General features: G+C 49.7%; 45 protein-coding genes. 36 read left to right on the top strand and 9 right to left on the bottom strand.

All coding sequences use genetic code 11. From position 1 onward, the window contains the following. Positions 1-182, top strand: a 182-nt coding sequence (locus tag AN477_RS25295) for a hypothetical protein (protein WP_211266029.1), incomplete at its 5' end; no start/stop codon positions are given. Between the two features lie 582 nt (positions 183-764). Here the strand turns inward: AN477_RS25295 and gyrA are convergent. From gyrA to dnaA, 7 genes are all read right to left on the bottom strand, one after another. Next, positions 765-3215, bottom strand: a complete 2451-nt coding sequence (gene gyrA / locus AN477_RS17355; RefSeq protein ID WP_054970437.1) for a DNA gyrase subunit A — start codon at positions 3213-3215, stop codon at positions 765-767. Between the two features lie 111 nt (positions 3216-3326). Next, positions 3327-5231: a DNA topoisomerase (ATP-hydrolyzing) subunit B gene (gyrB, locus tag AN477_RS17350; protein WP_054970442.1), complete on the bottom strand. Its 1905-nt coding sequence runs from the start codon at positions 5229-5231 to the stop codon at positions 3327-3329. Positions 5232-5291: 60 nt separating this feature from the next. Beyond that, a complete protein-coding gene (remB, locus tag AN477_RS17345) occupies positions 5292-5585 on the bottom strand; it encodes an extracellular matrix regulator RemB (protein WP_157062033.1) in 294 nt (97 codons plus the stop codon). Between the two features lie 7 nt (positions 5586-5592). Beyond that, the gene (gene recF / locus AN477_RS17340) at positions 5593-6702 is read right to left on the bottom strand and encodes a DNA replication/repair protein RecF (RefSeq protein WP_054970435.1); all 1110 of its coding nucleotides are present in this window, start codon (positions 6700-6702) and stop codon (positions 5593-5595) included. Positions 6703-6706: 4 nt separating this feature from the next. Next, the gene (gene yaaA / locus AN477_RS17335) at positions 6707-6919 is read right to left on the bottom strand and encodes a S4 domain-containing protein YaaA (protein ID WP_054970434.1); all 213 of its coding nucleotides are present in this window, start codon (positions 6917-6919) and stop codon (positions 6707-6709) included. A gap of 5 nt (positions 6920-6924) precedes the next feature. Next, positions 6925-8052: a DNA polymerase III subunit beta gene (gene dnaN, locus AN477_RS17330; protein WP_054970433.1), complete on the bottom strand. Its 1128-nt coding sequence runs from the start codon at positions 8050-8052 to the stop codon at positions 6925-6927. 340 nt (positions 8053-8392) lie between these two features. Beyond that, entirely contained in the window at positions 8393-9769 is a 1377-nt protein-coding gene (gene dnaA / locus AN477_RS17325) for a chromosomal replication initiator protein DnaA (protein WP_054970432.1), read from the bottom strand. Positions 9770-10344: 575 nt separating this feature from the next. Here dnaA and rpmH point away from each other — a divergent pair. The 14 genes from rpmH (at position 10345) to AN477_RS17260 (ending at position 22298) form a co-directional block, all read left to right on the top strand. Then, positions 10345-10479: a 50S ribosomal protein L34 gene (gene rpmH / locus AN477_RS23895; RefSeq protein WP_083486397.1), complete on the top strand. Its 135-nt coding sequence runs from the start codon at positions 10345-10347 to the stop codon at positions 10477-10479. 112 nt (positions 10480-10591) lie between these two features. Continuing rightward, a complete protein-coding gene (gene rnpA / locus AN477_RS17320) occupies positions 10592-10930 on the top strand; it encodes a ribonuclease P protein component (RefSeq protein ID WP_054970431.1) in 339 nt (112 codons plus the stop codon). A 21-nt stretch (positions 10931-10951) separates the two neighbouring features. Further along, positions 10952-11173, top strand: a complete 222-nt coding sequence (yidD, locus tag AN477_RS17315) for a membrane protein insertion efficiency factor YidD (protein ID WP_054970430.1) — start codon at positions 10952-10954, stop codon at positions 11171-11173. Positions 11174-11195: 22 nt separating this feature from the next. Next, positions 11196-12068: a YidC/Oxa1 family membrane protein insertase gene (locus AN477_RS17310; RefSeq protein WP_245631876.1), complete on the top strand. Its 873-nt coding sequence runs from the start codon at positions 11196-11198 to the stop codon at positions 12066-12068. Between the two features lie 40 nt (positions 12069-12108). Beyond that, positions 12109-12768 (top strand): RNA-binding cell elongation regulator Jag/EloR, encoded by a 660-nt coding sequence (gene jag / locus AN477_RS17305; protein WP_054970428.1) that lies wholly within the window; start codon positions 12109-12111, stop codon positions 12766-12768. Between the two features lie 100 nt (positions 12769-12868). After that, entirely contained in the window at positions 12869-14263 is a 1395-nt protein-coding gene (mnmE, locus tag AN477_RS17300) for a tRNA uridine-5-carboxymethylaminomethyl(34) synthesis GTPase MnmE (RefSeq protein WP_054970427.1), read from the top strand. Positions 14264-14341: 78 nt separating this feature from the next. Then, a complete protein-coding gene (gene mnmG, locus AN477_RS17295) occupies positions 14342-16276 on the top strand; it encodes a tRNA uridine-5-carboxymethylaminomethyl(34) synthesis enzyme MnmG (RefSeq protein ID WP_054970426.1) in 1935 nt (644 codons plus the stop codon). Then, positions 16269-16985, top strand: coding sequence for a 16S rRNA (guanine(527)-N(7))-methyltransferase RsmG (gene rsmG / locus AN477_RS17290; RefSeq protein ID WP_054970425.1), 717 nt, complete (start codon positions 16269-16271; stop codon positions 16983-16985). Before mnmG ends, rsmG begins: the two co-directional genes overlap by 8 nt. A 199-nt stretch (positions 16986-17184) precedes the next feature. Continuing rightward, entirely contained in the window at positions 17185-18012 is an 828-nt protein-coding gene (gene noc, locus AN477_RS17285) for a nucleoid occlusion protein (RefSeq protein WP_054970424.1), read from the top strand. Positions 18013-18244: 232 nt separating this feature from the next. Continuing rightward, positions 18245-19012 carry a ParA family protein gene (locus AN477_RS17280; RefSeq protein WP_054970423.1) on the top strand — a complete coding sequence of 256 codons (768 nt, stop codon included), beginning with the start codon at positions 18245-18247 and terminating at the stop codon, positions 19010-19012. Next, on the top strand, positions 19005-19853 hold the full coding sequence (locus AN477_RS17275; protein ID WP_054970422.1) for a ParB/RepB/Spo0J family partition protein: 849 nt from the start codon (positions 19005-19007) through the stop codon (positions 19851-19853). The genes AN477_RS17280 and AN477_RS17275 overlap by 8 nt, the downstream gene beginning before the upstream one ends. A gap of 63 nt (positions 19854-19916) precedes the next feature. Then, on the top strand, positions 19917-20648 hold the full coding sequence (locus AN477_RS17270; protein WP_211266028.1) for a DUF554 domain-containing protein: 732 nt from the start codon (positions 19917-19919) through the stop codon (positions 20646-20648). 176 nt (positions 20649-20824) lie between these two features. Further along, positions 20825-21328 (top strand): DUF4446 family protein, encoded by a 504-nt coding sequence (locus AN477_RS17265; RefSeq protein ID WP_054970421.1) that lies wholly within the window; start codon positions 20825-20827, stop codon positions 21326-21328. 55 nt (positions 21329-21383) lie between these two features. Continuing rightward, entirely contained in the window at positions 21384-22298 is a 915-nt protein-coding gene (locus tag AN477_RS17260) for a diacylglycerol/lipid kinase family protein (RefSeq protein WP_054970420.1), read from the top strand. A 42-nt stretch (positions 22299-22340) separates the two neighbouring features. On the opposite strand, the gene yyaC is transcribed toward AN477_RS17260, so the two are convergent. Further along, the gene (yyaC, locus tag AN477_RS17255) at positions 22341-22952 is read right to left on the bottom strand and encodes a spore protease YyaC (RefSeq protein WP_245631874.1); all 612 of its coding nucleotides are present in this window, start codon (positions 22950-22952) and stop codon (positions 22341-22343) included. A 99-nt stretch (positions 22953-23051) separates the two neighbouring features. On the opposite strand from yyaC, the gene AN477_RS17250 reads away from it, so the two are divergent. The 13 genes from AN477_RS17250 (at position 23052) to AN477_RS17190 (ending at position 33534) form a co-directional block, all read left to right on the top strand. Continuing rightward, the gene (locus AN477_RS17250) at positions 23052-23636 is read left to right on the top strand and encodes a hypothetical protein (RefSeq protein WP_054970419.1); all 585 of its coding nucleotides are present in this window, start codon (positions 23052-23054) and stop codon (positions 23634-23636) included. Positions 23637-23788: 152 nt separating this feature from the next. Next, entirely contained in the window at positions 23789-24682 is an 894-nt protein-coding gene (locus AN477_RS17245) for a mechanosensitive ion channel family protein (protein WP_054970418.1), read from the top strand. Positions 24683-24688: 6 nt separating this feature from the next. After that, a complete protein-coding gene (locus tag AN477_RS17240) occupies positions 24689-24907 on the top strand; it encodes a DUF951 domain-containing protein (protein ID WP_054970417.1) in 219 nt (72 codons plus the stop codon). Next, positions 24894-26891 (top strand): molybdopterin-dependent oxidoreductase, encoded by a 1998-nt coding sequence (locus AN477_RS17235; RefSeq protein ID WP_054970416.1) that lies wholly within the window; start codon positions 24894-24896, stop codon positions 26889-26891. Before AN477_RS17240 ends, AN477_RS17235 begins: the two co-directional genes overlap by 14 nt. Before the next feature lie 540 nt (positions 26892-27431). Then, on the top strand, positions 27432-28532 hold the full coding sequence (gene ychF / locus AN477_RS17230) for a redox-regulated ATPase YchF (protein ID WP_054970415.1): 1101 nt from the start codon (positions 27432-27434) through the stop codon (positions 28530-28532). Between the two features lie 143 nt (positions 28533-28675). Further along, on the top strand, positions 28676-28963 hold the full coding sequence (gene rpsF, locus AN477_RS17225) for a 30S ribosomal protein S6 (RefSeq protein WP_054970414.1): 288 nt from the start codon (positions 28676-28678) through the stop codon (positions 28961-28963). A gap of 19 nt (positions 28964-28982) precedes the next feature. After that, entirely contained in the window at positions 28983-29468 is a 486-nt protein-coding gene (locus tag AN477_RS17220) for a single-stranded DNA-binding protein (protein ID WP_054970413.1), read from the top strand. 53 nt (positions 29469-29521) lie between these two features. Further along, on the top strand, positions 29522-29752 hold the full coding sequence (gene rpsR, locus AN477_RS17215) for a 30S ribosomal protein S18 (RefSeq protein WP_054970412.1): 231 nt from the start codon (positions 29522-29524) through the stop codon (positions 29750-29752). A 175-nt stretch (positions 29753-29927) separates the two neighbouring features. Beyond that, on the top strand, positions 29928-30224 hold the full coding sequence (locus tag AN477_RS17210; RefSeq protein WP_245631875.1) for a MazG-like family protein: 297 nt from the start codon (positions 29928-29930) through the stop codon (positions 30222-30224). A 4-nt stretch (positions 30225-30228) separates the two neighbouring features. Beyond that, a complete protein-coding gene (locus AN477_RS17205; protein WP_054970410.1) occupies positions 30229-31131 on the top strand; it encodes a DUF2232 domain-containing protein in 903 nt (300 codons plus the stop codon). 57 nt (positions 31132-31188) lie between these two features. Continuing rightward, positions 31189-31632: a 50S ribosomal protein L9 gene (rplI, locus tag AN477_RS17200; protein ID WP_054970409.1), complete on the top strand. Its 444-nt coding sequence runs from the start codon at positions 31189-31191 to the stop codon at positions 31630-31632. 90 nt (positions 31633-31722) lie between these two features. Then, a complete protein-coding gene (gene dnaB / locus AN477_RS17195; protein ID WP_054970439.1) occupies positions 31723-33060 on the top strand; it encodes a replicative DNA helicase in 1338 nt (445 codons plus the stop codon). A 6-nt stretch (positions 33061-33066) separates the two neighbouring features. Further along, a complete protein-coding gene (locus AN477_RS17190; protein ID WP_054970408.1) occupies positions 33067-33534 on the top strand; it encodes a hypothetical protein in 468 nt (155 codons plus the stop codon). Positions 33535-33563: 29 nt separating this feature from the next. Here the strand turns inward: AN477_RS17190 and AN477_RS17185 are convergent, their stop codons facing one another. Next, complete coding sequence (locus AN477_RS17185; protein ID WP_054970407.1) at positions 33564-33935, bottom strand: hypothetical protein; 372 nt, start codon at positions 33933-33935, stop codon at positions 33564-33566. Positions 33936-34021: 86 nt separating this feature from the next. Here AN477_RS17185 and AN477_RS17180 point away from each other — a divergent pair, with 86 nt between their 5' ends. From AN477_RS17180 to AN477_RS17145, 8 genes are all read left to right on the top strand, one after another. Further along, positions 34022-34717 carry a response regulator gene (locus AN477_RS17180; protein ID WP_281176381.1) on the top strand — a complete coding sequence of 232 codons (696 nt, stop codon included), beginning with the start codon at positions 34022-34024 and terminating at the stop codon, positions 34715-34717. A gap of 4 nt (positions 34718-34721) precedes the next feature. Beyond that, positions 34722-36515, top strand: coding sequence for a HAMP domain-containing sensor histidine kinase (locus AN477_RS17175; protein ID WP_054970406.1), 1794 nt, complete (start codon positions 34722-34724; stop codon positions 36513-36515). 1 nt (position 36516) lies between these two features. Further along, entirely contained in the window at positions 36517-37803 is a 1287-nt protein-coding gene (locus tag AN477_RS17170) for a hypothetical protein (protein ID WP_054970405.1), read from the top strand. Next, positions 37800-38669, top strand: coding sequence for a two-component system regulatory protein YycI (yycI, locus tag AN477_RS17165; protein ID WP_054970404.1), 870 nt, complete (start codon positions 37800-37802; stop codon positions 38667-38669). The genes AN477_RS17170 and yycI overlap by 4 nt, the downstream gene beginning before the upstream one ends. 166 nt (positions 38670-38835) lie before the next feature. Continuing rightward, a complete protein-coding gene (locus AN477_RS17160) occupies positions 38836-39627 on the top strand; it encodes an MBL fold metallo-hydrolase (protein ID WP_054970403.1) in 792 nt (263 codons plus the stop codon). Positions 39628-39806: 179 nt separating this feature from the next. Further along, a complete protein-coding gene (locus AN477_RS17155) occupies positions 39807-41126 on the top strand; it encodes a S1C family serine protease (protein ID WP_083486394.1) in 1320 nt (439 codons plus the stop codon). Positions 41127-41176: 50 nt separating this feature from the next. Then, positions 41177-41656, top strand: a complete 480-nt coding sequence (gene rlmH / locus AN477_RS17150) for a 23S rRNA (pseudouridine(1915)-N(3))-methyltransferase RlmH (RefSeq protein WP_054970402.1) — start codon at positions 41177-41179, stop codon at positions 41654-41656. Positions 41657-41718: 62 nt separating this feature from the next. Next, positions 41719-43068, top strand: a complete 1350-nt coding sequence (locus AN477_RS17145; RefSeq protein ID WP_054970401.1) for a hypothetical protein — start codon at positions 41719-41721, stop codon at positions 43066-43068. The last annotated feature ends 111 nt before the right edge of the window (positions 43069-43179 follow it).

The raw sequence follows: 43179 nt of genomic DNA, 5'->3' as shown, positions 1-43179 counted from the left end.
TCGTCCTGAGCCAGGATCAAACTCTCAAAGTTGAGAAGTTTGCTCTCTTCGTTGCCGAAGATGCTCACTTCGAATCTGTACGTTTCACTCTCTGCGTGTGTTTAGTTTTCAAGGAACCAACTTCATTCAAACACCTGATAGCTTGCCTCAATATCCGCGTTGTTATCAGGTTTTCATCGTAGCCGCCTCGCGGCGACATCGACTAATATACCACGGTCAGAGGATGAGATCAAATGGTATATAATGTAACATGTTAATACACCGAGTTGATGCTGCTTCTTAATCCTTCAGGATTGCATTGAAAAAGATAAATGCAACCACCACGAGTAACAGAAAACCAAAGAACATCCCACCCTGGCGAATCACCAACTCTTCAAAAGCAGGCACAGTTCTACACCTCCGCGAAAGTCGCAACCCTAAAAGATGAGCCACCACAGATGACACCTTGTTCAACACATGAACCTTGTTCAACACATGGCACCTTGGTTTGAGTCCGCAACGCTTATTGTAACGCACTAGGTCTATGTTTTACAAAAAGAAAACGATCAACAGTTCCATCAGAATATAACCTCAGACGAACCTTAAACTCCTCCTTAAATTCCTCCTTAAACTGACATGCAAACCAGACCAAACTGACGTGCAAACGTAGCCTCAAACAGACTCACAAGAGCAACACAGACCCATACCCGCCAAATGAAAGAGAGGCACCGCCACATTTCTCGGCAGCGCCTCTCGATACAACTTACATGTGCTTTGTTTTACTCTTAGCCTTCATCGTCCTCATCCGACGCAATGACTCGTGCAACGGTGGCCACTTCTTCACCTTCAGGAACGTTGATTAGGCGAACACCTTGCGTATTTCGACTCTGCGTTGAAATATCCGCAACGTGAATGCGAATGGCTACACCAGCATTTGTGATAATCATCAGATCGTCATCAGACTGCACCATCTTCAGTCCGACCACAATCCCATTTTTATTCGTACAGTTCAGCGTCTTGATGCCTTTTCCGCCTCGAGCCTGGACTCTGTAGTCGGATACATGGGTCTTTTTCCCGTATCCCCGACTGGTCACGACAAGGACATCATTCTCAGGCTCAACAACGTCCATCCCGATGACTACATCGTCATCAGACAACTGGATCCCCTTTACACCGGTTGAGACGCGCCCCATCTGACGAACATCAGACTCAGGGAAACGAATGGACATTCCCCGGCTTGTTGCCATAATGATGTCTTTATCCCCATCCGTGAGACGAACGGAGATCAATTGATCATCTTCACGCAGATTGATGGCAATCAGACCGTTTTTACGGATGTTTGCATACTCCTTCAGTGCTGTCTTTTTCACAATCCCCTGTCTGGTCGCGAAGAACAACTTCATATCCTCAGAGTCTTCAAGGCTGCGAACTGGAATCACCGTTGAGATTTTCTCATCCGAATCAACCTGCAACAGGTTGATGATAGGCAGTCCCTTGGCCTGACGACTGTACTCTGGAATCTCATACGCCTTTAAGCTATACATCCTGCCCTTGTTCGTAAAGACCAAGAGGTAGTGATGTGACGAAGTGATGAACATGTGTTCAACAAAGTCTTCTTCACGGGTTCCCATGGCTGTAACGCCGCGTCCCCCGCGTCGCTGACTCTGATAACTCACGAGTGGAATGCGCTTCACATACCCAGCATGCGTGATGGTCACTACGACATCCTGAACAGGAATCAAGTCCTCCTCGTTGATGTCTCCCTCATCAGCAACGATGTTTGTGCGGCGTTCGTCTGCAAACTTGTCTCTAACCTCAACGAGTTCGCTGCGAATGACTTTCATCAACTCAGATTCGTTCGACAGGATATTCTTCAACTCCGCAATCAGCTTCTGGAGTTCAGCGTATTCATTTTCAATCTTTTCGCGTTCCAGACCAGTCAAGCGTTGCAGGCGCATATCGAGAATCGCCTGTGCCTGTTCATGACTGAGGGAGAAGCGATTCATCAATCCATCACGAGCGATTTCCGTGGTCGCCGACGCCCGAATCAAACTGATGATTTCATCGATGTTGTCGAGCGCGATACGCAGGCCTTCCAAGATGTGTGCTCGAGCTTCGGCCTTGTTGAGGTCAAACTGCGTCCTGCGCGTTACAACATCTCGTTGGTGGTTGATGTAGTGATAAATCATCTCGTGCAAATTAAGAACCTTCGGTTCTCCATTCACGAGTGCCAGTGCAATAACACCAAAGGTACTTTGCAAACCAGTATGTTTAAACAGGTTATTCAACACGACCTGCGGCTTCACGTCACGTCGAAGCTCAATCGCGATCCGCATGCCGGTTCTATCCGACTCATCCCGTAAATCGGTAATCCCGTCGATCTTCTTATCGCGACTGAGTTCCGCAATTTTTTCAATCAACCGAGCTTTGTTTTGCTGATATGGAATCTCGGTCACGACAATCCGTGTCTTTCCTCCAGACATCTCTTCGAACTGCGTTTTGGCGCGAATGGTAATCGAGCCGCGTCCAGTTCGATACGCCGAGCGAATGCCATCTCGACCGAGAATAATACCGCCAGTCGGGAAGTCGGGACCTTTGACAATCTGCATGAGATCCTCTGTAGTTGCCTCAGGGTTATCAATCAAGTACACAACACCATCAATCACTTCACGAAGGTTATGCGGCGGAATATTGGTCGCCATACCTACCGCAATACCGGACGATCCGTTGACCAACAGGTTTGGATACCGTGCAGGCAGGACTAAAGGTTCTTGTTCGTTCTCATCGTAGTTTGGTCCGAAGTCGACCGTTTCTTTGTTGATGTCGCGCAGCAGTTCTAGAGCAATTTGGGACATCCTTGATTCCGTGTACCGCATCGCTGCAGCGCTGTCGCCGTCAACGGATCCAAAGTTTCCATGCCCGTCAACAAGGGGATAGCGTGTGGAAAAGTCCTGTGCCATCCGAACAAGGGCATCGTAAACAGCTGCGTCACCATGCGGGTGATACTTCGCCAATACGTCTCCGACTACACGGGCAGACTTTTTGTATGGTTTATCGGGCGTCATTCCGACTTCGTACATCGCGTACAAAATCCGTCGGTGCACAGGCTTTAACCCATCACGCACATCGGGAATTGCACGGGCAACGATGACGCTCATCGCGTAATCGATAAAGGAACTTTTTAGTTCCTGACCGAGGTCTCTCGGTAGAATCTTACTGATTGGTTCATCCGCCAAGTAATTTCACTCCTAGGAACTCAACGTTGTTTCGGGATCGATGGGCAAATGTAACAATTTGACCACTGCGGTTTGATTTCGACCACTGCGGTTGAATCATTTCCCACAGTACTAGATATCGAGATTTTTCACGTATTTCGCGTTCTCTTCAATGAACTCGCGTCGGGGTTCGACTTTTTCTCCCATGAGCATCGTAAAGATCATATCTGCTTCCATCGCATCTTCGCTGGTCACCTGAAGCAGGGTTCTGACCTCCGGGTCCATTGTCGTTTCCCACAACTGTTCAGGGTTCATTTCTCCGAGACCTTTATAGCGTTGGAGACTGATACCTTGGCGGCCAATCTCCTGCAGAATCCGATCAAGCTCATGGTCGTTATACGCATAACGAATTGATTTACCCTTTTGGATTTTGTATAAAGGCGGTTGCGCAATGTACACATAACCCGCATCAATCAGCTCTTTCATGAAGCGGTAGAACAATGTTAGGAGCAAAATCCGAATATGGCTGCCGTCTACATCAGCATCCGTCATGATGACAATCTTGTGATAACGTGCTTTGCCTAGGTCAAACTCATCACCAATGCCGGTTCCAAGCGCGGTGATGATGGCTCGAATTTCATTGTTTCCAAGAATTTTATCCAGACGAGCCTTTTCCACGTTGATAATCTTACCGCGCAGCGGCAGAATCGCTTGGAAATTGCGGTCGCGTCCTTGCTTGGCTGAACCGCCAGCCGAATCACCTTCGACCAGGTACAACTCACAAATCGATGCATCTTTAGATGAGCAATCCGCCAGTTTCCCTGGAAGAGAGCTGATTTCAAGGGCGCTTTTACGCCGTGTTAATTCACGGGCTTTTCGAGCCGCTTCCCTGGCTCTTGCGGCAGTGATGGATTTTTCGATGATCCGCTTCGCCACCGCCGGGTTTTCATCAAGAAATGTGGACAACTTCTCGGCAAACAAACTATCAACAATGCCTCTCACTTCACTATTTCCAAGCTTTGTCTTGGTCTGTCCTTCAAACTGAGGCTCTGTCACTTTTACACTGATGATTGCCGTCAGTCCTTCTCGGACGTCGTCACCCGTCAGATTGTTTTCATTTTCCTTGATGACACCGGATTTTCGTCCATAGTCGTTGATCACACGCGTCAAAGCTGTCTTGAATCCAGCCTCGTGTGTCCCGCCCTCGTGAGTATTGATGTTGTTTGCAAATGAATACAGGGTCGTAGCGTACCCATCATTGTACTGGAGCGCGATCTCGGCAGTGACGTCATCTTTCACGCCTGTGACCATGACTGGATTCGGAAAGAGGACCTCTTTCGATTTGTTGAGAAATCTCACAAATTCGGCAACTCCGCCGCTGTAGCAATAAGTGACATCTTTCTCTTCACGGATGTGCCGGTAGACGATTTCAAGTCCTGCATTCAAAAATGCAAGTTCGCGTAACCGCCCTGTGAGAATATCGGATTGAAATACGGTTGTTTCAGTAAAGATCTCCGGATCGGGCTTAAAAGTAACAATGGTACCCGTATGATCCGTTTTTCCAACCACCTTCAGGTCGTACAGTACTTGTCCACGTTCATATTCCTGAACATACACCTTGCCATCGCGATGTACCTCGACTTTAAGCCAAGAAGACAACGCATTGACAACGGAAGCACCGACACCATGCAGTCCCCCGGATACTTTATAACCGGATCCGCCAAACTTTCCTCCTGCGTGGAGAACTGTCAGTGCAGTTTCGACTGCGGGACGGCCTGTCTTGTGGTGAATACCCACCGGAAAACCTGCGCCATTGTCCTCTACAGTTACACTCTCGTCCTCATTGATCGTGACAATGATCTTTGTACAACGACCGGCCAATGCTTCATCGACTGCATTGTCCACGATCTCCCAAACAAGATGGTGTAATCCTCTTACGCTTGTCGATCCGATGTACATACCAGGCCGTTTTCGAACAGCCTGAAGGCCTTCAAGGACTTCTATCTGTGATTCATCATACACAGGTTGCTGCGGCACAAAGGTTCCCTCCAACAAATGAAGTTCATTTCGAAACACAGACTCCAAAGGACCGGTCGGCTAATCCGTTTTCTCCTCTGTCTCCATGTCTTCTAGATCCCGATAGAGATTTTCAGCACGCCGTTTTAACGTTAAAGACGATATCGGTGATAGGTACACGTGGGATGGCGTAAGAACAGCTGACTTGATCTCTCCGCCTGGGGACTGAACCATTGTCAGTGACTCTGATTTCATATGGCCGGGAAAGAGTCCTGTCAAGTCGGTGGGTTCCGAGTTATGGATGGCAAAAATGCCAATCACGTCTCGCAGGCTGACCATCTTCTCACCGCCGATGTGGATAAACACACATCTCACCTACCCTCTATCCAGTTATTATACCAGAGTGCACCTGAAACAAACGCATTTGGCCTTCCAGCATCCCATGGAAGGGCGCCAGACTCGTCGTTGTGATGATAGTTTGGACTCGCTCGTGCATAGAAATAACTAAGTTCGTTTGCCGATGATCGTCGAGTTCACTGAGAACGTCGTCGAGCAGTAAAACCGGATAGTCACCAACCTCTTGATAAATAAAATCGATCTCTGCCAAACGGATCGAGAGTGCGACGGTCCTCTGCTGCCCTTGACTGGCATACGATTGTACCGGCTTCCCGTCGATGAAAAAACTCATGTCATCACGGTGCGGTCCAACAGTTGTGTGACGAGACTGAAAATCTTGGTGACGTCTCTGCCGAAGAAGTGTCAGGTAGTGTTCGGCCAAGGCATCCACGTTCAAATGTCCCCGTTCGTCATCACTGCGGATCGACGGATTGTACTCAATACTCATTTGTTCTCGACCAGGTGCGATGTTTTGATGAATCCGCTTTGCAAATTTGGTCATTTCATCAACAAACCTGCGTCTCCGTACCGTCACCTCTGCCCCGTGAATAGCCAGTTGCTCATCAAAAACGCCGACGTAATCCCAATCAATTTCCGTTTGCTTCAAAATTGCATTTCTTTGCTGCAAGACCCTGTTGAATTGGGTGACGTGATAGAGGTACTTGGGATGTGTTTGACCCAGTTCCATGTCAATAAAACGCCTTCGGACAGCAGGACCGCCCTTTACAAGCTGTAAGTCTTCTGGCGCAAATAAGACCACTTGGAAATGGCCGATAAAATCAGTCATTTTAGCCTGACTTAAGCCATTTACTAAAGCCCGTTTACCGCTTTGTGTGATGTCGACCTGCAGCACACTGCGATGACCTTTCACTGTAATCTCGCCTTTGATGAGAGCAGATTCTTCGCCGGTTTGAATACATTCCGTGTCTTTCGAGGTACGATGTGACTTTCCCATTGCCAGCATGTGGATGGCTTCTAGAGCATTGGTCTTTCCTTGTGCGTTTTCGCCGATAAATACGTTTACGCCATCGGCAAACTGAACGTTGCCAGTCTCGTAATTCCGGAATTTGCCGAGGGTAAGTCGTTCGATTCTCATCTTTTCAACTCTTTGTCACAGTGTACTTTTCGGCACCAATAGTGACGGTGTCACCATGGTACAGCTTGCGGCCTCGTCTGGTCTCCCGGTCACCATTCACAAATACAGAATTGTTCTCAAGGAAGACCTTAGCTTCTCCACCAGATGAAATATAGTCCTTGAGTTTCAGTACCTGCCCCAATTGAATGAACTCGGTATGAATTGCAATCTGCTGCACATTTCTCACCTCATAAGCACTGGGGAGATGAGCTGCAGTCCAACATCTCCGTCAACCTGCTGAATTGTGAAGGGTTGGTTTGACCCGTTAAACCGTATCAACACGTCGGTATTATCAAATACGGCGAGCGCATCGAGTACGTACTTTGCGTTGAATGCGATTTGAAAATCGTCTCCCTCTTTTTGGCTTGCCTCCACGGACTCGGACACATTTCCAATTTCGGGTGAACTGGAGGAGAAGGTCATTTTTTGTCCTTGTACTTCGAGTCGAACCATGTGATTGTCTCGGTCTCTTGCAATCAAAGCTGCTCGGTCAATAGCAGACGCAATCGACTTCACGTTGACGCGAATCTCTGTTCTCTGAACCTTAGGGATAATTCTTGAGGTATCCGGGTATGTGCCGTCAATCAGACGAGTGTAGAAGTACGTTTCACCAATGACGAACAGACTATGGCTGTCTGTAAGTTGGACGTCGATTACAGTGTCATTATCCGGAAGAAGTCGACTGAGCTCAGACAGGGATTTGCTTGGGATGATAGCTGTCCAGTTGTGTGTATCTGCATCGTCAAAAGTCGTTGAACGCGTTGCAAGCCGAAGTCCGTCTGTAGCGGTGAAGTTCAATGTGCCATCTGTGTATTGGATGTGTGTACCGGTGAGAATTGGACGTACTTCTGAATTTGATGCTGCGAATGTTGTAGAGCGAATGAAATCGTTCAGAAGTTCACTTTGTAGTTGAATTTGTGTATCTGACTGGAATTCTGGCAGTTTTGGAAATTCTTCTGCATCGATGCCGTGCAAATGAAATTCAACTTGTCCGCACTGAATAGACGTCATGTAGTTGTTGTTGACAGAGATCGATACGTTGTCTGAAGGAAGTTTACGAATGACCTCGGAAAGGTATCGAGCTGGAAGAACGATCGATCCAGGTGTTGATACGTCTAACTGATTGGTGTCATCTGAGTGGATGGTGTCTTGTATCCCCAGCTCTAGGTCGTAGGCTGTTGTCGTCAGTGTGTTGTCATCGGCTTCAAGTAAGATGCCTGTCAGTACTTGTTTCGGTGTTCGAACAGCAACTGCTTTTGAGACAACCTGGAGCATGTGGAGCAATGCGGGTTGTTGAATAGAGAATCTCATGAATTGAAAGGCTCCCCTCTGCATAGAATGACATTGCTAGAAAACTCAATCGGAACGTGTTACAAGGCAATTGTCCATTGAAGTTCGTTAAGCTTTGTCATGAGTGCATTTCAAAGCTGTCATCACGCGAAAGATGACAGCATAGGATCTAGAATGTATACAAGAGATAAGTACTCATAGTAATAATACATGTTAACAATGTGGAAAAGTGAGAAATGAAGATGATTCGAGCTAAAAAAAGCCTGTGTATAACCTGTGCATAAACACAGGCCTTTATCCACGTGATTCACAGACTGCCGAGTTTAGCAAACTTCGCTTGGCAAACACGACATGAAAACTCTTATAGTGTACTGATTGCTTCTGCAAGTTTTTGAACCGTATGTTGCAATGCAGAATCAGTTTTCATCGAACTTGTGATTCGTTCGCACGCATGCAGTACTGTCGTGTGGTCTCTTCCTCCAAAAGCATCCCCGATTTTCGGCAAAGACATATCTGTCAGTTCACGCGCCAAATACATGGCAATTTGTCTCGGCAAGACCACTTCTTTTGTGCGGCGTTTGGCTTTTAACTCGTCGATCTTGAGGCCGTAGTGGTCGCCTACTACTTTTTGAATATGCGTCACGGTAATCTTTCTCGGTGCATCCTGATTGATGAGGTCCTTTAGAGCCTGTTCTGCAAGATCCACAGTAATGTCTGCGTTCACCAGAGAAGAATAGGCCACTACACGAATCAGTGCACCTTCGAGTTCACGAATGTTATGGCTTACTTGGGTCGCGATGAAGTAGGCTACGTGTTCATCCAGAAACATCCCGTCCGCTTTCGCTTTTCGTTGAATAATTGCGATTCGTGTTTCGAGATCTGGTGCTTGAATATCAGTAATGAGTCCCCATTCAAACCGACTCCGTAAACGATCTTCAAGGGTCGGGATCTCTCGCGGAGGACGGTCGCTTGAAATGACGATCTGTCTTCCTGCTTCGTGTAGTGCATTGAAGGTGTGGAAAAACTCTTCCTGGGTTTGCTCCTTGTTGGCCAGGAATTGTATATCGTCGATCAGCAATACGTCGATGTTACGGTATCGGTTGCGAAAGTCCCCTGTCTTATTCTCGCGTATCGCACTGATGAATTCATTGGTGAACCGTTCGGACGACAGATAAAGGACTTTCGCACCAGGGTTAAATTGAACGACGTGGTTCCCAACAGCTTGCATCAAGTGAGTCTTTCCAAGACCCACTCCCCCGTAGATAAATAAAGGGTTGTAGGAGGCAGCAGGTTTCTCCGCGACGGCCAAGCTGGCAGCATGGGCAAATCGATTACTTTGCCCGATCACAAAGTTATCGAATGTGTATTTGGGATTGAGCTGTGACGTGGACATGTCAATCGGGAGCTCATCAACACCAGGTTGTGCAACAGCAGCAGCGGATTCTTTATCTTCTTCCCCGCTCATCTTTTCACCTGTGTAAAATTCGACCCGAAACTCCTGTTCGGTGAGTGCGGTCAGGGCATTTTGGACAATGGCTGTGTAGTTTGAAACCAGCCAGTTACACGCAAACAAAGTCGGCACAAAGATTCGCAGCTGCTTTGTCGATCCGTTGTAGTCTGTTATCTGCGTGCCTTGAAACCACGTTTCAAAACTTGGTCCGCTCATGCGCTCCTTCATCATCTGAAGGACTTTACTCCATAATTGTTCAAAAAAGACGTGGTCAAACTTGTTGGTCATACAGGTTCCCAGACCCCCTTACCCCACTGCGTTCAAGCGACAGCTGACAAATGAATCTTACACAACAGCCTGTGGATAACGAAAAACAGAAAAAGTGCTGATTTCTCGCGTATAAAAACACGAGGCCTGTGCACAGTCAGCGGATTTGTGGATAATTTCTTCGGTTTTATAAACAAATCAACAGATTGGGAGGATAGTTATCCACAGGTTGTGGACAAAGCTGTGGACGAATCAGAGTTATGCACTGTCGATTTCGGTCGCTGTGTGACGGATCATATCAAATTACGCAAAGACAGGGCAATGGGTTGTTTCGAATTATCCACAGTGTGGACAAAATTAGAATTAGGTTATCCCAGTACTCTGAATTTGTGTATAAGCTTGTGGGTAAGTGGATATTCTGGGGTCGGTGTCAGGGACTGTGGATAATTCCAGCTGTGGATTACCAGTGGCGTGAAATTCCTGTGGATGTTTGCGGTTAAGCTCTCTTGTGAAGGTTGACACACCTATTCACAGGGATATATAATGTTTGGCAGTGTCTTGTGTTTGGAGTGCTTAATGGAAAAGGGGGTGGCGTTGTGAAGCCGACCTATAATCCGAATCGGAGAAAGCGGAAGAAAGTTCATGGATTCCGCAAGCGTATGAGCTCAAAGAACGGCCGGAAAGTATTAGCCGCTCGCCGTGGCAAAGGACGAAAAGTGTTAAGTGCGTAAGTACATCAACGTGAGGCCACCTCGGTGGCCTTTTTCGATCGTTTAAGGTGATTTTAAAGAGGCCTCGCTACATTTAATGGCGGCGTATCCATAGCATGAAAGGTTGGTCCTGGTGCAATCCCAATTCCGACTTCGAGAAAATCGTGAATTTCGCCGAGTCTTTCAGCGCGGACGGTCTGCTGCTACAGGCCGGTTTGTGTTGTATTGGTACAAGACTCAGATTGGACACTTTCATGTTGGCTTTTCCATCAGCAAAAAAGTCGGCAATGCGGTGCAGCGAAATCAGTTGAAACGTAGACTTAGAGCCTGTTTTCAGGAACTGTCTCCTCAATTGAGAGATCAGTCGGTAGACTTTGTGGTCATAGCCCGCAAAGGTTCGGCGGATACATCGTACTTAGAGATCTGTCGGGACGTTCAGAAGTTGCTCAAAAAGGCCCAGTTCATGGTATGATGTACGGTAGGAGATGGGAGAATGTTCAGCAGAGTGATAGTGTTCTGCATTCGATTCTACCAACGGGCGATTTCACCTTTAACCGGTCCAAGGTGCAGGTTTATACCGAGTTGTTCGAATTATGCGGTTGAAGCGGTACAAGAACATGGCGCGCTCAAAGGATCACTGCTGGCCATGATTCGAATTGTGAAGTGCGGGCCCTGGCATCCGGGTGGGTTTGATCCAGTTCCGAAAAAGAAGTAGGAGGAATCAGCTTTTGGAGGTCGTGCAGCGTAGAAATCGGAAATGGTGGTGGGTCGTCGGTCTGGCGGCCGTGATGTCTCTGTCCGGATGCAGCATGTACCCCACAAAGCCGGGACACTGGCCTGGCGGTCTATGGGGAAACATCTTGCAACACGTTTCATCCGTCATCGACTTCACCGCAAGCCACCTTGGTGGGAGCTATGGACTGGCTCTGCTTGTTGTGACGGTTGCTGTTCGTTTAATCGTCTTGCCTTTGATGATTAAACAGATTCGATATCAGAAGGTTATGCAGTCGCTTCAACCAGAGATTCAAAAAATCCGCAGCAAATATCAGGGCGATAACCAGAAGATCCAGCAAGAGACGATGAAATTGTGGCAACAGTACGGGGTCAACCCAATGTCCGGATGTTTCCCGATGTTAATACAGTTGCCGATTTTGTATGCCTTGTTCGGCGCTATCGAAGGAAATGTGAAGCTAAGTGAAAGTCACTTCCTTGGGATCTTTAACTTGGGCCATCCCGATCATTACTATATCCTTCCGTTACTCGCCGCAATCACGACGTTCTTCTCATCAAAGTTGATGATGGCTGGCACGGATGGCGGACAACAGAAGATGATGTTGTTTATCATGCCTGTGTTTATTTTCATCATTGGCTCGCGGTTCCCGTCTGGCTTAGCCCTGTACTGGGTGTACACAAACCTGTTCCAAGCGGTGCAAACGTATTTCGTGAAGGTGAAGCCGGCGGCGGCGACGGCTGCTGCAAAGGCGGACTCTGGCGGTGGTCCGAGATCCGGCCCCGACAAACCTAAGCGATTAAAGCCCGGTACAAGCGAAAAGCAGGAACAAGTAAGCAGCAAGCGGAAGGAAAGAGGAAACGAAGAGCAAAAAAACTAGCGGTTCCGTGAATTCATCCTCATCCAAAGGAGACTGCACGATGAAGAAGGTTACTGCAACCGGGCGTACGGTGGAAGATGCCGTGACCTCGGCGTTGGTTCGACTGGGTATCTCCAGGTCGCAAGCAACAGTTCGGGTAATGAGTGAACCCGTAAAAGGACTGTTCGGATTTATTGGCGGCCGGGAGGCACAGGTAGAGGTTTCAGTGATTCGGACACCAGAAGAGACAGCAAGAGATTTTCTCTCAGAGACCTTGATTCACATGGGGATTGACGCGAGGATTCGTTTGCTGCCTGCGTCTGAAGACACACCAACGACGCTTGAGATTATATGCGACGAGAATGATCTTCCGGTGGTCATCGGTAAGCACGGTTCCACCCTTGACTCGTTGCAGTACCTTGTGAACGTTGTGGCCAATCAGGGTCAGGAAAGCTATACACGGCTGTTTTTGGATGCAGGGATGTACAGGCAGCGCCGCCAGGAAGGTTTGCAGCGTCTAGCGGATAGAGCTGCCGTCCGCGCTTTACGCACAAAGCGTCCGGTGTCACTCGATCCGATGCCGGCACATGACAGGAAGTTTGTTCACACGTACCTGCAAAATCGGAGCGATGTTACCACAACGAGCGAAGGTACAGATCCGTACCGTAAGGTGGTCGTCGTGCCATTCGTACAAACCGGCCCAGCACGCAAGAACGGCTGAGAACGGAAACCTTACTCTGCATCTTGAATTGGAATCATACTCACCCCTACCCTTCTCTGAAGAGAAGGGTTTGTTGCATGGTGGCAAGGAGGCGAAAACTGTGAGGGAACGCGGCGAGGTATATGCAACAGACACCATAGCAGCGATTGGAACTGCACTCGGTGAAGCGAGTGTAGGTATGGTCCGCGTCAGTGGTCCGGAAGCAGGTCGGATTGCCGATCGAATGCTGAAGTTAAAAGGCAATGCTCACCTGTCTGAGCAGAAACGGGGAATGTGGTACGGAACACTGATTCACCCTGAGACAAAATCTGACCTTGATGAATGTGTTGCACTATGGATGCCGGGTCCGCACAGTTATACTGCCGAAGACGTCGTAGAGTTCCAGGTACACGGCGGGTTGCAATTGGTGCAGAGCGTGCTTAGTGCAGCGCTTATGGCGGGAGCTCGTTTAGCCGAACCAGGGGAATTCACAAAACGAGCGTTTCTCAACGGACGAATTGATCTATCCCAGGCAGAAGCCGTGATTGATTTAATTCGGGCCAAAACGGAACTTGCGAGTCGCTCTGCGTTACAGCTTGTAAAAGGAGACTTCAGTGAATCCATCCGTCGAATGCGCCAGACATTAATTCGATTGCAGGCACATGTGGAAGTGACCATCGATTATCCAGAACATGATGTAGAAAGTGTAGCTTGTGCGCGTGTTATTGAAACTGGACAGGAATTGCTTACCGAGATACAGGAACTGATTCGGCGTGGTAAGATGGGACGAGTCCTTCGTGAGGGCATTCGCACTGTGATTCTTGGAAGGCCGAATGTTGGCAAGTCATCACTCATGAATGCCTTGTTAAGGCAAGATCGAGCGATCGTTACAGACATCCCCGGTACCACTAGAGACGTCATTGAGGAGTATGCCAATATTGGAGGTATCCCCTTTCGTATTCTAGACACTGCTGGGATACGAGACACGGAGGATATCGTAGAAAAACTCGGTGTTGAACGATCGCGAGAGGCTCTTCGAGAGGCTGAGTTTGTGATTGTCGTGTTGAATTCCAATGAGCCGCTTTCGCTTGAGGATGAGGAACTATTGCTCCAAACGGAGGGGTTGCCTCGCGTCATCGTATTAAATAAGTCGGATCTTGAGCGGCGCATTGATGGGGTCGAACCGCTTGCTGGGGATTCGGCGGTCGTAGAACTGTCCTTAAAAGCCGGACGCGGGTTGGAAGAATTGGAACATGAGATGGTTTTACGAGCAACAGCTGGCGGCGTACAGATGGATGATGCGAGTTACATGACCAACGCACGCCAGAATACACTTCTTCAAGGCGTAGTGGACGATTTAGAGTTAGCTGTTGAAGCAGCTGCTGCTGGGGCAACACTTGATATCATCGCGGTTCAGTTGCAAAGTGCCTATGCAGGCCTTGGTCAGGTGATTGGAGAAGAAGCTGGCGAAGACTTGTTGAATGAGATATTTTCGAACTTTTGCCTAGGGAAATAGACCGGAAACAGGTTTGTTTAATAGATGATGAAGATTAGGGAATGAACTGAAAGATAAATCGGTACGAGGAGGATACAGATGGCGATTCTCAGCGGGAACTATGATGTGATTGTGGTAGGCGCTGGACACGCAGGTTGTGAAGCGGCGCTCGCGAGTGCGCGGATGGGCTGTCGTACGCTGCTGTTAACCATCAATCTCGACACCATAGCCTACATGCCGTGTAATCCTTCAGTTGGAGGACCGGCAAAAGGTATTGTCGTGCGAGAGATTGATGCACTCGGTGGTGAAATGGCGCGCAACATTGATGCAACCTATATTCAAATGAGGATGCTGAACACTGGTAAGGGGCCAGCTGTGCAGGCGTTGCGCGCGCAGGCAGATAAGGTTTTATACGGTCTGAACATGAAGAGGACTCTTGAAGACGAGCCAAACCTAACCTTGAAACAAGGTATGGTAGATGAATTGATTGCTGCAGAGGGCCAAATTCAGGGGGTCGTCACGAAGTCAGGATTGGAATATCGAGCATCATCGGTTGTCCTGACGACTGGCACATACCTGCGCGGAAGGGTTTTTATCGGAGATGTTTCATATGAGAGTGGGCCAAATGGGCAACTCCCTGCTGTAAAACTGTCAGCCAGCCTGCACCGTCTCGGTTTCGAGACGGTTCGTTTCAAAACCGGCACGCCGCCTCGGATTAATCGACACACCATTGATTTCGGTCCGATGGTGGAGCAGCCTGGAGATGAACATCCTGGACATTTTTCTTTTGATAAAGATGTTCCGGAACGCGAACAAGTCTCTTGTTGGTTAACGTCCACAACGGTGGACAGTCACGAGATCATTCGACAAAACCTGCACCGTGCCCCCATGTACTCTGGACAGATTGAAGGGACTGGTCCTCGGTACTGCCCGTCGATTGAAGATAAGGTCGTTCGATTCAGTGAGCGGGATAGCCATCAGATATTTCTAGAACCTGAAGGCAAGGACACGAGTGAGTGGTACGTTCAGGGGCTTTCGACAAGCCTTCCGGAAGACGTGCAGCTGCAGATTTTGAGGACCGTCCCCGGCTTGGAGAAAGCCGAAATGCTTCGTCCTGGATACGCAATTGAGTATGACGCGATTGTCCCGACCCAACTCTGGCCGACACTAGAGACAAAGTTCGTCGGAGGGCTGTTTACCGCTGGCCAAATCAATGGGACATCCGGATACGAGGAGGCGGCCGGGCAGGGTATTATGGCAGGTATCAACGCAGCCCGCAGGGCGCAGCAGAAAGACCTGGTTGTTCTATCGAGATCGGACGCATACATCGGTGTATTGATTGACGATTTGGTGACGAAAGGAACCAATGAACCTTATCGACTGCTCACATCACGGGCGGAATACCGACTTTTGCTTAGACACGACAATGCAGATCTTAGATTAATGGACATTGGCTGCGAGATAGGGTTATTGAAGAAGGAGAAGTATCAATCCATGGCTGCCAAACGTGAGGCTGTGGAACGCGAAAAGCAACGCTTGCAAAATATCCGGGTTAAGCCGGAAGCCGCGAATCCTGTACTTCGGACCATTCCGTCGCGCGAGATTACTGAGGTTGCTTCCCTTGAGCAGCTGTTGCGCCGTCCTGAGGTACTGTACAGTCACATTGAGCGGATGGAACGCAACTCATCAAGTTTGGCAGGAGAGGACAGCTCGGGGACTTTAACGCTCGATGACGAAGTGGTCATGCAGGTTGAAATCCAGACCAAGTATGCAGGCTACATTCAGAAGCAGGAGCAGGAAATTGTCCGTCAGAAGAAACTTGAGGAAAAGCGGATCCCCGAGTGGTTGGACTTTGACTCAATTCGAGGACTTGCCTCTGAAGCGCGGGAAAAATTGACGAAAATACGGCCGCAGACGGTCGGTCAGGCATCTCGAGTCCCTGGGGTTACTCCGGCTGATATCTCGATTCTTCTGATCGCGATAGAACAGAACTTTGGCCGAGGACAACAGGAGGAACACAGAGCGCATGGGTGATGTAAGAGAGTTGCGCAAAGCGTTCGCGAGCTTGAACGATACAGCGTGGGAGCAGTTAGGGACGTATTTTCAGATGTTGGTGGATTGGAATGAGAAGGTAAATCTGACCGCCATCACCGATGAGACTGAGGTCTATGTCAAACATTTCTTTGACAGCCTCTTAATTGCCTCATCTTCCGAAAGCGAGTCCGTCTTAGCGTCGTCACATCGCATTTGTGATATCGGGACCGGCGCTGGTTTTCCTGGGCTTGTGCTGGCCATTGCTGCCCCCGGCAAACACTTCGTGTTGGTGGATGCATTGGCAAAACGGTTGAAGTTTTTGCAATCAGTGGTTGATGCACTCGCACTTAAGAATGTGGATCTCGTGCATGCACGTGCAGAGGATTTTTCCAGGCAGAAACAATACCGGGAATCCTTTGATTTGGTCGTGTCTCGAGCGGTGGCCAAACTGAATGTGTTATGTGAGTTGACTCTGCCGCTCGTAAAAGTGGGTGGCTGGTTTGTATCCTATAAGGGTCCGTCTGTAGAAGACGAGTCGGCAGAGGCGACACACGCCATTGGGATATTAGGTGGTAGAGAAGCATTTATGCAGAGCTGCACACTGCCTCTCGACATGGGTACACGTACTTTGGTAGGAATTCGAAAAGACCGGAGTACCCCCAAGGAGTATCCCCGAAAGGCTGGAACACCGCAGAAAGCGCCTTTGTAATAACGTGTAGTCGTGAACTGGAGAAGGTGAACATTTCCAAGGGAATAATTTGGCTGTGCCCGCTGTCGAAAGGCTGTCGGCATTTGGCGAATGGAAGGAAGTTTTGTCCTGAGGAAGGAATTCGGCCAGGTTTCATGGAAACCAATTTACGTAGACAAAGGGCGGAAGATATAGAGCGATGAATCGAGGGATAGCGGTGATGCGAGAGTCATGGGGAAAACTGCTGGGTTCGCGGGAAGCAGGCCCTGAAGATACGAATGTGGTGCAAATTGGTGTGGATGAGATAGTATCGAACCCGTTTCAGCCCCGAACCGTATTTGACGAGTCGAGCATTTCCGAACTGGCTGCTACCATTCGTACGCATGGTGTGATTCAACCGATTGTCGTGCGCAGAAACAATGGCAAATATGAGTTGATTGCTGGGGAACGCCGATGGCGGGCAGTTCGAAGCTTGGGATGGAAAACAATTCCTGCCATAGTGCGTGTCATGAACGATGCGCAGACAGCGTCTGCGGCTTTAATCGAAAATCTGCAACGTGAGGGATTGACGCCAATTGAAGAGGCTGTCGCCTATCAACAGTTGCTGGAAATTCATGGATTGACACAGGAGAGTTTAGCTCAGAGACTTGGCAAAGGGCAATCAACGATTGCCAATAAGCTCAGGCTGTTACATTTGCCTGAGTCTGTTCGGGAAGCTCTATTACAACGTCAGATTACTGAGCGCCACGCAAGAGCACTGCTGGCACTGCCTTCGGAAGAGATGCAGATTAAGATCCTTGAAGAATGCATCGATAAGGGATGGAATGTTAAGCAGACGGAAGAACGCGTCAAGGCTGTGATGGCGCGGTTGCAACAACCTGAGCGTCCGAGGGCGAGGAGAAAGGGCTTGTCCAAAGATGTTCGACTGGCTGTGAACACAATTCGGCAGTCTCTATCGATGATTACAAAGTCTGGGCTCCAAGTAGACTGTCAGGAACAGGATGATGCAGACTTCTACGAGTTTGTTATTCGGGTTCCAAAGAAGTAAGATTGCATGGCTGGAAGCCACACACTGAAGGGTCGCAGGGATCTCCCACGGCGGGGGTCCTTTTTATTTCTGCTTTGGAACGGGTTACCGATTCGTGAATTGTATGGGATAATTGATAGGATACTAGTTTAAGATCCTCTTACACTTTTTGATTGAGTGACCTCCTGAGCATTGTTTTGAAGTAGAATGGATGTTAGCATATTTGGGCGAATATTGTTAGGAGGGCGCAACATTGGCCAGTGGGCGTGTTATTGCAGTGGCGAACCAAAAGGGTGGTGTGGGCAAGACCACGACCGCGGTCAATTTAGGGGCCTGTATTGCCAGTTTGGGAAAACGTGTACTGTTGGTAGATATTGATCCGCAGGGAAACACGACATCAGGCATTGGGATAAACAAGGCTGATGTTCGTTACTGCGTTTATGATGTCATTATTAACGATGTGGCAGTCCAAGACGCTATCTTACCGACAAGGTTAGATTCGCTTTCCGTTCTTCCCGCAACAATTCAGCTGGCTGGCGCCGAAATTGAACTCGTACCGACGATCTCAAGAGAAGTCCGTTTGAGACGTGCGCTACAGCCGCTTAGAAGTCAGTTTGACTACATTATTATTGATTGTCCACCATCGCTTGGTCTCTTGACGGTGAATGCGTTGACTGCATCAGATTCTGTGTTGATTCCTATTCAGTGTGAGTACTATGCGCTGGAAGGCCTCAGCCAGCTTTTGAATACCATTCGGTTGGTCCAAAAGCATCTTAACACTTCATTGGAAGTGGAAGGTGTCGTTTTGACGATGTTAGATGCCCGAACGAATCTTGGCCTGCAGGTAATCGAAGATGTTAAGAAGTATTTTCGGGACAAGGTGTACCATACTGTCATTCCGAGAAATGTACGCCTTAGTGAAGCGCCAAGTCACGGTCAACCTATCATCTTCTACGATCCGCGGTCACGTGGTGCGGAGACGTACATGGATCTCGCAAAGGAAGTGGTGAGAGGTGGTTAAGAAAGGGCTCGGCAAAGGTCTTGAGGCATTAATCCCACAATTGAATGTCACCGAAGCCGATGCAGTTCACGAGGTGGCAATTGAGGAACTTCGTCCGAATCCCTACCAGCCGAGGCGAGAGTTTAATCAGGAGAAACTAAAGGAATTGGCGGAATCCATTGAGCAACACGGGATTATACAGCCACTGATTGTTCGAAAGAGCAAAGTCAAGGGTTATGACATTGTTGCTGGTGAACGGCGGTTTCGCGCAGCGCAACTGGTGGGGTTAGAGCGAGTCCCAGTAGTGGTTAGAGAATTCTCGGAAGTCGAATTAATGGAAGTGGCTGTGATTGAGAATCTTCAGCGAGAGGACCTCAACGCCCTGGAGATTGCTGAGGCATATGCCAATCTGATGGAGAAGGCGAATATGACGCAAGAGCAACTTGCTCGTCGTGTAGGCCAAAGTCGGAGTCATGTTGCGAATATGTTGCGGTTGCTCCAATTACCCTCCTCAGTACAACAATATGTTTCACGTGGAACATTGTCGATGGGGCATGCCCGTGCGTTATTGGCCGTGGATAATGCTAAGAAACAAAGTCAGCTTGCAGATCTGGTTGTTCAACAGGAAATGAGTGTACGTAAGCTTGAGTCGCTCGTGTACAATCCAGAAAAGAATGTTTCACGTGAAACAAAGGTCAAAAAGGATCCGAACGTTCAATTGTACGAAGATGAGTTCCGTAGATATCTTGGGACATCGGTCAAAATCTTGCAAGGAAAAAAGCGAGGCAAGATTGAAATTGAATATTTCTCACGTGATGACTTGGAACGTATTCTAGGACTTATTGCAACAAAAATGCAATAGTCTCGATAAAGACTCATTTGTATATTCACTTGAAGTGTATCTTGCAGGGTGGTGCAGACATCTGTGTATTTGTTAGGCACTTTAGTCAATGGGGCGGCGATTCTCATCGGCACAGGACTCGGCCTTCTGATGCCGAAGGTTCCGCCTCGTTTTCACTCCACGGTGATGCAAGGTCTATCGTTGGCGGTGCTGTTAATCGGTCTCTCGATGGCGCTTGGCGATACTGGAGACATTCTAATCATTATTATTAGTTTGGTCATTGGGGCTCTGCTCGGTGAATGGATTAATATTGATGGTTTGCTGAACCGTATGGGGGATTGGGTGCAACGCAAGTTCGTTCGTTCGGATACGAGTCGTACAGCAGAAGCTTTTGTGACCGCTAGTTTGGTGTTCTGTGTGGGCTCAATGGCTATTGTGGGGGCTATTCAAAGTGGTCTGACTGATGTCCATCGAACGCTGTACGCAAAGTCTCTTTTAGATTTTGTGTCTTCAACTGTTTTTGCGTCAACGCTCGGAGTTGGGGTTGTTTTTTCAGTGCTGCCGGTTGTGCTGTACGAAGGCGGAATCGCAACCATTGCACATTTGTTTGGAGCTGACCTGCAAAATCAGGCGGTGATTTCGTGCATGACAGCCACCGGTGGATTGTTAATCGCTGCAATCGGGATTAACCTCCTGGGACTCAAAAAACTGGCAGTGGGCAACCTGCTTCCGGCAATGTTTGTCGCAGCATTGCTGAAGTGGTGGGCTCCTCACTTGACTACACTGCTCTCCATCGTCCACCTGTACCATGGTTGATGCCAAGGGTGATTCACCAGATCAACGCTGCGAAAGAAACTGCTTACTCGCTCGCCTAAAACTGCAGAATTTGCCTGTGAAGACAATCTTGTTTTTGCCGCATACTATGGTTCGGGAATTGGAAATCCAGTACCTATGATCTTGCGATTCACTATTTGGGATTGGAGTAACGCCGCATGAAGCTGTCCAGTGAAACCATGATACTTTGGTTGATTGTCCTAAGCGCAATCGCCATACTCAATTTCGTGCTCTTCCTTGTGTCGTCTGCACAGAAGTCCAAAATGCGTCGTCAGTTTAAGCGCTGGCAAGGCATTCATCAAACTGCTGACTTAGAGGCTGTGTACGCACAAACGATTGACAAAGTTCGAGAAGCCGAGGAGTCACTAGCGAATGTGGCGGCGAACGTCCGGGCGATGGAGACCGCACTTCGAACAAAAATCGGAACCCCATCAATCAAACGTTACAATGCCTTTTCAGACACAGGGAGTGACCTGAGTTTCTCCATCGCCCTGTTGGATGATACGCAAACAGGGGTGGTTCTCTCGTCGATTTACGGCAGAGAGGAATCCCGTACATACGGGAAGCCGGTTGTTGAAGGCCAATCAACGTATCCGCTGACGAGTGAAGAATCTGAAGTGGTGTCCTTGTCCAAACACAAGGTCCCAAAACAACTGGTCTAACTTCTGCACTTTGTTGGTCAAACCATAGTTTGAATCTCGTTGGGCGAAGGTGTATATGCGAAGATTCCATTTCATTGTGAACCCCGCTGCAGGTCGCGGCAAAGCATTAAACATTTGGTCCACCATTTCAAATTCCCTCGAAGACCGTGCGGCCATCGAGGGAATTCCTATGGTCATGACCAAGTCCTATGTCCATGAAACTATTCCTGCCCTTGACCCTGAAACGATTTTGGTGAGCGTTGGCGGGGACGGTTCGGCTCATTACGCCGCCAAAGAGGCCCTTCGGCTTGGCTGTGGTCTAGCTATTGTTCCTGGTGGTACGGGGAATGATATGGCTCGAAATCTAGGACTTCCAGTTGACTCTGATGCACTGATGGATATGCTCCTCAGAGGAACGCTTCAGACCATTGATGTGATTCGCATCAATGGTAACCCTGTCTTTAATTTAGCTGGGTTTGGCATTGATGCAGAGGTGGTGCACTGGATTGAAAAGCATGCTTTGCTAAAAAGGGTCGGTCGCATGGGCTATGGAATTGTCGTACCTCTGGTACTCTGGAAACACCGCTGGTTTCACGCGGCGGTCCGCACTGAAGATAACGTCACCTACTCCTTCACCAATGCATCTATCTTTGCGATTGCGAATGGAGCCCTCTTTGGCGGCGGAATGAAAATTGCCCCGACGGCCTGTCCGTCTGACGGGCAACTCGATTTGGTCATCGCAACTGGGCTCTCGAAACTCGGTATACTTCGGCTTTTCCCACAAATCTATCGTGGAACGCATGTGTCCGATCCGTCTGTGACGTATTTAAAAACCCGGCGATTCACCATTGAATTTTCATATCCGCTCACAGCCGCAGAATACGACGGCGAATGCTACGACAGTCCTGCGTGCGCTGAGGTAGAAGTCGTGCCGGAACTCCGCGTGTTGCTTCCTGTTTCTGCTGTTGACGAACCTAAATCTCTACAATGACTTGCTGAGAATGCACTAGCTTTGCCCCCTTGTCTAACCGGATTACGGGTACTCACTTGTGCTGACAAGACGTTGCCGATTGTAATACCTTCTCAAACTACCTTTCAGTGCTTCAACGACAATGTCACTCATTTTCATGACAACGTTTAGTCGCGTATTTTGCAAAACAAAATACTCCATAAAGCCACTCACGTTGACGACTCCTGTAATCGTGTAATCTCCGAATTCAGGCAAAGATTTTTTAACTCCAGCCCCAGGTCGAAGGGGACCCCGTTCAATGATGATTTGTCCTACATGATCAAACTTCCCTAGACAGGCGTCGATGGCCAAAATAAATGGATTGCGAAAATTGGCACAGCGAATCTGCTCCAAGGTAGCAGCAAGATTTACCGCGTGTACCGGTTCCTCCAGACTTCCATAAACTCGAACACTCTTCAGGCCGCTGAGTTTTGAGCCCACAATGGGTCCAAACGCATCTCCTGTGGAACGATCCGTTCCGACACAGACGATCACGATGTCCCTGCCAGAGGCGCTTTGCAAAACTTGATCGATGGCTCTAGAGAGGATGAAGACAGCCATGTCATCCTCGAATGACACACGCTGCGTAGCAAATGCTTCTGCCGAAAATTCGTTCAGGTCGGTTGGATGGGTCACGCAAACATCCTCCTACGCCGGAATATTCCCAGTATACGTACGCGTACTGTGAACTATACCTGTCCTATAAGGTTTCTTCGTCTGGTAGGGGGACTAGCGATGATTGACGTTGTACTGCTCGTGGAACTTTCGTGGTGCTTTATTTGGCTCGTTAAAAAAAGACTTCAAACCGCATTGCTGTACACTGGGGGTGTCTTCGCTGCCGGCTATACAGCATGGCAAACATCAGGGCGTGTCTCTCGATGGTTTGCCTCGCCTGCGCATCCCGCCTTTCTTTGGATTGAACGTAATATCACAACAAATGCGAAGGCTGTGTCCATACTCGCCCACTATGTGCCGCCTCAGCCAGTAGACACATCAATGACGCAAACGCACTGGATTGCTATTCATGTTGCAAAGGTTTTGGTTTTTTGTGCGATTACACTCGCTGTATTTGTTACGTTTGCGGTTATCGTCTTCCTAAGAAGGGCAATCTGGGACCTCGGTGAAGAATCGCCGGAAGTACGGCTTGACGCCAGATGGATCACAGTCTTCACAGCCCTAACTTGTACCTTGTATACGGGGGTGTTTAGCGTCACTCTCTTTGCAAACCTAGCTTGGGTTCGACCCTTCCAAGGGCTCGCCGGCTTAATCGGGCAATCCGTGGCCATGCACCTCTACGCATTGCTTTTTCACACACCCTAGCTGATTGCGACCCGTCCTCCGAAGAACGTCAGGCACGCGTGCTCTAGGTATCAAAATATACCTGCCCCTCTTGTGTCGTCGTGCCCGAACCCCAACTGCAGTCCTGTGATATATTTAGGGGAGGCAAACTGGGATGAAGGAGGGGAAGTCTCATGTGGGACAAGCTATGGAAATTCACCCTTGCCTATGCTTCCAAACACGCTGATCTTCTCACCACCGTTGCGAGAGATGTGGGGCAGATTGTAGTCCTCTTTATTGCAGCGCGGATTTTAATCTCTGTTCTCTCCAGGGCTTCAAGGCGGGTACTCCAGTTCCGGGCAGTCAAGATTGACGAGCGACGCCGACAAACGCTGCTTTCCCTGGTGCACAACATCATCCGCTATACCATCTATTTCATCTTTGTCCTAATGAGTCTCGAGATACTGAGTTTTCATATTCAGACGTTACTTGCCGGTGCGGGGATCGCGGGGCTGGCAGTAGGGTTCGGAGCCCAAAGCGTAATCAAGGACCTTTTGACTGGTTTCTTTATTCTCTTTGAGGACCAGTACGGTGTCGGCGACTACGTCACCATCAATGGTCAGACCGGAACTATAACACAGATTGGTATCCGCCTGACACGTCTGCAGGTTTGGACTGGTGAAGTGGAGAGTATCCCGAATGGCTTGGTTCAACAGGTTACGAATTACTCACGTACCAACTCTCTTGCGGTGGTTGATGTCGGAGTCAATTACGCTACGGACATTAATCAGGCCATGGAGATTATGAACCGCACCATGCAGGACATGAAAGCGACGAATCCCAACATTGTCGGCGACATCAACGTTCTTGGGGTTCAAGCCTTGCAAGCGGATGACATCCTGCTGCGGGCGACAGCAGATTGTAAAGCTATGACGCAGTACGGGGTTCAGAGGATGGCATATTTAAAGATCAAAGAGGCCTTTGATGAAGCTGGGATAGACATTCCGGTGCCGCAACGGGTGATTGAGATTAAACACTCAGATATTTTTCCGAATCGGCAAATGACAGTCTCGCAGAACAAGGAGTGAACCGAGATGGCAGTCGTGTACGGTCTTGGGGACATCGTGACGCTCAAAAAGCCGCATGCATGTGGTGAAAATCGTTGGTGTATCATCCGTATGGGCATGGATATTCGAGTCAAGTGTACGAAGTGCGACCACAGCGTCCTGATACCGCGCCAGAGGTTTGACCGCGTGATTCGAAAGGTTCTGGTTCAAGGCGAGCGTCAGGAGGGCACCCATGACGGAAATTAAGACAGCATGTCCACTCGACTGTTGGGATGCCTGCAGCATGATAGCTGTGGTGAAAGACAACAAAATCGTCAGTCTGCGTGGTGATGAAACGCATCCTGTGACAAAAGGCACCATCTGCAGCAGAGGTCGAAGAATTCTTGACCGTACGTACTCGCCTGACCGGATTTTGACCCCGAAAAAAAAGGTGAAGGGTGTTTGGTGTGATATCACCTGGGATGACGCCCTAACCGAGATCGCGGAGAAAATTCAACACGCACTCGACGCTCACGGGCACCACTCTATCTTTCATAATTACGACTGGGGTTCCGGGACCATCTTGAAAAGTCTCAATCAACGGTTTTTCTATCAACTGGGCGGTTGTACCGAAACCGTTGGGAGTCTCTGTTGGGATGCGGGCCTGATGGCGCAAACCTATGATTTTGGCCAGGCCAGGAGCCACCATCCATCCGATCTGAGACACGCTCGACGAATTGTCGTTTGGGGTAGAAACCTGCCTGTCACCAACATGCATATGGTTCCGTTTGTCCGCGAAGCGATGGAACAGGGTGCTGAGCTCATGGTCATCAATCCGTTGCCGACTGACCTTGACCGCAAAGCAAGTGTTCTCATTCGGCCGCGCCCGGGCACTGACGGTGCCTTAGCCCTTGGTGCACTGCGAATTTGCAGAGACAATGACTGGATTGACAAGACATTTATTGATCACAACTCTATCGGTTTTGCTGAGCTAAGCGCATATCTTGACTCTTTTACACTTGACTTTGTTAGTGCCGAGACCAATGTGCCTGTGCACCTCATTCAGGAACTGGCAACTTGGTACGGCAAGACCCAACCGTTATCTACGCTTCTTGGGCTTGGATTACAGCGTTATGCCGGCGGAGGCAATACAATCCGAGCTATCGACGCGTTAGCTGCGGCCACAGGGCAAATTGGTAAAAAGGGAGGCGGAGTGAATTACGCCAACCGAGAAATGACTCAATTCATTGATGAGGCAGCCTTGACAGGACGGGAAAATGCTGACGTTCGAGAATTCGAAAGAGGGACTCAAGCACTCTCTATCATAAACGCAGATCCCCCAATCGACCTGATGTTTGTAACACGCACCAATCCAGTATCGCAGGTACCGAATACAGAATCTTTACTGAAGGCGTACGCTGCCATACCGACTATCGTGGTGCTCGACACAATGATGACAGCGACTGCCGAGTTGGCTGACTACTTCTTACCTTGTACGACAGTATTTGAAGAAGAAGACATATCACTTTCCACCATGTGGCATCCTTACATCACGTTTGCGAACCGCGTCATAGACCCGGAAGGAGAGGCCAAAGCCGATCACGAGATATTCGCACTGTTGGCAGACCGTCTCGGATTTGGTGACGATATGCATAAACCGCTGGAGGAATGGTTTGAACGGGCGCTGCGTCCGCTTTCCAGACATAACCTTGGCATTAAAGATCTGCGCAACAATGGAACTCTACAGATCCCGCTTGCCGACGTGCCGTTTAACGATGGCGTCTTTGTCACACCATCCAAGAAGTTTGAGTTCGCCTCGAAGTTTGCCCAACGAGACGGTCTGTCACTGACGGCTTCATACGTGCAGCCAAAGGAATCGATGGCAGTTTCTAATTCGAAAGGTGCACAATATCCCTATGCGCTTTTAACAATTCACCCAAGAACCTCTGAGAACTCACAACACCGTCATTGGCCGCAACTGCCGAACCGACCCACAGCCGAAATATCTGAAGTCATTGCTGCGGAAACAGGGCTATCGACCGGTGCCGATGCACGACTACAAACCCCGTATGGTGAATTGCGAGTCTATATCAAAGTGATTGAGGATGGGCACCCTTATACCGTGAAATTGGAGTCGGGTTGGTGGAACGGAGGAATGACTATCAATCAACTGACACCTGTACGTTCCGCAGACTTTGGGTCCCAAACTGCGCAGTACGACGTTTCTTGCAACCTTGTCTTGGAGGCATAAAAAATGGGGTCCCTGACCGGGACCCCATGTCGCCGAGTGCGGCGACTACGTAAAAGGTGTGAGATACGCGGCAGCTGCACACGCACTGCAGCACCTGTCGACAGTCGCAATACGGCGTGTCAGCAAGAGCTATGCGCAGAGCATCGTGCTCCGGCGGTTCCTTGTGGAGGGCAGTACTTCGACCGCAAGGGCTTTCGTCGGCAGCTTCCGCACGCGAAGTTTACGCATGAGTCGCCTGAGCATGACGATTCACCTCCTCGGCATCTTTATTTTGCCACTATTTCCGTCTTTCATCCATGGCACAATAGTCCCGGGAGCCCTGAAGCAAACATAAAGTGAATGAATCCTTGTTGACCACTGGAACCAAACTACATCGCGGAGAGAGACTAGTCCAAATTGACTTTCTCTATTACGATATGGACAAATCGCAACGCTTATTACGATATGGTATACTTTATCACTTGACATGATTGTTCCGCTACTGATTCCGCCCTATACTGTCTCCATTGGGCCATAGCGGAGGAAAAAAGAGGTGCAAGCATGCCACTGCAGGCAGGTATCGTCGGACTCCCCAATGTGGGAAAATCAACTTTGTTTAATGCCATCACAAAGGCAGGCGCTGAAGCGGCCAACTACCCTTTTTGTACCATTGATCCGAACGTGGGCGTGGTCGAAGTTCCCGACCCGCGGTTAGTTAAACTCGCTGAGATTGTGCATCCCAAGAAAATTGTGCCAACCGCGTTCGAATTTGTTGATATCGCTGGACTTGTTGCCGGAGCAAGCCGAGGTGAAGGTCTTGGCAACAAGTTTCTCGGGCACATCCGTGAAGTAGACGCCATTGTTCATGTAGTTCGCTGTTTTGAGAACCCGGATGTCACCCACGTCAGTGGATCGGTCGATCCACTTCGTGACATCGAAGTCATTGAACTCGAGTTGATTTTAGCCGACCTCGAGTCCGTTCAACGCAGGCTGGACAGAACCCGCAAGAACCTCAAGTCCGGTGACAAGAAGTATGCCGTTGAGGTTGCCGCCCTGGAGCGTATTGAGGCGACGCTCGGTGACGGCAAGCCAGCTCGTATTGTTGACCTCAGTGATGATGAGAAAGTGTTGTTACGAGACCTCCATTTGCTCAGTAACAAACCGGTACTGTACGCAGCGAACGTTGCTGAGGACGAGGCGGCAAATGAAGATGGTAATGATTTCGTAAAAAAGGTCCGCGAGCGCGCCGCGTCCGAAGGCGCGGAGGTGGTTGTCGTCAGCGCACAACTAGAGTCTGAAATCGCAGAGCTAGAAGGGGAAGACAAGGCGGTGTTTTTAGAGGAACTCGGATTGGTTGAATCGGGGCTCGACCGGCTCATCCGTGCGGCTTATGACCTTCTGGGGCTCAGGACCTATTTCACCGCTGGAGAACCTGAAGTCCGTGCATGGACCATTCGAACTGGAACGAAGGCTCCGCAAGCCGCTGGAGTCATCCACACCGACTTCGAAAAGGGGTTCATTCGAGCTGAAGTGGTTGCCTACGCAGATTTGATTGGGACAGGCTCCTATAATGCTGCCAGAGAAGCCGGGAAAGTCCGTCTTGAGGGCAAAGACTACGTTGTGCAAGATGGTGACGTCATGCATTTTCGCTTCAACGTCTAAGCAATTGTCGATTGGTTTCAAAGTTTTGATTGTGAAGCAAGGTCATACGTGTTAATATGAGTACTTGGCACGTTGATTCTTGACGAGCCCATCCTTGCTCTGTCTTTGGGACAGGGCCATAGTCCAGAAGGAGGTGACGCGTGATGCACCAATACGAAACGATGTATATTCTGAAGTCCGATCTGGAAGCAGAACAGACATCCACGTTGGTGTCCAAGTATCAAAATCTCGTCACTGAGCACGGTGGTGAAATCTCCAAGCTTGAGGAGATGGGGAAACGACGTCTCGCCTATGAGATCAATCATAGTCGCGATGGATACTACGTGCTCATGGAGTACTCAGCTGACACAGACTTTACTCGCGAGCTTGAGCGCCAGATGAGAATCGACGACAGCGTAATTCGTTTTCTTACTGTGCGTGTAGGCGAATAAATCTCGTGGAGGGGTTTGCATGCTGAACCGGGTGGTACTCATTGGTCGATTAACCCAGGATCCTGAACTTCGTTACACCAACTCAGGTACGGCTGTTGCATCGTTTACGCTTGCTGTAGACAGAATGCGCAACAACCAGTCCGGTGAACGAGAAACCGATTTTATCAATATCGTCGTGTGGCAGAAACAGGCGGAGCTTTGTGCACAGTATTTGCACAAAGGCAGGCTTGCGGCCGTCGACGGCAGACTGCAGATTCGCAGCTACGAGAATCGGGAAGGTCAGAAAGTCAGGGTTGCAGAAGTTGTTGCAGAAACTGTGAGGTTCCTTGATCGGGGAGATAATGCTTCAATGAACAGTTCCTCCGGTTATAGTCAGGCTCCTTCGCAGAATCAAAACATGTCTCGACCAGCACCTGAGCCGAAGCGCACACCTCGGTTTGACGATGATCCGTTCGCAGACGACAGTCAGCCCATCGATATTTCCGATGATGACTTGCCGTTTTAAGACAAGCGATGAAAAAAGTGTTCGGCAAAGACTACGACGAGGAGTGATGAAGGATGCCGCGGAAAGGTCGTGGCGGGAAGCGTCGTAAGGTCTGCCAGTTCTGCGTAGACAGAATTAAACAGGCTGATTATAAAGACGTGAATCGCCTGAACAAGTTCTTGACAGAACGGGGCAAGATTTTACCACGACGCATTACCGGAAACTGCGCGCGCCATCAGCGCCAGGTTACATTGGCTATCAAGCGTTCGCGCCAGATTGCGCTTATGCCTTATACTACAGAGTAAGATCGGGAGCGAGGGACAATGATCCCTCGCTTCTTCTCATATGGACCCGAGCAGGATAATCCCTCACAAACGTGGAAATAACGGATGAGCTATACCGAGCTTTCGGATGCCGGACTCACCTTGCAGATTGCAAGGCAGCGTTCGTCGGCACGGGGAGGGTGTCACGGTGCCGCCAATGGATAATCACGTACAGATTGCGCGTAAGATCCGTAGTGTGGAAAGTGTTAAGATCCAGATGATGCAACAATTGACGGATGTATTCCGGAGTATTCAGTCCGGGAACGATCGAGACATGGCGGAGTCCATCGGCGGTCTAGTAGGCCTTGCCTATTACCTCGGCAGACAACTTGGCCTTGACCTGGCCACTGTCGACGTGCAGGCGCAGAATGCATGGATTAGCTCGTTACGGGGTCAAGAAGTCGATCCGGCAGATATCGAATTCGTTCAGGAGTACCTCCGCTCTCTGAGGTGATGCCATGAACCAGCCGCGCTTACGCGGACAGAAAGTCCCCATTGCGGTAGGACTATTCGCAGTGTTGGCTGCAGCAGCTGCCTTCACGCCGCTGACGGGACTGGTCATTTGGTTAATGCCAGTTCCCTTTATCGTACTGACTGTTCACCAATCCCGGTTCCTCCCTGTCGTACTTGCAGTCATTACGGCACTTGTGCTGGTTTTCGCGGGTGCAGGGATTGGAACCATTGTCTTCGCGCTCGGTATATACATGGCTGGGTGGGTCATGGGTGAGGCCATGACCCATGCAAAGAATGCCTACCCGGCTTTGATCGCAGGGACGCTTGTTTTCATCATGATGGGTCTTGTCGGACTGGCCTTTCTCTACTGGAGCGGTGTGCATCTGCAGGCGGAACTGCAGCAGCAGAGCGCTCTGTCACTGCAGATGTACCAGCCAATGTTACATTTGAGTCCGGCGCAGATACAACAGATGAGCACGGATGCAGCAAACCGGATCGCAACCGCGATACCGGCCATCATTGTCATCCTGAGTCTCGTCGCGGCGGTGCTCAACTACGTTATAGCCCGAAGATTTGCCGGGGTCCCTGAAATCTCACAGCAGACTCTGCTGTCCACTTGGCGTCTTCCTCCATCGGCGATTTGGGTCTACGTTGTTGCGACACTCTGTGTTGCCGCAGGCGTAGGAAAAGATAGTTCGTACTGGTGGAGTGCTGTAAACAACGCATTTCTGTTAGCTGGTTTTTTCATTGCAATCCAAGGCATTGCACTGGTTTGGCGCCGCATCAACAGACTGCATTTGCGCTATCTGTGGCTGGTCGTTGTTGCAATAGCGGCACTGTTTCTCAACAGCCTGTTCGTACTGCTCGGATTACTCGATTCGATGTTGTCTGCCAGGCGCCTACGCTGACAAGCTTTAGTGACTGGTGCTCGATCCGGTAAATTCAATTTGCAAGGAGGTTTATCCATGAAGGTAATTCTTTTGGAAGATGTCAAAGGTCAAGGAAAGAAAGGCGAAGTCAAAAACGTATCTGAAGGATACGCCAGGAACTTTCTGTTTCCAAAGAATTTAGCTCAGGAAGCCACACCTGCTAACCTGCAACAACTTGAAAAACAGCATGAGGCGAAAGAGCGCAAACAAGAACAGGAATTAGCCCAGGCCCGTGAATTGGCAAAATCGCTCGAAGCGGAAAAGTTTGTGGTAAAGACCCACGCGGGAGATGGTGGTAAGCTGTTTGGTGCGATCACCACAAAGCATATTGGCGATGCCATGCATGCCAAGGGGTTTGATGTGGATAAACGAAAGATTGCTCTGACCGACCCCATTAAGTCACTCGGCGGACATCAGGTTCACGTCAAATTGCACCCAAAAGTGACCGCGACCATCTCGGTATTTGTTGAAGCTGAATAACAGCAAGTATCTGCTCTAAGAGGGTGTATCACATTGGCTCAGCCACGCGAACAATTCCAGACACTCGAGAATTTGAGCGGTCCTGAATCCATGTTTCGGCTGCCACCGCAGCATATTGAAGCCGAGCAAGCCGTCCTTGGCGCCATGCTGATTTCTCCAGATGCTGTAAGTGAAGCAATTGAGTTGCTCATGCCAGACGACTTTTATCGCAACTCTCACCAAATGATCTTCCAGGCGATGCATGAACTCTATGAGCAAGGCCAGCCTGTAGATGTGATTACTGTGACAGCCGCTCTGCAAGCTCATGAGGGTGCTCTGGACACCGTCGGCGGAGCCTCATACCTGGCTCAGCTGGCGGCTTCAATGCCGACAGCACTTCATGTCGTCAATTACTCCAACATTGTTAAAGAAAAGGCAGTTCTCCGTCGAATCATCTCAACTGCCACAGAGCTTGCTAATCAAGGTTATCAAGCTGAGGAGTCAACGACGGAAATCCTGGCTGAGGCTGAGCGGAAGATTCTATCTCTGACGCAGAATCAGCGTGTTCGCGACTTCACACATATTTCTGAAGTACTTGAGAATACGTTTGAGCGGATCGAACAGCTCTATGCAAGTGAAGGGAAGCTGACGGGAGTTCCAACGGGCTACAGTGAATTAGACAGGATGACCAGCGGCTTTCAACGGTCAGACCTGATTATCGTAGCAGCGCGCCCTTCTGTTGGTAAAACTGCTTTTGCGCTCAACATAGCCCAAAACGTGGCAGTCCGTGCGGGATTGCCAGTTGCGATATTTAGTCTCGAAATGTCAAAGGACCAGTTGGTCCAACGTATGTTGTGCGCCGAGGCATACATTGACGGACATAAGATGAGAAATGGCACCCTCGACGACGACGATTGGCCGAAGTTGTCAATGGGCGTTAGTGCGCTCAGCAACTCACCGATTTACATTGATGATGTCCCTGGAATTACAGTACCAGATATGCGAAGCAAACTCCGACGGCTGAAGTCTGAGGTAGGACTGGGGTTCGTTGTAATTGACTATCTTCAGCTGATTCATGGTCGAAAAAACTCTGGTGAAAATCGACAACAGGAGATTTCGGAGATTTCGCGTTCATTGAAACAACTGGCACGTGAACTGGAGGTGCCAGTTGTTGCACTGGCTCAGCTCAGCCGCTCGGTGGAACAACGGCAGGACAAGCGTCCGATGCTGTCTGACATTCGTGAATCAGGGAGTATCGAACAAGATGCGGATATCGTCGCCTTTTTATATCGAGATGATTATTACGATCCTGAGTCAGAACGCAAAAACATCATTGAAATCATCATTGCCAAGCAGAGAAACGGTCCAACTGGTAAAGTGGATCTGGTTTTTCTGAAGAACTTCAACAAGTTTGTGAACCTGGATCCCGTTCATAAAGAGACCGAGTGATGCCGCATGACAGATGACTTCCCCAGGCAAAACCAGCCAAACGATTTTCAACCGACGGAGCAAACTGCTAACGATATCCCGCTCTACCAGAGTCGGCGTCAATATCAAGAGTCCCTTAGACGCCGACAGAAACGCCGTCAAGCGCGGATGCGTCGTCTCCGTGCACTCATGGGAGTCCGATTTTGGACCCGGGCAGCCATAACAATTGGAATTGGCATTTGTCTTGTATTTTGGGCTAAATTCGCCTTCGTGTACGACATCCCGACAAACTTTCAAGCGTCGGGGTTGTCAAATCTCTCGGCATACGTAACTTTAAAACCTTGGTGGTTTGGTCCACCAGCTTTTGATTTGCTTCAAACGGAAACGTCAAACCTCCAACCTTATTTGAGTCCTGACGAATCCTTGTTGCAAGGTCTTGGGAGATATTCAGCGGTGGTAACCCATCCAGATTTTATTTGGGTCATGAAGCGCTAATTCAGGCTGACTGGGACGGGTACGGCTCATCAAGTGAACCCATTCCCGTCCTGAATGATCTGAACAACGCGTTCAACCAAGTTATCGTCGCAGATGACGGTGAGGATGTAGTTGTACGCAGGGCCCTCATCAGAATGGTCAGCCATACCGCTCGCTGCGGGGTCTGCAGCCAGCATGATACCCGAGTCTTTCGAAGAGGGTTGTTCGTTCAGTGTGACACTGGCAAGACTGCCAATCTTTCCGGACACAAGGAAAGACTCTCGCAATGGGGCGTGAGGCGCAAATTTATGTCTTTGGTCCACCTGAGCTGTGTCTACACGAAGTTTCTGAACTGCCTGTCGTACGGCTTCGGCTTCTTCTTGAGTCATGAATGAGGCCAGCACTGTTCGCTCCGACATCATGAACCCGCCTCCCTTTCGCAATAGTGTTTTCCAAACATATAAGAGTCATCCATCGAATGTTGATTGAACTGGGACAGGGAGGTACAATCGTGCATCGAATTTTGGTCGTCGAAGACGAAGCTCCAATCGCAGACATCTTGAAGTTCGCTTTAGAACACGAGGGGTATGAAGCCATCATTGCTGAAGATGGAAATCAGGCGCTCATTTCGTTTGCGGAACACGAGCCGAACCTCGTCCTCCTTGATGTCATGCTTCCAGAATTGGACGGATTCGCTGTTTGTCGTGAAATTCGCAGAACCAGTGCTGTGCCCATTATTATGCTGACTGCTCGGGAATCTGAAGTTGACAAGGTACTCGGACTCGAAATGGGAGCAGATGATTACGTGACAAAACCATTCAGTACGAGGGAACTGCTTGCAAGAATTCGGGCGAACCTCCGGCGGATCGAATTTCAGGAAGAAGACCGCCCAGCAGATGAGCGTGAACGTTACACCATTCACGGTTTGACGATCGACTACAACAATTACACCGTTACGAAAAACGGCGCAGTTATACCACTCACCCATCGAGAGTTTGAGTTATTGTCATATATGTCTTCGCGGCCTGGCGTCGTCTTCACTCGGGAACAGTTGTTGCTTCAGGTGTGGGGCAGTACCTACGAAGGCGATGAACGGACAGTCGATGTTACTATCCGCCGCCTTCGTGAAAAGTGTGAGGATGACCCGAGTAATCCGAGTTTCGTGTTAACGAAACGCGGGGTAGGTTATTTCGTCCGGAGGTAGACGCATGTGGCGCAGTATTCGAATTCGATTGGTCGCAATTCAGGTTCTACTGTTGCTATTTGCCCTCGAACTGATTGGGGGGTATTTTGTCAGTGCACTGAACCAGTCCTTGTTGCGTACGGAAACGGATACCGTTTCACGCCAGACACAGCTGATTGCCACATTGACTCTGCCCGAAATCGTCACAAAGCAAGGAACCTCGAGTTTTCCTTCAACCCAGGGCAGCACAGGTGGAACCACCGGAGCAAACACTTCCTCCACTGCGCAGCCGCTTCTGCAATCGTTTCCCCAGCTCATCAACGGCGTGGCTTACGTTTTGAACAAAGATGGTGTAGTTAAAGATACTTCCGCAGGGAGCGCATTGATTGGTCAAAAGCGGATCGACTCCCTGGCTACAGAGACCCTCATCAGCCATAAGAAGGCTGTTGCAGTCCATTACGACACCCTGACAGGCCAACACCTGCTGTCTGTCGTTGTTCCTGTGTTCAGTCAGGGACACTTCGTGGGACTTGTAGAATCCGTCGTGTCTGTTCAGAGTACGTATGCTACGATGCGCGAAGTCACAACCATCTTTTATACCGGAAGCGGATTGGTACTGGCCTTAACTGCAGTACTCAGTGTGTTGTTGTCCCGTGCAATTGCAAGGCCTGTACTGGACGTGACAAAGCAGGCTCGAAAGCTCGCTGCCGGCGATTTCAGCGAACGCGTCACGGTTCACAGCGACGATGAGTTTGGTGCCTTAGGAACAGCCATCAACGACTTGACAGACAAACTGCAGGCTGCGATTGCGGAAAGCCAACACGAACAAGGCCGTCTGCAAGCGGTTATTAAGTACATGGGCGATGGTGTCATTGCACTCGACAAGGAGCTTCACTACTTGTTCAGTAATGATGCGGCAATGCGTATGTTGCCTGGTGCATCTACCCCGGAGTTTGATCCTGCTCACCTCCTTGGCCTAGAGCGGATCGTTCAAGAAGAAAAGGGTGAATGGAATTTCGTTAAAAAACTCCAAGATAGTTTGTTCAATGTACACGTGACCAAGATTGGCACGAGGCAGGTTCAAGGTTACGTTGCACTCGTCCGAGACGTTACTGAACAAGAAAAGTTGCAGGCCGCACGACGTGATTTCGTAGCCAATGTATCTCACGAATTGAAGACACCGCTGACCAGCATGAAATCCTATATTGAAGTCTTACAGGAATATCCCGATACTGATGAAGAAACGCGTAAGCGCTTCCTGTCCGTCATTCAAAACGAAACGGAGAGAATGGTCAGGCTTACACAGGATCTCCTGCAATTGTCCGGTCTTGAGACCAGACAAGAACCGTTTCGTGCGGGACTGATTAACGTGTCAGAATGGCTTAGTACAGCCGTAAATAGGTTTAACCTATCTGCAAAGCAACAAGGGGTCACCCTTGTCTCAGAGCCGTATCCAACGGTTTCGCTGCGGGGAGACCGTGATATGCTCGACCGACTCGTTGATAACCTCATCAGCAATGCGCTCAAATACACTGCCCGCGAAGGGGTAGTCCGTATCACTGCGGCGGCAGAGTCAGATCAGCTTCTTGTTTCCGTACAGGATAGTGGTATCGGCATTCCTGCGGAGGACTTGCCCCATGTCTTTGAGAGATTTTATACAGTCGATAAAGCACGCACGAGGAAATTTGGCGGAACCGGCCTTGGCCTAGCCATTGCACGGGAAATCACTGAGCGGCATGGCGGCCGAATTGCCATTTTAAGTGAGCTTAATGAAGGCACGACTGTCACTGTCAGTTTGCCAACTGTGGAGGTGCGATAACTTGCGCGTCTGGCCAGTCATCAAAACAGGTGTGCTTGCGATCCTCGTTGGAACGAGTTTGGTGCTGACTGAAGAGCTCTGGGCTGGAGGATGGGGTGGTTCTGGAGAAATCAGTTATTCTGCAGAACCGAGTCTGCCTCATGCATCTGTGCCTGCTGAAGCAGACGTTACATCCCCATGTCAAATTGTCTTATCAAATGGGAATCCACAGGTCGCTGCAATCTTTATGCCTGGAACTGGGGACTACAAAGATTGGATAGGCCGTCTCGGAGCAGCACATATCTATAGTCTTCATACAGGACAAGTTCCAGTCAATTCATTTGTCCGATCCGTTGAGTTTGACTTCGGTGTCAATCTGAACTATGCCGATTTAATCCGTTGGGTCCCGGGCCTCCAACCATCAGTCTTACCGAAACAAGCACAGACAGTTTACCTGTACCAGACACAGTCTGGCGGTCCTGTGATGCTTGGACTTGTCTCTGACTCTGGCAGTTACATCGCTCAAACAGACCTTCAAGCTGCGCAGTTCGCGTCTTTGTTTCACCATGCCATCCTTCTTGACCCATGGGAGGTTTGGAACCGTCAGGTGGGCTCGTTTGTCCCGAAGACCAGTTTTGACATGTTCGATGTTACTATCGCATTAAACTCCAGATCCGTCGTACCACTCGTCCATTCCTTCTTCGTAAATCCGCAAGCCTTGACTAGCGTACCGGAGTCCCAGCATACCATTTTGTGGACCGACGGAAGTCGAGCCGTGTGGTGGGACCAAACGAAGCGGACCCTGACCTACGCAGATCCCAATATACCGGGTAGAACGGGCGTGAGTACAATGGGTGTCCCAGATATCCTGAGTTATATTGAGTCTCATGGAGGCGCTCAAACCAATTCACTGCTGTCTCAAAGCACTTCAGTTACAGGTACGAACATAGACTGGACGTTGCAACCGTACGTATACGGTTTTCCGCTTCTGAACTCCAGCCAGTCTATCCAGTTGGCAACCGTCGGCAGTCATATTGCCTCCTATCAGTCACCAGTGGATACTTGGTCTATCGAAGACCGATCGTTAGTCCACATCATTGACGCAGCACAATTGGGGCAAATCCTGCATCAACTCATGCCTTCAACTTCCACCAATGAGTTGTCAGTTCAACTGGGTTACGTCATGGAAAACATCGACAGCCATACCGGAGAGTTGATTCCTGCCTACGTGATAAGTCAAAGCGGAATGCAGTTGTGGGAAATTGACGCGGTAACCGGCAAGGTCTTAAAGGGGATGAAGGTCTCATGAAATGGGAGTTTGCAAAGACATGGCTGATTGTTGCATTCCTGTTTCTGGATTGTATCCTCGGTTGGCAGGTCTATACCCAGCGGCAGGCACAAGTGGCGTATGTGGAATCGTATTCAGACCTGCTTGCAAATACCAAGACGCTGTTGTCAGAACACGGGCTCAGTTTGGATACAACCGTGCCTCAAAGCCACACTCCAATGAGTGTACTCAAAGGTTCCTTTGCACAGCCATCTCTCAACCAACTGGTTGCGTCGTCCTTTCCTGGTGCAACTCAAGTACACATCGATACCACAGCAGGAGACGCGAAATTGCCTTCAGGAACAATCCAAATTACAGATTTGGGGTCATGGTCAGTCAACTACTCGGCACCCATCCTTAGAAACTATAAAACGCCAAATGACATACTCAAGATTGTCTGGAAGGGCAGTCAGTATGTTCCTGACAACGTAACTTCCGGCCAGGCAACGGACAAATCGGGTTTAAAGCAGTATAATTTTATACAAAAATATCAATCCTATCTGATCTTTGATGCATCCGTGGTTGTTGAGGCCAATTCGTCGAGCGTGGCATCATTCCAACAAACAGCCGTGACCAATCTTCAGACCGTAGGAAATGCCAAACCGACTATCAGTGCACTCGATGCACTCGACAGTCTAGCCAATTCCGTCGATCAAATGATGGCGAACCCAGGCGGACAGATTCTCAGTATTCAATTGGGATACGCACAGAAGGTTGCCGGTGACACCGCTCCAGACACTTCAAATCCATCCGCAAACTACTGGTTTCCTGTGTGGCGCATTGTGACGAAGGGAACAGTCTATTTTGTCAACGCATTCACTGGAGAGGTTAATGTGCCTCTGAAGTAACTACCTTTTGAAGTAACTGCCTTTTGAAGTAGATACATTTGCAAGTAAATTCCTTTTAACGTTTCTTTCGGGAAATTTGTATGAAGTACGTACGTCTATTAATCAAAATCTGTTGAAAAATCCGTTGCGAATTGTTTAAGCGGCTTTCGTCTCAGGAGGCGTTTATTTGCTAGAGTTCAGCGTATTGGCCAGTGGCAGTTCGGGAAATGCCCTCTACATAAAGTCACAAACCACGCAAATTCTTCTTGATGCCGGTATCAGCGGCAAACAACTGAGCGAGCGCATGGAAGCTTCTGCGGGGGCGAAGTTTGCAGAACTGGATGCTGTGTTTATCACCCACGAACATATCGATCACGTTCGCGGCCTCCGTCAGGTTCTCAAACATTCCAGTGCACGGCTTTACACCTCGGAAGGAACCTGGTCTCAAATTGAGTCTGATGCTCTCGCAGACCGCAGACCGCAGTTGTGGGTGAAAGCGGATCAATCTTTTGATGTCGGTGATATCCACATCACGCCTTTTGCCGTTTCTCATGATGCTGAGGAGCCCGTGGCCTACCGATTTGACACAGACAGCTCGAGTCTTTGTGTCTTAACGGATGTAGGTTACGTGAGTGACCACATTAAAGAGGTCATCAAGGGCTGTGGATGTTATGTTTGGGAAAGCAATCACGACGTCGAGATGCTGCGTGCCGGCCGCTATCCTTGGTCCGTAAAGCGGCGTATTCTCGGGGACAAAGGTCACCTGTCAAACCAGGATGCAGCCATCGCATTGACAGACATTCTTGACACTGAACAAGTTGAAGTCTATCTCGCTCACCTGAGTGAAGAAAACAATATGCCAGAGCTCGCCGAAATAACATTTCAATCCGTTCTTCGAGAAATCAATCCCAATTTCGAAGAACAGGTCCTCTTGCACAGGACGAGCCGACATCAGCATACAAACCTCCGTGCCGTGTAACTTCGCACCGTGTATAACACCGTCTACAAGACCCTAACGCTGCCGCAGATTACAAGTGGAACAGCCGTGAAACCGGCCCGTCAGGTACGTTGTCAACCCTACTCGACCGCATACACCCACCGTTTTCTGGTCACAATGAACTACGGAAACACAGGCCGAAAAGGTGGGTTTAAAATCAAATGGGATATTACAGCGACAACTCGTGGAAAGAATCGCAAAAAGACCGTGCCCGCAAGTCGCATGATGGGCGGCATCGCAAGCAGGAACTTCTGCGGTGGGCAGGTGTTGCCGCTGTCTCTGCTGTTATCGGATCGGCAACAACCTTCTCGTTGATTCCGTTTGCCAAGGCATCACATACGGTCGCTTCTCAAACTGCGACAGGAAACCTCTCTGCACTGACGGACAATACAACCCTCTCACCTGCATCCCGGACGAGCATACCCGCTGTCACAGATGGAATTACGCAGGTAGTCAAAGAGGTCAAACCCGCCGTGATGGGCGTCGTAAACTACGCAACTGTGACGGACTTTTTTTCCCAGACCTCAAAATTGCAACCTACCGGGGTGGGAACTGGCGTTCTGTTCTATAAGGATCGCACTCACGGTTATGCAGTGACGAACAATCATGTTGTGGAAGGGGCTTCAAAGGTGGAAGTCGTCCTCGCAACGGGAAAACACGTCCAGGCTCAAGTGGTGGGCACAGACCCTTATACTGATCTTGCTGTTCTCCGGGTGCCTCTAGCCGCTGTTCATAACGTGACGCCGATTACGTTTGCAAATTCCAACAACATTGAAACCGGGGAACCGGCGATTGCCATCGGTACGCCGCTCGGTTTGGATTTCGCGGATTCGGTTACAGCTGGCATTGTAAGCGCGAAGCAGCGGATCATGCCCGTCGAAGACCCACAATCCCAAAGCACTCTCGATTACCAAGCCGTTATTCAAACAGACGCGGCGATCAATCCGGGTAACAGCGGCGGACCGCTTGTGAATATCAACGGCGAAGTGATTGGTATTAACAGCAGCAAGATCGTTGCGCCGAATTTTGAAGGCATGGGATTTGCAATCCCGTCGAATGAAGTTAAAAACATTGCCGATCAGATTATGAAAGGTGGTCACGCACTTCACCCCGCACTCGGCATCACCGGTGAATCACTGGCCTCTATTCCTGAACAGTTCTGGCCCGATGTTCCTGTTGATTACGGAGTTTGGGTGAAGCTCGTTGTTTCCCCTGAAGCACAAAAGAGCGGAGTTCAGTCGCAGGACGTGATTGTCGCAATCGATAATCATCCTGTGAAAAATATGGCCGATTTGCGTACGTATCTGTTCCAGAAGAAACCTGGAGATGTGGTAGCATTGGACGTGTACCGCGGTGAACAGAAGCTGCAATTCAAAGTTCAACTGGGTGAGATGAAGTCTGTAAACACAACACGGATGAATGCCTCTGCAAACCCGGCCGATCCGGTGACACCCTTTGTCTCTGGCCAGTTTGACAACTGACGAGGGTTTGTGCGACGCGGTGCCAAATTCAAAGAACGGAACCTAAATTCATGCAGATTGTCATTCTCTCTGTTGGAAAACTAAAAGAGAAGTATTGGCGAGAGGCGTTTGCGGAATACGCAAAACGTCTCTCTGGTTATGTCCGTGTACAGGCAGAGGAAGTAGCCGACGAGCCTGCTCCGGACAATGCCTCTGTCGGCGAAATTGAGGCCATCTTGCGAGCTGAAGCGGATCGATTGGAGAGACATCTAAAACCAAGAGATGGCATCGTCGTATTGGACCGGCAAGGAAAGATGTACAGCTCTGAAGCGTGGAGCCAACAGTTTACGAAGCTCGAGTCCGAGAGCTACGGCCGCCTGGTATTTGTTCTTGGCGGATCATACGGGATCCATGACACCATTTTGCGCCAGGCGGCTGTGCGATGGAGCTTTGGTCCCCTGACTCTGCCTCATCAATTTGCCCGGATTGTCTTGCTAGAACAAATCTATCGAGGCATCCGCATTGCCAGAAATGAACCGTACCACAAATAACGGCAAGTTTGATGGCCACAAATGCCATATCGCCAAATCATTCAACGAGGAGTGAACGACCAGTGAATGTTTCAAGGCGATACGGGGCTACTCAATTAGGGCTATTTATCAGGACGTGGGACCGACTTATCGGATCTGACCCAGGACTGGCCCGTCTGCAAATGGGTATGAGAGCCGCTATCGCGGTTGGAAGCACCCTCGGTATTGAATTTGGTTTTGGCACGCTGATGCATGCTGCGGGTAAAGGTTTGATTGTGAGCATGCTGCTTGGCGCCATCGTATCGATGATGGGGAACATGGCGCTTAGTGTGACTACAGGTATATTGCCAAAGATTCGGACCGCGGCTGGATTTCCGGTTGCGATTGGAATTGGTATGTCCTTAGGGGCAAGTGTCAGCCACAACACTGATTTAATGCTCACCACATTTGTGGTCGTTATGTTCATCGCGGTAGCGATTCGGCAGTTCGGTGTACCATTCTTCTTCTACGGATTCATGGGGTGGATGGGTTACTTTTTCGCTTCCTTTTTGGGGGCCACGCTGTCCGTATTGCCGCCGCTCCTGCTCGCTGTCGTAGTTGCGGCGGCGTGGGTCACTATGTTGTCCACGACAATCCTGCGCACGAACCCGCAACGTTCATTGCGGCGCGCTTTGTGGGCCTACCGAGCCCGAGCCCGAGCATTTACGGGCGTTTGCGCAGAGTTGCTGCGGACACAGCCGGGGCAAGCACGCAATCGGCAATTGCGCCGACTAGGTGCGGCGCAAATCCAGCTGTCGGAGGCTGCACTCATCGTTGAAGGCTGGTCTGGGCAGGTCACGTCTCTGCCGTCGGGCCTATCCGGATTCGACGTACGCAGGTACTTGATTGATGCCGAGTACGCGCTCGGCCGACTCGGAGACAGCGCGGAGATGCTCCTGGAATTCGAACCGGAGGTCGTAGCAGCAGCGGCGAAAGTCGCGGAGTTTCTGTCAATGCGCGACGATGCTTCCGCGGCAAAGCAGGCGCATGAGGTCACTCAAATCGCCGAACGTATCAACCACGGGACAGATTCTCGTTCGATGCCGCATCATGATACAGGGAGCCGTGTCATATGGCGGTGTTTTGCAGCGGACCAGTTTGCGAGTGCGACATTGGAACTGGTAGGTCTCTCGCTCATGCCCGTGCTCAACAAAACAGATGGTCCGTTGCGCAGTGGCAACGAGGAGTTCGAGCCGGTTGTTGGACTGTTTATGGGTAACTTGCCCGGCTCTCCGGCCGTCGCGGGGGATGTCCCGGCAATGGGAACACGTTGGAATCCTTTGGCTCGGCTGTCGCTGCCGATGAGGCAGGCAATACAGGTGGGCGTGGCCGGGGGGCTGTCCATTTTGGCCGGGCGGGCTTTGTCTCCCGAACGGTACTCCCTCGTGGAATAAGGTTTTTCTCACGAATGCTCGCTCATTCGCAGGATTTCATTGTCCTGTTCAAGTAGGATTAAGAAGGAACGGTTAATTAGGCTAAACTCTAGGCGTTTGAGGGCATGTGGG

Source organism: Paenalicyclobacillus ferrooxydans (assembly GCF_001399675.1).
Lineage (GTDB): Bacteria > Bacillota > Bacilli > Alicyclobacillales > Alicyclobacillaceae > Alicyclobacillus_B > Alicyclobacillus_B ferrooxydans.
The sequence above is the reverse complement of the archived record's forward strand: the minus strand, read 5'-3'. Positions and strand labels throughout refer to the sequence as shown.

Coding starts and splice junctions, on each gene's coding strand:
- yycI (WP_054970404.1), top strand. CDS start 37,800: ATGAAATGGGAGTTTGCAAAGACATGGCTGATTGTTGCATTCCTGTTT.
- rpsF (WP_054970414.1), top strand. CDS start 28,676: ATGCACCAATACGAAACGATGTATATTCTGAAGTCCGATCTGGAAGCA.
- AN477_RS17220 (WP_054970413.1), top strand. CDS start 28,983: ATGCTGAACCGGGTGGTACTCATTGGTCGATTAACCCAGGATCCTGAA.
- AN477_RS17250 (WP_054970419.1), top strand. CDS start 23,052: ATGATTGACGTTGTACTGCTCGTGGAACTTTCGTGGTGCTTTATTTGG.
- AN477_RS17205 (WP_054970410.1), top strand. CDS start 30,229: ATGAACCAGCCGCGCTTACGCGGACAGAAAGTCCCCATTGCGGTAGGA.
- yidD (WP_054970430.1), top strand. CDS start 10,952: ATGTTCAGCAGAGTGATAGTGTTCTGCATTCGATTCTACCAACGGGCG.
- AN477_RS17210 (WP_245631875.1), top strand. CDS start 29,928: ATGGATAATCACGTACAGATTGCGCGTAAGATCCGTAGTGTGGAAAGT.
- rpsR (WP_054970412.1), top strand. CDS start 29,522: ATGCCGCGGAAAGGTCGTGGCGGGAAGCGTCGTAAGGTCTGCCAGTTC.
- AN477_RS17175 (WP_054970406.1), top strand. CDS start 34,722: ATGTGGCGCAGTATTCGAATTCGATTGGTCGCAATTCAGGTTCTACTG.
- rlmH (WP_054970402.1), top strand. CDS start 41,177: ATGCAGATTGTCATTCTCTCTGTTGGAAAACTAAAAGAGAAGTATTGG.
- AN477_RS17260 (WP_054970420.1), top strand. CDS start 21,384: ATGCGAAGATTCCATTTCATTGTGAACCCCGCTGCAGGTCGCGGCAAA.
- rsmG (WP_054970425.1), top strand. CDS start 16,269: ATGGGTGATGTAAGAGAGTTGCGCAAAGCGTTCGCGAGCTTGAACGAT.
- AN477_RS17155 (WP_083486394.1), top strand. CDS start 39,807: ATGGGATATTACAGCGACAACTCGTGGAAAGAATCGCAAAAAGACCGT.
- jag (WP_054970428.1), top strand. CDS start 12,109: ATGAAGAAGGTTACTGCAACCGGGCGTACGGTGGAAGATGCCGTGACC.
- AN477_RS17240 (WP_054970417.1), top strand. CDS start 24,689: ATGGCAGTCGTGTACGGTCTTGGGGACATCGTGACGCTCAAAAAGCCG.
- recF (WP_054970435.1), bottom strand. CDS start 6,702: ATGAGAATCGAACGACTTACCCTCGGCAAATTCCGGAATTACGAGACT.
- AN477_RS17185 (WP_054970407.1), bottom strand. CDS start 33,935: ATGATGTCGGAGCGAACAGTGCTGGCCTCATTCATGACTCAAGAAGAA.
- mnmG (WP_054970426.1), top strand. CDS start 14,342: ATGGCGATTCTCAGCGGGAACTATGATGTGATTGTGGTAGGCGCTGGA.
- dnaN (WP_054970433.1), bottom strand. CDS start 8,052: ATGAGATTCTCTATTCAACAACCCGCATTGCTCCACATGCTCCAGGTT.
- AN477_RS17190 (WP_054970408.1), top strand. CDS start 33,067: ATGACAGATGACTTCCCCAGGCAAAACCAGCCAAACGATTTTCAACCG.
- AN477_RS17245 (WP_054970418.1), top strand. CDS start 23,789: ATGTGGGACAAGCTATGGAAATTCACCCTTGCCTATGCTTCCAAACAC.
- AN477_RS17235 (WP_054970416.1), top strand. CDS start 24,894: ATGACGGAAATTAAGACAGCATGTCCACTCGACTGTTGGGATGCCTGC.
- dnaA (WP_054970432.1), bottom strand. CDS start 9,769: ATGACCAACAAGTTTGACCACGTCTTTTTTGAACAATTATGGAGTAAA.
- noc (WP_054970424.1), top strand. CDS start 17,185: ATGCGAGAGTCATGGGGAAAACTGCTGGGTTCGCGGGAAGCAGGCCCT.
- rplI (WP_054970409.1), top strand. CDS start 31,189: ATGAAGGTAATTCTTTTGGAAGATGTCAAAGGTCAAGGAAAGAAAGGC.
- dnaB (WP_054970439.1), top strand. CDS start 31,723: ATGTTTCGGCTGCCACCGCAGCATATTGAAGCCGAGCAAGCCGTCCTT.
- ychF (WP_054970415.1), top strand. CDS start 27,432: ATGCCACTGCAGGCAGGTATCGTCGGACTCCCCAATGTGGGAAAATCA.
- AN477_RS17265 (WP_054970421.1), top strand. CDS start 20,825: ATGAAGCTGTCCAGTGAAACCATGATACTTTGGTTGATTGTCCTAAGC.